Raw genomic sequence first — 55,800 nt, forward strand, 5'->3', positions numbered from 1 at the left:
CTGGCGCGGCATCGACGCCCTGGTCCGAAGCCGCGAGATCGCCCAGGCCCACCTGGCCCAGACCGCGCGGCTGCAGACGGTGCTGGCTCAATGGGAGGTCGACCTGCGAGCCCTGCAGGACAGCCACAGCACCGTGCAGCCCATCGCCTTCGATGGCGGCAACCTGGTGCTGACCCGCCAGGCGCCCACCGGCCTCCAGGTCGTCGTCTGGAGCCTGCGCGAGGGCAGCCTGTGGCGTTGGGAGAGCCCGGCCCAGCGCACCGTGCAGGACCTGGAAGACCAGCGCCAGCGCGGCCTGCAGCAGCTGGCCCAGCGCAACCCCGCGCTGCGTGCCTTCGACGGCGTGGCCGGCTGGCAGTTCTACTGCTTCTGGGACAACGCCTGGAGCAACTGCCAGTCCACCGGCAGCAACAACGGCAACGGCAACGCCGGCCCGGTCAACCCCAAGACGCTGACGCGGCCGCCCGACGGCCTGCGCGTGGCCATGCAGTTCGCCGAAGGCAGCGGCCTGGCCGGCACGCTGACGCGCGAGCTGGAGGTCACCGTCCGATGAATCCGCCGCGCTCACTTCAGGTTCCTATTCCGGGCCGAGCGCTGGGCCGCTCCCGAGCCGGCCCGCTTGGGCGTGTGCTCGCGGCTCGATGCCGCGAGCATCGCCGTCCCCCCCGGGGACCGACCAGGTTCGCGCGCGTCCAGCGCCGCGGGACTGGGCGAGGGGCAGAGCAGAAAGGCGCAGCCATGCTGACCGCCATGATCATCGTCACGCTGATCGCCAGCCTGGCCGCCGGCATGGTCTGGCAGCAGTACCGCGCCGTGCAGATCGAGGCCGCCGACCGCGCCCGCGCGCAAAGCGCCTGGATCCTGCAGGGGGCGCTGGACTGGGCCCGCCTCATCCTGCGCGAGGACGCCAACGGCAACCGCCAGAAGAAGGTCGACCACCTCGGCGAACCCTGGGCCGTGCCGCTGGCCGAGGCTCGCCTGTCCACCTTCCTGGCGGCCGACAAGACGGCCGCCACGGACGACGAGGGCCCCGAGGCCTTCCTGTCCGGCAGCATCGAGGACGCACAGAGCCGCTACAACCTGCGCGCCCTGCTCGGCGGCACCAAGGTGCCCGAGCTGGAGCAGCGCGTGCTGGAGCGCCTGTGCAGCCAGGTCAATGCCGCGCCCGGCACGGCGGCGGTCATCATCACCGGCCTGCGCGCCGCCTTCCCCGCGCCGGCCAGCGCGCCCAGCCAGCCCGCCGGCGCCGCCAGCGAGGTGGTCATCAGCGAGTCCGGCCCGCTGCAGCCCGCCGGCGTGGACCAGCTGGCCTGGCTGGGCCTGGACGAGGCCACCATCAAGCGCCTGCAGCCCTATGTCGTGCTGCTGCCCAAGGCCACGCCGGTCAATCTGAACACCGCGCCGCGCGAGGTCATCGCGGCGCTGTTCGACGGCGTCGACCTGGCTTCGGCCGAGCGCCTGGTGCAGGGCCGCAAGGCCCAGCCGCTGCAGGAAGTCGACGACGCCAAGCGCTTCCTGCCCGCCAGCGTCGACCTGACCGGCAACCGGGCGTCGGTGGACTCGTCCTACTTCATCGTCACCGGCCGCCTGCGCCTGGACGAGCGCCAGCTCGAACAGCGCTCGCTGATCGAGCGCCAGGGCCTGAACATGATCGTGCTGGCCCGCGAGCGCATCAGCCAGCTGCTGGATCGGTAAAGCCATGAAGTCGAAGCCGGCTACAGATCTTCACCGCCCGCGCGACTGCCGCGCCGGGAAGGTCGCCTGCCCCTCCTAGAATGCGCCGCCCCCTGATTCCCCGATGAGCACCCTGCTGCTGTTCCTGCCCCCAAGGACGCGCCTGCGCGGCCTGGGCAAAGCCGCGTCCGCGGCGGCCGAGCTGCCGCGCGCCGATGCGGCGCGCGAGTACGACTACGCGCTGACGCCCGACGGCCGCCAGATCACGGCCGAGGGTCGCGCCGCACCGGGCGGCCTGCCGGCGGCGGACAGCGTCATCGCCGTGGTCGGCGAATCCGACATCAGCTGGCGCCGCGTCGAGCTGCCGCGTGCCGGCCGCCAGATGCGCGCCGCCCTCGCGGGCAAGCTCGAGGAGTCCCTGCTCGACGACCCCGACACCCTGCACTTCGCCCTCGAGCCCGATGCCCTCGGCGGCGACAGCGCCTGGGTCGCCATCACCTCACGGCCCTGGCTGACCGAGCACCTGGCCCAGCTCGACGCCGCACAGGTCTTCATCGACCGCGTCGCGCCGCTGTCCTGGCCGGACGAGCTGGCCCGCGGCCATTTCTTCGAGGCCAACGGCGCGGGGACGGCGCTGCGCTGGAGCCACACCGACGGCGTCGCCACGGTGCCGCTGGAAGGCGGCCTGGCGCGCCAGTTCTTCCCGCCCGGCCTGGTGCACGCGGCGCAGTGGACGGCCACGCCGGCCGTCGCGACGGCCGCCGAGCGCTGGCTGGGCACCACCGTCAGCGTGCAGACACCCGCCCAGCGGGCCCTGGCCGTGGTCGACAACGCCTGGAATCTGCGCCAGTTCGACCTCGCGCCGCGCGCCCGCGGCGCGCGCGCCCTGCGCCTGTTCAGCCGCGCGCTGATGCGCAAGCCCTGGCAGCCGGTGCGCCATGGCCTCGTCGGCCTGGCCCTGGTGCAGCTGCTGGGCATCAATCTGTGGGCCTGGCACCAGCACCGCGAAGTGGCGGCGCGACGCGAGGCCGTCACGACGACGCTGACCGGCGCCTTCCCCCAGGTGCGGGCCATCCTCGACGCGCCGGTGCAGATGCAGAAGCAGCTCGACCTGCTGCGCGCCAGCGCCGGCAGCGTCGGTGAGCAGGACCTCGAAGCCTTGCTGGCCGCCGCGGCCACGGCCTGGCCGGCCGACCGGCCGCCCACCGAGGCCCTCGCTTTCGAGCCCGGCCGCCTGACGGTGTCGGCCCAGGGCTGGGCACCCAACCAGATCGACAACTTCCGCAACCAGTTGCGCAGCGAAGGCTGGCAGCTGGACGCCAGCGAGGGCAAGCTGACCATCAGCCGCGCCAGCACCCAAGGACGCTCCTGATGGCCCGCTTCAACTCCGGCGGCGGCGAAGGCCTCGCCGCCCAATTCCAGCAGGCCAAGGCCCAGGCCACCGCGCATTGGCAGGCCCTGGGTGAACGCGAGCGCCTGGCCGTCGGCAGCATCGGGGTGCTGCTCGGCCTGCTGCTGGCCTGGAGCCTGCTGCTGGCGCCGGCCCTGCGCACGCTGAAGACGGCCCCCGCCGAACTCGAGAGGCTGGAGCTGCAACTGCAGCAGATGCAGGCCCAGGCCCAGGAAGCCCAGACCCTGCGCGCCGCGCCGCCGGTGCCGCCCGACCAGGCCCAGGCCGCGCTGAAGGCCTCCGTCGAACACCTCGGTGCCGCCGCCCGACTGAACCTGACCGGCGACCGCGCCGTCGTCTCCCTCAACAGCGTGGCCCCCGAGCTGCTGCAGGGCTGGCTGGGCGAGGTGCGCGCCGCCGCGCGGGCCCGCCCGGTCGAGGCCCAGCTGACCCGCGGCCCCAAGGGCTATTCCGGCACCCTGGTGCTGAGCCTGGGAGGCGCCTGATGGCCTGGTTCAAGAAGAGAAGCGGCCACACGACGATGCAGCTGTCGGACTCGGTGCTGGGCACTGGCAGCTATGGCGGCCGCGCGGTGCGCCACCGCACGCCGCAGCGCTGGGCCGTGGCCGGCGCCCTGGTCGGCGTCCTGGCGGCCCTCGTCGTCTTCGCGCCGGCCAGCTGGCTGGCCCGCGCCCTGGCCTCGGCAACGAACGACCACCTGCTCATCGTCGACACACGCGGCAGCGTCTGGAATGGCTCCGGCGTCCTCGTGCTGACCGGCGGCACGGGCAGCCGCGACGCCTCGGCGTTGCCGGGCAGGCTGCACTGGCGCATGGCCATGAAGGGCCTGGGCCTGCAGCTCGCCGCGCGCCAGGACTGCTGCATCAACGGCGACCTGCTGCTGGGCATCAAGCCCGGTTTCGGCCGCATGGAAATCAGCGTCGACAACCAGTCCGACTGGCTGGCCCGCCTGCCCGCCGGCCTGCTGGCGGGCCTGGGCACGCCGTGGAACACGCTGCAGCTGGGCGGCTCGCTGCGGCTGTCCGCGCGCGAATTGAAGCTGGAATCGGTGCAGGGCCGCTGGCGCCAGTTCGGCGAGCTGCAGCTGGACCTGCTCAACATGTCCTCGCGCGTGTCCACCGTCGCGCCGCTGGGCAGCTATCGCCTCAGCCTGACGGCCGACCCAGCCAACCCCGGCGTCAGCGCGCTGCGCCTGTCCACGCTGGAAGGCGCCCTGCAGCTCTCGGGCGCGGGCACGCTGAACAGCGGCGGCAAGAGCCGCTTCACCGGCGAGGCTGGCGCCGCGCCGGGCCGCGAGGAAGCGCTGAACAATCTGCTGAACATCATCGGGCGCCGCCAAGGGGCGCGCTCCGTCTTGACGATCGGATGATCATGAATTTCGCTCGCACCGCCGTCGCATCGGCCACCGCGCTCTCCGTGCTGCTGACCTCAGCCGGCAGCGCGTTCGCGCAGCCCGACAACGGCGCCATCCAGCGCGGCCGCGCCAAGGGCCCGGCCGTGAAGGCCAGCTCGCCGGTGACGCTGAACTTCGTCAACGCCGACATCGAGGCCGTCACCCGCGCCATCGGCGTCATGCTGGATCGCCAGATCATCATCGACCCGCGCGTCAAGGGCACGATCACGGTCTACAGCGAGCAGCCGGTGTCGGTGGCCGAGGCCTATCGCAACTACCTGGCGGCCCTGCGCGGCCTGGGCTTCACCGTCGTCGAGACGGCCGGCCTGCTCAAGGTGCTGCCCGAACCCGATGCCAAGCTGCAGGCGGGCTCGGTGGCCGTCGAGACCAGCAGCGCCCGCGGCGACCAGATCCTGACGCAGATCTTCCGCATCCAGCACGAGAACGCGAACAACCTCGTCGCCGTGCTGCGTCCGCTGATCAGTCCCAACAACACCATCAACGCCAACCCGGGCAACAACAGCCTGGTCATCACCGACTACGCCGACAACCTGCAGCGCATCGCCAAGATCATCGCGGCCATGGACACGCCGGGCACCAGCGACATCGAGATCGTGCCGCTCAAGCACGCCGTGGCGGCCGACCTCGCCCCGCTGGTGCAGCGCCTGGCCGATGGCGGTGGCGCCGTCGGCGCGGCCGTGCCGGGCCAGAGCAGCAGCGCCGTCAACGTGCTGGTCGACCCGCGCTCCAACGGCCTCATCCTGCGCGCCAGCAACCCGGCCCGCCTGGCGGCCGTGCGCTCCATGGTCGACAAGCTCGACCAGCCCAGCAGCGACGGCGGCAACAACATCCGCGTCGTCTACCTGAAGAACGCCGATGCCACCAAGCTGGCCACCGTGCTGCGCGCGGCCTTCGGCGCCGCCGCCTCGGGCGGCAGCGGCGGCGGCAGTTCCTCGGGCACCTCCAGCCTGAGCGGCAGCGGCTCGCTCACGGGGGCCGCCCCGACGCTGGCTGGCAGCGCCACCAACAGCAACAGCAACACGGGTGGCATGAGCTCGGCCGCCGCCACGGCGCCGCTGTCGCAATCCGCCGGCCCGTCCACGGGCGGCTTCGTGCAGGCCGACCCGTCGACCAACTCCCTCATCATCACGGCCCCCGAGCCGCTGTACCGCCAGGTGCGTGCCGTCATCGAGCAGCTCGATTCGCGCCGTGCCCAGATCTATGTCGAGTCGCTGATCGTCAAGATCGACAACACCAAGGCCGCCCAGTTCGGCGTGCAGTGGCAGAACCTGTTCGGCAGCAAGGGCGACAACACCATCACCGGCGCCGGCACCAACTTCGGCTCGGGTCTGGCCAACATCATCAACGGCACGGTCGCCGTGGCGGGCGGCCGCAGCGGCGTCGGCTCGGCTCTGAGCTCGGGCTCGGCGCCCACGGGCCTGAACATCGGCATCCTGAAGAAGGTCGGCGACTTCTACACCCTGGGTGCGGTGGCCAACTTCTTCGAGAGCCAGAGCGGCGCCAACGTGCTGTCCACGCCCAACCTGGTGGCGCTGGACAACGAGGAGGCCCGCATCGTCATCGGCCAGAACGTGCCCTTCGTGACCGGCTCCTATGCCAACAGCGGCGCGTCGACCGGCGGCACCGTCAACCCCTTCACGACCGTGGACCGCAAGGACGTCGGCCTGACGCTGAAGATCAAGAGCCAGATCGGCGAAGGCGGCACCGTGCGCATGGTGGTCTACCAGGAGAACTCCTCCGTGGTGCCCGGCTCCAACAGCACCACCGGCCCGACGCTGGACAAGAGCGCCATCGAGACCTCGGTCGTCGTCGACGACGGCGACATCATCGTGCTGGGCGGCCTGCTGAAGGACGAGTACACCGACGGCGACGACGGCGTGCCGGGCCTGTCCAAGATCCCGCTGATCGGCAACCTCTTCAGCAGCAAGAACCGCAAGCGCGTGAAGACCAATCTGATGGTCTTCCTGCGTCCCGTCGTCATGCGCAACGCCGACAGCGCCAACCAGCTGACGCTGGACCGCTACGAGAGCATCCGCGGCGTGCAGCAGAACAGCCAGCCGCAGAAGAGCCTCGTGCTGCCCGACACCGGCGCGCCGGTGCTGCCCGAACCCAAGATCGCGCCGCCCAACAAGGCCCTGCCGCAGCCCTCGCTGCAGACGCCGCCGCAACAGCAGTCCACGCAGTAAGCCAGCCATGGCCGCGACCCGCCACCCCCTGCCCTACGCCTTTGCCAAGGCCAACACCGTGCTGCTGGAAGACGACGGCAGCACGCTGACGCTGTGGGCGCCGCCCGAGGTGGGCTGGGCCACGCTGTCAGAGGTGCAGCGCCTGTACGCGGTCGACCGGCTGGAATCGGAAGCCGTCACGTCGCTGGCCGAGCGCATCAACGCCGCCTACGCCGGCAGCGAGAGCAGCGCGGCCGTCGTCGTCGGCGAGGTCGAGAGCGCGGTGGACCTGTCGCGCATGATGCAGGACCTGCCGGCGGTTGAAGACCTGCTCGAGGCCGCCAACGACGCGCCCATCATCCGCATGCTGAACGCGCTGCTGACCCAGGCGGCCAAGGACGGCGCGAGCGACATCCACATCGAGCCCTATGAGCGCGCTTCGTCGGTGCGCTTCCGTGTCGACGGCACGCTGCGCGAAGTCGTGCAGCCCAACCGCGGCCTGCATGCGGCCCTGATCTCGCGCCTGAAGATCATGGCCGAGCTGGACATCGCCGAGAAGCGCCTGCCCCAGGACGGCCGCATCTCGCTGCGCATCGGCGGCCGCGCCATCGACGTGCGCGTCTCCACCCTGCCCTCGGCCCACGGCGAGCGCGCGGTGCTGCGCCTGCTGGACAAGAGCGAATCCAAGTTCACGCTGGAAGGCCTGGGCATGGACGGCAACGTGCTGTCCGCCTTCAAGAAGCTGGTGCAGCAGCCCCACGGCATCGTCCTCGTCACCGGGCCGACCGGCTCGGGCAAGACGACGTCGCTGTATGCCTCGCTGCAGACCGTCGACACCAGCACCACCAATGTGCTGACCGTCGAGGACCCGATCGAATACGAGCTGCCCGGCATCGGCCAGACCCAGGTCAACAGCAAGATCGACCTGACCTTCGCCAAGGCCCTGCGCGCCATCCTGCGCCAGGACCCGGACGTCATCATGATCGGCGAAATCCGCGACTACGAGACCGCGCAGATCGCCATCCAGGCCTCGCTGACGGGCCACCTGGTGCTCGCCACCCTGCACACCAACGACGCGCCCAGCGCCGTCACCCGCCTGACCGACATGGGCGTGGAGCCCTTCCTGCTCAGCAGCTCGCTGCTGGGCGTGCTGGCCCAGCGCCTGGTGCGGCGGCTGTGCCCCGTCTGCAAGCGCCAGGACGAGCATGGCCCCGACGCCGGGCCGCCCCCAGGCGGGGCCAGCCCCCTCGGGGGGCAGCGCAGCGCCGAAGGCGCAAGCGTGGGGGCACGAGGACTCTGGCACCCGGTCGGCTGCGAGGCCTGTGGCCACACCGGCTACAAGGGCCGCACCGGCGTCTACGAGCTGATGGTCGCCGACGACGCGGTGCGCAACCTCATCCACAACCGCGCGCCCGAGAGCCAGCTGCAGGCCGCCGCCGAGGCCGCCGGCCTGCGTTCCATGCGCGAGGACGGCGAGCGGTTGATCAATGCCGGCGTCACCTCTTTGGAAGAAGTGCTTCGCGTGACCCGCGAATAGGCTGATCCCCGTGCCCGCCTACAAATACGAAGCCCTCACCGATGCCGGCCGCCAGAGCAGCGGCCTGATCGAGGCCGACAACCCGCGCGCCGCCCGCGCCATGGTGCGCGCGCAAGGGCTGACGCCGCTGAGCATCGAGGTCGTGCAGCAGCACGGCGCCCAGGAAGGCAGCCGCTTCACGCGCCGCGTCTTCAGCCCGACGGCCCTGGCGGTGTGGACGCGCCAGCTCGCCGGCCTGGTCGGCTCCGGCCTGCCCATCGAGCGCGCCCTCACGGCCCTGGCCGACGAAAGCGAGGACACCCGGCAGCGCGAGCTCATCAGCCAGCTCAAGGCCGAGGTCAATGCCGGTTCGGCTTTCGCCCGCGCCCTGGCCTCGGCGCCGCGCGAGTTCGACGACGTCTACCGCGGTGTCGTCGCCGCCGGCGAGCAGAGCGGTGCGCTGGGCCAGGTGCTGGAAAAGCTCGCCGACGACCTGGAAGAGCGCCAGGACCTGAAGGCCAAGCTGATCGGCGCCATGGCCTACCCGGCCATCGTGTCCTTCATCTCCGTCCTCATCGTCATCTTCCTCGTCACCTATGTGGTGCCGCAGATCGCCACCGTCTTCACCAGCTCCAAGCGCGCCCTGCCCGCGCTGACCGTGGCCATGCTGGCCGTCAGCGACTTCGTGCGCAGCTGGGGCTGGGCCATGCTGGCCGTCCTCGTCGCCGGTGGCGTGGCCCTGCGCTATGCGCTGAAGGCCCCGGCCTTCCGGCTGCGCTTCGATGCCGGCATCCTCGGCATCCCGCTGATCGGGCGCCTGGCACGCGGCTACAACGCGGCCCGCTTCGCCGGCACCCTGGCCATGCTGGCCGGCGCCGGCGTGCCCATCCTGAAGGCGCTGCAGGCCGCCGCCGAGACCCTGTCCAACCGCGCCATGCAGGCCGATGCGCTGGACGCCCTCGTGCAGGTGCGCGAAGGCGCACCGCTGGGCCTGGCCCTGGCCGGCAAGAAGCGCTTCCCCGGCATCCTCGCCATGTTTGCCCGCCTGGGCGAGCAGACCGGTGAGCTGCCGAACATGCTGGGCCGCGCGGCCCGCCAGCTCGGCACCGAGGTGCAGCGCCGTTCCATGGCCGCTGCGACGCTGCTGGAGCCGCTGCTCATCGTCGCCATGGGCGCGGTGGTGCTGCTCATCGTGCTGGCCGTCCTGCTGCCCATCATCCAGCTCAACACATGGGTGAAGTGAGGCGGCCTGCCGTCAGCGCCCTGCTGACGCTGGTCGTGAGTTTTGGCGTCATCGCCTGGATGGGCTGGCGCTGGTGGCCGCACTGGGGCCTGGCCTTTGCCACCGAGGACGCGCCGCTGGGCTGGTGGCAGGCCGCCCTGCTGGTGGCCAACGCCAGCGCTGCGGCAGCCCTGGCCTGCGTCCTCGCCGCGGTTGGCAACCGCTCGCGCGCGGTGCGCTGCTGGACGCTGCTGGCTCTGGGCATGGTCTTCGCCGCGCTGGACGAGCGCTTCATGGCCCACGAGGCCGTGCAGGACTGGCTGCAGTTCGACCTCGGCCTGTCGCACTCCTGGGCGCAATGCGTCATCCTCGCCTATGCCCTGGGCGGCGTGGTCCTGCTCTACGTCGTGTGGGTCGAGGGCAGCGCGAGCTTGCGACGCTGGACCCTCGCCGCCCTCGTCGCCGGTGGCGTCGCCATCGCGCTGGACCTGGCTTTCGACACCATCGCCATGCAGATCGTCGAGGAGTGGCTGGAAGCCCTGGCCGAGACGCTGCTGCTGGCCGGCCTCTTCAGCGAACTGGGCAGCGCGGCGTCCCCGCGGCACTGAGCGGCGGTGGCGTGTCCCAGGGTTCGCGCGGCTGGCTGATGACAGCCTCCGTCCAGGCGCGCACGCCCCAGGCCTCGCCGCGCTTGACCTGCGGCTGCATGCCGGCGGCATCGGGTTCGGCCTCCAGATCGCCGGCGTAGAAGTCGTAGCGGCTGGCCCGCAGCCGCAGCGCCGGCAGGCCCTTGGCCGACGGCAGGCTCAGGCGCAGTTCGCCGCGCTGCGCCTCCGACTCTCCCGGCTTGCCCGCCAGCCGCTGCACGCTCGCACCCACGGCCCAGGCCGGATCGGACAGCGCCAGCAGGGCCCAGACCGCCGGCTCGGCCGTGCCGGGCCAGCGCAGTTCGACCCAGCTCTCGCAGCCGGCGCCCGCGCCACCCCAGTGCAGACGCTGCAGGCGCGCCTCGCTGACGCCGCCGGGGCTGACGACCCAGATGCGGGGAGCGCCCGCCGGCGTGTCGAAGCTGGCGCGCACGACGATCTCGGCGTACTCCTCAGGAGGTGGCGTGTCGCGCAGGCGCAGCTGCACGCCCCAGCCCAGGGTCTTGGCGACGAGCATCCACGTGCCTGCCACGCCGTCGTCCAGCCCCAGTCGCACCACCGTCTCGCCGCCCTCGCGGCGGTACTGGGCCACCCCATCCTTCACGGCCGGTCCGGCCACGACGAAGGCCGTGGGCACCGGCGGGTTCTGCTCGGCCACGGACTGCCAGCGCGGCTCGCGCGCAGCGGCCCGGGTCTCGGCCGCCCATCCCTGCGTGGCCACCCAGGCCGCCAGCGGTGCCAGCGTCCAGTTTGGCAGGGCCACCGTCGGCACCGAAGAGGGCGTGAAGGCGTCATGCACGCCGGCGCGCGCCGGCGTGCCGTAGAACCCGGGCCACCAGGGCCAGACCTGCTGAAGACCCGCCAGTTGCAGCGGCGCGGAGCCAGCCGGCTGCTGGCGTCCGAAGTCCTGCAAGGCCTGCTTGAAGTCGGCCTGCAATTCGGCCACCGTCGCCGCGGGGACCTGTGCGCTCAGCACGCCGCCCAGCATCAATGTCAGCAGCCGCCTCATGTGCAGGTCACCAGGTTGTAGCGCGACAGCACGCGCCACCAGCCCTGCTCGTTGGCTTCGAGCTGGTAGAGGTTGTAGGCATACCAGCCACCGGCCTTGCGCAGGCCTTCGGGCCGCCAGGCCTGGGCCAGCGCGCGCTCGGGATCCAGCCAGGGAGCCTGCGTCACCTCGCGGTCCTCGCTGATGACCGTGCGCAGGTCGGCGACCCCGTCGCCGTCCAGGTCGATGCCGGCGTCGACACGGTGCGTCAGCGTGCCCATGAAGCCCGCCCCGCTCAGCCGCGTCTCCCGTTGCGGCAGCACGCGCGCCCGTGCGGCGTCCACCGTGGCTGTCGTCGCGAACACCGCCAGGATGGGCGAGCGCGCCGGCTGGGCCAGCACGACCTCGGCCATGCTGCTGAAGTCCTCCGGCTTGTCGCTCGTGCCGCAGCCATCGCTGCCATAGGCGGCGCTGCGCAGCACGCCGGGCAGCAGGCCCTTCTCGGTGACGACCCAGACCGGCAGCCGCAGCGTCAGTTGCAACTGGTCGATGCGCCCCTGCCCGTTGGTCAGCGAGCTGCTCAGGTCGGCCAGTTCGCCTTCGCGCCACGTCGCCTTCACGGCCAGGCCGCGCGCCTTGGCGATCTCGTACAGGTCGGCCAGGGCGGCGGCGCTGCGTGCGTCGTAGCTGACGCGGTAGACCACGCCCTCGGCATCGCGCGCCCGCAACCGGCTCACGAGCGGCCCGCCGGCAAAACCTGCCACCAGCGCATCGGGCTTGAAGAAGGAAGCCCCCGGCGCCCGGCCACCCCAGCGGCCCAGGCCCATGGCCGTCATGCGCGCCGGGTCGAGCTTGAACTCCTTGCTGCTGCGCGCGGCGATCTGCACATTGATGGCGGTGCTGGGCGGATGCATCAGCACCTCGGCCGGCGCCTTGCCGAAATCGCGGCTCAGGGCCGAGCGCATCTTGCGGGCCTGCTCGAACTCGGCGGCGACCAGCTTGCGCCAGGCCGGCGCGTCGGCCTCGCCCTCAGCGCCGCGCCGCTTGATCTGCTCCAGCAGCCCGGCATGGTCGCCCCAGGCGTGCAGGGACGGCGTCAGTGCGAAATGCTTGCGCAGCGCCGCGAACTGGGCCGCGGTCGTTTGCAGGTCGGGCTTGGCGACCAGCGTCGCCCGCGCGAGGTCAGCCTCGGCCTGGGCCAGCGCGGCCGACGGCTCGGCCCGGGCATGGGCCGCAGCAGCGGCGAGGCAAAGCGCGCCGCAGAAGGGTCCGAGCTTCATGTTTCTCCCTGTCTGGACGCCCGCATTCTCGGGCCGGCCGCCCCCTGCAGGATCAGCGATAGAAGTAATACGCCGCCGTGTAGCTCACCCGCGCCGTCTGCCCGAGCTTCTCGGTCGTGCAGGGCTCGGCCGGCTCCACGCCGCCGCCGGTGTTCAGGCGCTGGATGCTGCGCACGTTGGCAAACACGCCGCTGCCGCTGTTGCTCTTGGCGCTCAACAACAGCCAGGGGATGGCGGTCTCCGGCGTGGGGCTGGGCGCGCGGGCCTTGACCTCCCCGACCACCTTGCTGCCGTCCGGCGCCTCCCAGGTCGGGCCGGCGTAGTGCTTGCCCAGCGGATTGCTGCGCTGGTCGGCCAGCGTGGCCTCGGGCGCGCGGAAGACCCAAGCGGGGCTGCCGTCCGCCTTGGCAGCGCAGTCGTAGATCTGCACGCCGCTGGCCAGGGCTTCCATGACGAAGGTCTGGCCGGCGGGTGGCTGCAAATTGGCCGGCGCCTGGGGCGGCAGGGGCGTCGACGCGCAGGCGGCCAGCATCAGGACGGGAGACAGGGCGAACACGACACGCATGGAGAACCTTTCAAGCGGATGAGCCCGCAGTCTAGGAAGCCGCGCAAGCCCGGTCGCCCCCTATCATCGTCCGCCATGCCAGCCACGCTCTCCGGTCAACTCGTCGTCGCCATCTCCTCGCGCGCCCTCTTCGATTTCGAGGCCGAGAACGAGGTCTTCGAGGCCGGCGACGACCATGCCTACATGGCCCTGCAGCAGCAGCGCCTGGACGAACCGGCACCGCCCGGCGTGGCCTTCTCCCTCGTCGAGAAACTGCTGGCCTTCAATGCCGGCGGCGCGCCCCAGGTGGAAGTCGTCGTGCTGTCGCGCAACGACCCCATCTCGGGCATGCGCGTGTTCCGCTCGGCCAAGCACTACGGCCTGCCCATCGAGCGCGGCGTGTTCACGCGCGGCGCCTCGCCGTGGCGCTACCTGAAGCCGCTGTCGGCCCAGCTTTTCCTGTCCACCAACGAGGCCGATGTGCGCCAGGCCCTGGGCGCCGGCGTGGCCGCGGCCCGCGTGATGCCGCTGGCGGCGCGAGCTTCCGCCGCGCATCCGAAGGAGCTGCGCATCGCCTTCGACGGCGACGCGGTGCTGTTCTCGGACGAAGCCGAGCAGGTCTTCCAGCGCGATGGCCTGGCGGCCTTTCGCGAGCACGAACTGCAGCGCGCCCATCTGCCGCTGCAGGCGGGGCCCTTCAAGCCGGTGCTGGAAGCCCTGCACCGGCTGCAGCAGTCGCGCGCCAATGGCATGCATGTGCGCACGGCCCTCGTCACGGCGCGCAGTGCACCGGCCCACGAGCGCGCCATCCGCACGCTGATGGACTGGCAGATCGAGGTCGACGAGGCCATGTTCCTCGGTGGCCTGGCCAAGGGCGAGTTCCTGCGTGAGTTCGAGCCCGACTTCTTCTTCGACGACCAGGTCGGCCACGTCGCCAGCGCCGCAGCCCATGTGCCGGCGGGCCATGTGAGCGCCGGCATCGCCGCGGGCTGACGACCTCACTCCCCTAGGCTGAAGCCGGCATGACCGGATCGGCCGGCGGATTGCGTCCATGCAGACAGAGGCCACGTTTTCGGCCTTGGAGAGTCTGCGATGGCGAGTCCGCTTCTTTCTGCTGCCGGCCCGCGGCCCGCGCAGGTGTTCGGCTTCTATTGGGAGATGCTGCACGACCGCTCCGGCGACGTCGTCAGCGACGGCTTCAGCCGCGCCAGCCCGCCGCCCTTGCGGCAGCAGCCCGGCTACAGCTACCGCATCACGCCGCTGTGCCTGATCGCCGCCCTGCTGGACGCCGACGCCCTGGCGTTTGCGGCCGAACCCGCCATGCTGGGCGTCAGCGCCCGGCTGGAGCAGGTGCTGAGCGCCCATCTGGAGGACCCCGCCACCAGCTTCGAGGCACCGCTGGACGCGCTGGTCGGCGACACCGACAGCCTCATCCTGGCCCAGATGCTGCTGGCCCAGCTGCCGCCCGGCGTGGCCCGATTGGGGGCGCGCAGCGCCACCGGCGCGGCCTGCGAGGGCGATGACGCGCTGTCGGCCTGCGAGTCGGGCCGCGACGTGGCGGCCGTCTACTACCGCTTCGACCTGGCCCTGCTGCGCGATCGCATCCGCCCGCTCAAGGCAGCAGGCTGAGACCGAAGCTGCGCTCGACACACCAGAGCAGGGCCAGCGCAGCGACGGCGCTGGAGCCGCCGGGCACGATCCAGCGCCGGTAGACGGTGGCCGAGCGCAGCGCCAGCGCCACGGGCAACAGCAGCGCGACGACAGCGAGCTGGCCCAGCTCGACGCCGAGGTTGAAGCCCAGCAGCGGCAGCACCAGCTCGCTGCCCCGCAGGCCCAGGTCCTTCAGCGGCCCGGCAAAGCCGACGCCGTGCACCAGGCCGAAGAGCCCGACCATGCTCCAGCGCGGCCCGGGCACAAAGGGCTTGAGGTTGTCGACCGCGGCCAGCAGCACGGTCAGCGCGATCAGCGATTCGATGACAGCCGCCGGCGGATCGATGGCACCGCTGGCCGCCAGCGCCAGCGTGATGGAGTGGGCCAGCGTGAAGGCAGTGACCAGCTTGAGCGTCTCGGCCAGCGCGGCGCGGCCGCTGGCGCGCGGCGCCCAGCCCTTGCCTTCGCGGCGCCAGACGGCCACGAGCAGCAGCGTGACCAAAAAGAGCACATGGTCCAGGCCGCTGGCGATATGGGCCATGCCTTCGACGACAAAGCCACCGAAGCCGCGGCTCTCGAGGTTGAGGCGCTGCGGGCCGGCGCCCGGCGTCAGCACCAGCGGTTCGCCGGACGCGCCGACCAGGCGGGCCAGGCCGCGGTGGGCCGTGTCGGTGGTGGCGAAGAGGCGGTAGTCGATGTCCAGCTCATGCACGGCGGCCGGGCATTGCCAGTGGCTGACGAGGACGGCATGCATGCCGTCGCTGTGCTCGTCGAGCTGCGGCTTTGGGCGGTCCTGCAGCGTGCAGGCCGCGCCATCTGCCGTGAAACGCAGGCCGGCACTGGCCAGGGCCTCGATGTCTGGCCAGCGCTGGCGCACCTCGCCCCAGCTGAGGTTGCCGTCACCGTCGGCGTCCAGGGCGAGGTCGCGGTCCAGGTCGCGCAGCGCGATGTCCAGGCGCTGCTCGACGGCCGCGCCGTTGACGCGGTAGACGAGGTAGGCCTCGCTGGCCTGGTGGGCCTGGGCCGCGCCGCACAGCAGCAGCGCCAGCCAGAACAAGCAACGGATCACGGCGCAAAACTCCTGTCGAGGGCCGCAAGGCGTGCATCCTGCCAGCCCTTGTCGCGCAGCACACGCGCCAGCTGCTGGCGCGTCGCATCGCCCTCACGGCCGGCGGCCAGCGCGGCACGCAGCAGCAGCACGGCATCGACCGGCTCGCGTTGCATGGTCCAGTTGACCTGGGCCAGGCGCAGGGCCTCGCGCGGCTGCTGCTCGACGTCCAGCGCAAAGCGGGCCTGCTCGCGCGCATGCTTGCCCGGCTCGCGGCGGTCGCCGGCGGCCAGGCGCTCACGCATCAGCGCGCTCGGCGCCGACGCATCCCGACCGAGCTGGCGCAGGGCGATGACCCGCCGCAGCAGCAGCGCATCGGCCTCGGCATCGGGGCTGCGCTCGACCAGCACCAGGGCCTCGGCCGGGCGCTGGCGGGCCAGCAGCCAGTCAGCCAGCGCGGCGCGGGTGTAGACCTCGTCCTCGCCCGCCAGCGCGCTGCGGTAGAGGGCCGGTGCGGTGGTTTCGTTGCCCAGGCGCTCGGCCAGCTCGGCGCGCATCAGTGCGAGCCAGGGTGCCATGGAGCGACCGGGGCTCAGTTGGGCCAGGGTCTGCTCAGCGGCGGGGCCCTGGCCCGACAGGCTGGCCAGCTCGGCCAGGCAGGCCATGGCGGGCAGCGCGGCCAGGGGTTGAAGCTGCTCGCAGAGCGCCCGGGCCTCGGGCAGCTCGGCGCGCAGCTGATGCAGGGCGGCTGCATCGAGCAGGGCCTGGGCGCGGTGGTCGGGCGTCAGGTCGCCGCGCGCCAGCAGGCGCTGCAGTTCGGCCAGGGCCGGTTCGAATTCATGCCGCGCCTGCAGCACGCGGGCGCGCAGCAGCACGGCGTCGGCGGGCGCGTCGGCCTGGCGCCACCAGGGCGCGAGCGCGGCCTGGGCAGCACCGAGCTCGCGCGGGTCGCCATGCACGCGGGCGCGTTGCAGCGCCGCGCGTGCAGTGGCAACAGCCAGCGGCAATTGCGCCGGGTCCTGCGCCAGGGCCGCACGACGCGCGCGCTCAGCGGCGTCGATGCGGTAGGGCAGGCGCTGCACGACCTCGGCGTCGTCCTTCGGGACGAAGGGCTCGGCCGAGACCGCTGCCGGCAGAGCCAGCAGCACCAGCAGCAACGCAGGCGGTCGCATCACAGGCTTTGCGGCTCTTCGGTCTCGCTGACCGACGCGGTCACCGTCGGCAGCGTCAGCGCCTCCGAGGTCTCGTCGTCCGTCTTCTGGCCCTTGAGGTAGCTCACCAGGGCGGTGGACGAGGCCACGGCGCTGTCGGGCACGGCGGTGGGAGCGGGCGGAGGCGGTGGTGGCGGGCCGATGATCTCGGTATCGCTGTCGCTGCCACCGCAGGCGGACAGTGCGATCACGGCGCCGGCGGCGACGGCAACGGTCTTGCGGGTCAACATGGCGGCCCCCTTTACTTGGTGCCCGGGATGGGCGTGTTGAGGTAGGGGAAGCCGCTCATCAGGGGCACAACGGCCTGGTCCACCGCGTCATGCAGCTTGAAGCTGGTGGCGCCCAGCGGCACGGCGCCGGGCTTGCAGGCCGCGCCGAAGCCGAGCTTGTCGGTGTCGCCATTGGCCATGCACAGTCCGCCCATCACCGCCACCAGCGAGATGTCGACGACGTCGTCCTTGGGCCGACGGCCATTGGGGAAGCCGGCGTTGTCGGTGCCGCCCGCCAGGATGTTGCCGACGATGCCGAGGCGGTTCTGCTGGGCGAAGGGCACGGCCGGGACGGCGGTGTTCAGGCGCAGCATTTCGGAGGCCGTCACGGTCTTCTGCTGGTTGACGCCCTTGATGCCGGTCAGGAAGGTCGTGACCAGGTCGTTGCGCGGGAAGTTGGTGGGCGCCGTATTGGGCAGGCCCAGCGCGATCTCCAGCAGGGCCGGCAGCGTCGGGTTGGTCACGTAGTCGGCGAACTGGGCGTCATCCTTGGGCTTGGAGGAGTTGAACTTGTCCTTGTCCTTCAGGCCGATGACGACCTCGTTGACCAGGGGCATGCCCAGGCGCGAGACCTGCACCCAGGCGCCGCCGGCCTTCTCGCTGGCCTGGTGACCCGAGCCCGGCTTGGGATCGAGCAGGCGGCCCTGGCGCAGGCTGGCCGTCGTCCAGCCGCCGATGACGTCGTCCGTGGCGCTCTTCAGGCAGTCCTTGTGCACTTCCAGCGCCAGCGTCGTGACGTTCTTGTCGTCGATGGTGTTGGGCGCGGCATTGATCAGGGCCGGGTCGGTGATGACGGAGACCGGTGCGTTGACGAGGTCGAAGATGGTGCCGAGGTTGACGGCAAACGGGTCCTGACGCTGGCCGACGAAGACCTTGGCCTGCGTCGCGCAGCCGGGGATGGTGATGGGATAGACATGCTTGGCCGCATAGGCGGCGTAGTCGGCAATCGTCTTCTTGCCGATGTTGTCGACCGGCTTGTCGAAGCTGGTTGCGCCGCTGGTGGCATGCGTGACCGCCTGGGCCGTTCCGCTGCGGCGATCGCCGCGCACCACGGTCAGCGTGTAGCTCTCGTTCAGCTGCAGGTTGGCGTCCTTGACGCTGGAAACCGCGCCCGACTGGATCAGCGGGATGCCGACCATCTTGCCCCCGACGCTGAGCGAGGTGCCCGCGCCGTTGTTGGACAGCGTGTTCTTGAAGCGGAACTGGAAGGTCAGGTGTTCCTTGGCGTCGCCGACGTTGTCGATGTGGATCTCGTACAGCGCGCTGGGGTCCATCGAGAAGTAGTTCGGGCCGCCATAGCCATCCTGCAGCGGCTGGTAGTTGGCGATCAGCGTCACGTAGCCGGCGCGGCCGGTCTCGTAGCTGTTGAACATGTAGAAGTCCGTCGCATCGACCTTGGGCACGGTGGTGATGAAGGGGGCTTCGCGGTGGCTGGAGGCCTGGGCGCCAAGGGCCAGGCAGAACAGCGCGGTCGCCAACGCGCTGCAGGTCAAACGGGTGTTCATCGAGGGCATCCTGAGTGGCGATGCCGGCTTGGCATCTGGGCGGTGTTACGAGCCCAGAGCGCCTCCGGATTCACCCGATGTGACGAATCGCTCCTCATCCCCCTAGCAACCACAATGCGCGCACTTCGAGGAGACCCCCCATGCCCAGCTTTCGTCTTGCTGCCCTCGCCGCAGCCCTGTGCGCCACAAGTGCCTGGGCCGGCACCAGCGGCTTCTACCGCCAGCCCGCCATCCAGGGCGAGCAGATCTACCTCGTCGCCGAGGGCGATCTCTGGCGCGTCGGCACGCAAGGCGGCGAGGCCCAGCGCCTGACGACGCACAACGGCCAGGAGACCCAGCCCGCCGTGTCGCCCGACGGCCAGTGGCTGGCCTTCACGGGTCAGTATGACGGCGGCACCGAGATCTATCTGATGCCGGTGGCAGGCGGCCTGCCGAAGCGCCTGACCTGGGAAGGCGGCGGCATGCGCGTCTGGGGCTTCACGGCCGCGGGCGAGGTCCTCTACACCGGCTTGGACAGCCGCCCGGGCTCCCAGCTCTTCGCCGTCGACGTGAAGACCGGCCAGCGCCGCCAGCTGCCCGTCGGCCAGGCCAGCGATGCGGCCTTGAGCCCCGACGGCCGCACCCTCTACTTCACGCGCAGCGGCCTGCGCGGCGACAACGCCCGCCAGTACCGCGGCGGCGCCATCGCGCGGCTGTGGGTCATGGACCTGATGGACCGCTCCGAGGCCAGGCCGCTGCTCGCCGAAGGCAACAACGACCGCCGTCCCCTGCCCTACCGCGTCGGCACGGGCCCGGGAAGCGAGCGCATCGCCTTCCTGTCGGACCGCGACGGGACGGTCAATCTCTGGTCGGTGGACGCGCGCGGTGGCGACCTGCGCCAGCACAGCACGCACAAGGGCTGGGACATCCGCCACGCCTCCATCGACGGCAGTCGTGTCGTCTATGCGCTGGGCGCCGACCTCTACCTCGTCGACCTGGCGCAGGCCGCGGCGCCCAGGAAGCTCGACATCAGCCTGGGTGGGGACTTCGACCAGCAGCGCGAGCGCTGGATCAAGAAGCCGCAGGACTTTCTGACCGACACCAGCTTCGCCCCCAACGGCGAGCGCGTGCTGCTGGCCGCGCGCGGCCATCTCGCCACGCAGGGCGTGCAGGCCCTGCGCCGCGCCGAACTGCCGCAGCCGGCCGACGGCCGCTGCAAGAAGGGCGAGTTCAGCAGCGACAGCAAGAGCGTCTTCGCCACCTGCGACTTCAGCGGCGAAACCGAGATCTGGCGCTTCGCGGCCAACGGCAGCGGCCAGCCCGAGCGCATCACCGGCGGCGCGACCACGCAGCGCCGCGACCTGCTGCCCTCGCCCGATGGCCGCTGGCTGGCCCACACCGACAAGGAAGGCCGCATCTGGCTGACCGACCTGAAGGCCAAGACGACGAAAGAGATCGCCCGCGGCGGCCTCGGCGACGCGCCGCAGCTGCAGGGCTGGAGCCCCGATGGCCAGGCCCTGGCCTGGACGATGGCGCTGCGCCAGCCCGACCGCAGCCAGCTGCAGCTCTACAGCACCGCCGACGGCCGCACCCACACGCTGACCAGCGACCGCTACGACAGCGCCGCCGCCACCTTCAGCCCCGACGGGCAGTGGCTCTACTTCGCGTCCAACCGCAACTTCGCCACCACCGGCAACGGCAGCCCCTGGGGCGACCGCAACACCGGCCCCTTCTTCGGCTTCCGCAGCAAGCTCTACGCGCTCGCACTGCAGCCGGGCCTGCGCTCGCCCTTCGCGGCCAAGGACGAACTGGAATCGGTCACCGAGAAGAAGGCCGACGAGCAGCGCGCCGAGGACAAGAAGGCCACCGACAAGGAGCCCACCGAGCGCAAGCCGGATGACAAGGACAAGAAGCCGGCGACCGACAAGAAGGACAAGGGCAAGCCCACCATCCAGTTCGAAGGCCTGGCCGAGCGCCTCTACGAGCTGCCCGTACCGGCCGGCAGCTATCGCAATCTGCGTGCGGACGGCAAGCGGCTGTGGTTCCTGGACCAGGACCTGGACCGCAAGACCCATCTGAAGTCCATCAGCATCGACAACCAGGGCGGCCCCGCCGAGATCCTCGCTTCCGACGTCCGCAGCTACGACATCAGTGCCGACGGCAAGAAGCTGATGGTGGTGCGCAACCAGGGCCAGGGTGCGCCCGAGATCCTCATCGTCGACGCGGCACCCAAGCTGCCCGCCGACCTGGGCAAGCTGACCGTGCGCTGGAGCGACTGGCAGATCGCCACCCAGCCGCGCGCCGAGTGGAAGCAGATGTTCGCCGACGCCTGGCGCATGCACCGCGACCACTTCTACGACACGGCCATGCATGGTGTCGACTGGACGGCCGTACGCGCCAAATACGAGCCCCTGGTGGACCGCGTGACCGACCGCTTCGAGCTGGCCGAGCTGATGGCGCAGATGGTCGGCGAGCTGGGCGCCCTGCACAGCCAGGTCGGCCCCGGCGACACCCGTCCCGCGCCGGACGAGCCGGGTCTCGCCGGCCTCGGCGGGCGCTTCTCGCGCGGGGCCGAAGGCTGGCGCATCGAGGCGATCTACGGCTTTGAGGCCGAGCTGCCGTCGGAAGCACCACCGCTGGCCGCGCCCGGCCTCGGGCTCAAGGTGGGCGACATCATCACGACAGTCAATGGCCGCCCGACTGCTGATGCACCGCACATCCTCGAGATGCTGCGCGGCCAGGCCGGTCGCCAGGTGCTGCTGGAGGTCAAGCAGGCCGCCGGCGGCAAGACCGTGCAGCGCATCGTCACGCCCGTGGCTCCAGTGCGCGAGAACCAGCTGCGCTACAACGACTGGCGCGTCAGCCGCGCGCGGGCCGTCGAGCAGGCCGGCCAGGGTCGCATCGGCTATGTGCATCTGCGCGCCATGGGCCCGGCCGACATCGCCGACTTCGTGCGCGAGTTCTACGCCGCCAGCGACCGCGACGGCCTCATCATCGACGTGCGCTACAACAACGGCGGCAACATCGACAGCTGGATCCTGGAGAAGCTGCTGCGCCGCGCCTGGGCCTTCTGGCAGCCGCGCTCGCCCGGCGGCGCGCCGGTCTACGCCAACATGCAGAACGTCTACCGCGGCCACACCGTGGTGCTGATGAACGAGGACACCTACAGCGACGGCGAGACCTTCGCCGAAGGCTTCAAGCGGCTGAAGATCGGCCCCGTCATCGGCAAGCGCAGTTCGGGCGCCGGCGTCTGGTTGTCCGACCAGAACCGCCTCGTCGACAACGGCATCATGCGCGCCGCCGAGAACGGCCAGATTGACGCCCAGGGCCGCTTCCTCGTTGAGGGCGTGGGCGTGACGCCGGACATCGAGGTCGACAACCTGCCGCGCGCCACCGCCATGGGGCACGACGCGCAGCTGGATGCAGCGCTCGCCGAGCTGAAGCGGCGCATCGCGGCCGAGCCGATTCCGGTCGTGAAGCCCGGTCCCTATCTGCGGCCGGTCAAGCCGTGAACGAAAGGGAGGCGGCGGCCTCCCTTTGATTTTTTGCCTAGACTGGACCCATGGCCCCGCAGCGCGACATCCGCTTCGTCACCTCCTCCGACGGTGTGCAGATCGCCGCCGCGCGCCATGGCAGCGGCCCGCTGGTGCTGAAGGCGGCCACCTGGCTGACCCACATCGACCAGGTCGCACCGGGCAGCATCCAGCAAGCGCTGATCGACGAGTTCTCGGCGGCCCACACCTATGTCGAGTACGACACCCGCGGCTGCGGGTTGTCGCAGCGCCGCGTCGACGACCTGTCCTTCGAATCCTGGGTGCGCGACCTCGAGGCCGTGGCCGACACCTATGGCCGCGACGAGCCCTTCACGCTGATGGGCTTCACCTGCGGCGCCGGCGTGGCCGTCGAGTACGCGGCCCGCCACCCCGAGCGCGTGCGCAACCTGGTGCTGTTCGGCGGCTTCGCCACGTCCTACTACAGCACGAGCCACCCCAACCCGGCGGTGCGCCGCGAAGGCGACCTGATGCGCGAGCTCGCCGCCGTCGGTTGGGGCAACAGTTCGCCAGCCTTCCGCCAGGTCTTCGTGTCGCGCTTCCTGCCCGATGCCTCGCCCGAGCAATGGGCTGCCTTCGACAAGCTGCAGCGCGAAACCTGCGCACCTGACGTGGCGGCGCGCTACCTCGATGCGCTGTACGGCATCAACGTCAAGGAGGCCGCCCGGCGCGTGCGCTGCCCGGCGCTGCTGCTGCACCCCAAGGACGACCAGATGGTGCCCTTCGAGCAGGGCCGTCGCCTGGCCTCGCTGGTGCCCGGCGCGCGCTTCGTGCCGCTGGAGGGGCGCAACCACATCCCGCTGCCGACGGAGCCCGCCTTCGCCGGTTTTCTGCGCGAGGTGCGCGACTTCCTGGGCCTGCCTCAAGGCCGTGACGAGCCGGCGCCCAAGCTCACGCCGCGCCAGGCCGAGGTGCTGCGCCGCATCGCCGGCGGCGAGACCGACAAGCAGGTCGCCGGTGCTCTGCAACTGAGCCCGCGCACGGTGGAGATGCATGTGGCTGGCGCACTGAAGGCCCTGGGCTGCCGCACCCGCGCCGAGGCCGTGCACCGCGCCACGCGGCTGTGCCTGCTGCAGGCCTGACTACCGTGATCGCCCGGTAGCCGGGACAGCACCTACCGTAGAGGGCCGACTTGTGGCCCGGGCGGCTGCCGCGCGACAGTCTCCGCAACACGAACGGAGGCTCGCATGGACGACATCGGACCGGCATTGCAGGATGTGCTGAAGGTGCATTGCTTCGGCTGCGGCGCGCTCAACGAGCGCGGCCTGCAGATCAAGAGCCGCTGGGACGGCGACGAGCTGGTCTGCCACTGGCAGCCGCCGCCCCACTACATCGGCCATCCCGGCGTGGTCTACGGCGGCGCCATCGCCTCGGCGGTGGATTGCCACGCCATCTGGACGGCGATGGCCACGCACTGCCGGGAAGCCGGCCTGGCTCTGGACCGCAATGCGCCGGCCTTCGTCACCGGGCGGCTGTCGGTCACCTATCTCAAGCCCGCCGCCATCGACCGCCCGCTGGAGCTGCGCGCCCGCGTCATGGAGAGCAGCGGAAGGCGCGGCACCGTCGCCTGCCGCGTGCTGCAGGGCGATGTCGAATGCGCGACGGCCGAGGTGGTCGCCGTGCGCATGAAGGCGGCCTGAGATGCGCGCCGTTCTCTGCCACGACTACGCCGACCCGCCGCGCCTCGTGCTGGGCGAGATCGCCTCCCCCACACCCGCCGCCGGCGAGGTGCTGGTCGACGTGCATGCCGCCGCCGTCAGCTTCATGGATGCGCTGATGGCCCAGGGCAGGTACCAGATGCGGCCGCCCCTGCCCTACACGCCGGGCACCGACGCGGCCGGCGTGGTCTGCGCCGTCGGCCCTGGCGTCACTCAATTGCAGCCAGGCGACCGCGTCGCCTGCGGCCATTGGACCGGCGCCTGGGCCGAGCAGATGGTGGCGCCGGCTTCGCAGGTGACCCGCCTGCCCGACGGCGTGGACTTCGCCATCGCCTGCACGGTGCGCTACGCCTACGGCACGGCCCACTATGCGCTCGTGGAGCGCGCCCGCCTGCAGGCCGGCGAGACGGTCTTCGTCAGCGGCGCCGCGGGCGGCGTCGGGCTGGCGGCGGTGGACCTGGCGCGGCAGCTGGGCGGTCGCGTCATCGCCGGCATCGGCTCCCGCGACAAGGCCGAGGTCGTGCGCAGCCGCGGCGCCGAGGCCGTGGTGGCCTATGGCGAGGAAGACCTGAAGGCGCGCGTCCAGGCACTGACCGACGGCCAGGGCGTCGACGTCTTCCTTGACAACGTCGGCGGCGAGGTCTTCGCGGCGATGGCACGCCTGATGGCCTGGGGCGGCCGCATCCTGCCCATTGGCTTTACCAGCGGTGCCATCCCGTCGCTGGCGGCCAACCTGCCGCTGCTGAAGAACTACTCGCTGGTAGGCGCCTTCTGGGGCGCCTGGGCCATGCGCCACCCCGAGCAGAGCGCCGAGGTCGACGCCAAGCTGATGCGGTGGGTGGCCGAAGGGCGCCTGAAGCCGCTGGTGGCTGCGGAGCTGCCGCTGGATCAATTCGACGAAGCGCTGGCGCGGCTGCGCGACCGACGCGTGCAGGGGCGCCTCGTGCTGCGCCTGCGTTGACGAGACCCTCGAATCGGAGACATCACCATGGCCTTCTTCGCCCTGCTGTACGCCCTCGTGGCCTATCTGTTCTTTCTCGGCAGCGTCACCTATGCGGTCGGCTTCGTCGGCAACCTGCCAGGGCTGCCCAAGACCATCGACAGCGGCGCCGCAGTACCGCTCGCCGAATCACTGCTCGTCAACTTCTCGCTGCTGGGATTGTTCGCCGTGCAGCACAGCGTCATGGCGCGGCGCGGCTTCAAGCGCTGGTGGACGCGGGTGGTGCCCGAGTCGGTGGAACGTGCCACCTTCGTGCTGGCCGCCAGCGCCGTGCTCGCCCTGCTGCTGTGGCAATGGCGGCCCATCGCCGAGCCGGTGCTGTGGTCGGTGCAGCACCCGGCGGGGCGCTTGGCCCTGCAGGCGGTGTTCTGGGCCGGTTGGGCGGTGCTGCTCATCAGCAGCTGGCTGATCGACCACTTCGAGCTGTTCGGTCTGCGCCAGCCCTGGGCCCGGCTGCGCGGCCAGCAGATCCCGTCCCCGGTGTTCCGCACGCCGCTGTTCTACCGGCATGTGCGCCACCCCATCTATGTCGGCTTCCTGCTGGCCTTCTGGGCCACGCCGCAGATGACGGCCGGCCATGCGCTGTTCGCGGCGGGCAGCACGGGCTACATCCTGCTGGGCATCTGGTTCGAGGAGCGCGACCTGGTGGTGCAGTTCGGCCAGCGTTATCTCGCCTACCGCCAGCAGGTGGGCATGCTCTTCCCCAGAGTTGGCCGCGGCAGCGACGGGAAGTCAGCGCAGCCCTGAGCCACTCCGTTCAGGCGACGGCCTTGCGATGAAGCGCTGGAGGCAGCGACCGTCGCGACGAGTTCGATCGCCGGCACGACGCCGGATCGGCCTGGCAGCGGCCCCGTTGCAGCCCGTGGTCGGGATCGACGTCACCGCGGCCGTTGAAACCCTGAGTTGCAGGGAGTCCTCGGCTTCACTTTGCTTTTCGGGCCGAACTGGCATCATGGGTCGCAGCCCCGTCATCCCGACGCAAGGCAGCCATCCTGGGAGGCACCATGGGAATGAAGCTCGCGACCCTGTCCGGCAACACCGAACCCGAAGTTCTGATGGAGGTCAACACGACGCCGTTGATCGACGTCATGCTGGTGCTGCTGGTGATGCTCATCATCACCATCCCCATCCAGCTGCATTCGCTGGACCTGTTCATCGGCAAGGGAACCTCCGAGGTGACCCTGCCCAAGCCGGTGGTCCATGTCGTCACCATCGACTTCGATGGCAGCGTCTCCTGGGACAACCAGGCCCTGGACGGCCGCGCCGCCCTCGATGCCAAGATGCAGGAAGTGGGTGCCCAGGCGACGACCGACCAGCCCGAGGTGCACATCAAGCCGAACAAGCTCACCGACTACGGCGCCGTCGCGGCCGTCATGGCCTCGGCCCGGAACCACGGCGTCAGGAAGATGGGCGTGGCCGGCAACGAGCAGTTCGCCAGCTAGGCGACCGATCTTTCATCAACCCAGAGGGAGGCCGGGGCCTCCCTTTTTTCCGTCGGCTCAGGCCTGGCTGGCGAAGCGGTGCACCGCCGTGGCCCGGGCCGCGAAGGCGCCGCTGAACAAACCCAGCACCGCGCTCACCGCGGCGATGAACCAGACGTCCTGCAGCACATGGGCACCCATGCCGGCGGCGAAGCCCAGGCCGAACTTGGTCATGAAGATGCCCAGCATCAGGCCCAGCGGCACCCAGCTGCCGGGCATGCGCACGGCGGCGCCTTCCTTGGCGAGGCCGCGCGGCGCCAACAGCGGGCCACCGAGGAAGACCGCGGCGGCAAAGGCGGCCGCCCAGGCCAACACGGGCACCATGTGGGCACCGAATGCCGTCGTGACGCCGTACAAGGACAGCGCCAGCATGGCCAGGGCAACCTTGGCCAGCGTGCCGGGCTGGACGATGCGGTCGCGTGACTGGCGATAGCCCAGCATCACGAGGCCGGCGAGGAGGAAGAAGGGCCAGACGGGGATGGAAGCAGCGTTCATGGGGGCACTCGGTCGGGGTTGCGATGACCCGAACTGTGCGGATGCCCGGGACGCCCGGCGAATGGCTTGCGATGAATGGACGGCAGGCGGCGGGAATCGCCAGCAGGCGGTGGCGAATGGCGGCAATCAGGCAGAAAAAAGGGAGGCCTGGCCTCCCTTTGGATGCGGTCGCTGCCGAGCCCTCAGCTCAGCACAACCTTCGCAAACTTTCGCTTGCCGACCTGCAGCACATGCTCGCCGGCGTCGAGCTTCAACCCCTTGTCGGCGATGACTTCGCCCGAGCGGCGCACGCCGCCCTGCTCGACCATGCGCAGGCCCTCGCCGGTCGATGCGACCAGGCCGGCGGCCTTCAACAGCTGGGCGATGCCCATGGGCGCACCGCTGAGCTGCACCTCGGGGATGTCGTCCGGGATGCCGCCCTTGGCGCGGTTGTTGAAGTCGGCCTCGGCCGCATCCGCCGCCGCGGCGCTGTGGAAGCGCGCCGTGATCTCCTTGGCCAGCATGACCTTGGCGTCCTTCGGATTGCGGCCCGCCTCGACCTCGGCCTTCAGCGCGGCGATCTCGGCGATGGACTTGAAGGACAGCAGCTCGAACCACTTCCACATCTGCACGTCGCTGATCGACAGGATCTTGGCGAACATGGTGTTGGGCGCCTCGGTGATGCCGATGTAGTTGTTCTTGGACTTGGACATCTTCTCGACGCCGTCGAGGCCCTCGAGCAGCGGCATGGTCAGGATGCACTGCGGCTCCTGGCCGTATTCCTGCTGCAGATGGCGACCCATCAGCAGGTTGAACTTCTGGTCGGTGCCGCCCAACTCCAGGTCGGCCTTCAGCGCCACCGAGTCATAGCCCTGCATCAGCGGGTAGAGGAACTCATGCACCGAGATGGGTGTCTGGGCCGCGAAGCGCTTGGTGAAGTCGTCGCGCTCCATCATGCGGGCCACGGTGTACTTGCTGGCCAGCTGGATCATGCCGGCCGCGCCCAGCGGCTCGCTCCACTCGGAGTTGTAACGAATCTCGGTGCGCGCCGGGTCTAGCACCAGCTTGGCCTGAGCGTAGTAGGTCTCGGCGTTGGCCTGGATCTGCTCCTTGGTCAGCGGCGGGCGGGTGGCGTTGCGGCCCGAGGGGTCGCCGATCAGGGAGGTGAAGTCGCCGATCAGGAAGATGACCTGGTGGCCGAGGTCCTGCAACTGGCGCATCTTGTTCAACACGACGGTGTGACCGACGTGGATGTCGGGCGCCGTCGGGTCCAGGCCCAGCTTGATGCGCAGCGGCACGCCGGTGGCGGCCGAGCGGGCCAGTTTTTTCGTCCACTCCGCCTCCGGCAGCAGCTCGTCCACGCCGCGGCGCGTGACGGCCAGGGCTTCGAGGACGGCATCGGTGATCGGGAATTGCGGAGCGTCGGACATGGCGCATCGTGCCCGGTCACAAGCCGGACAAAATTGTTAAGTTATTGATCCATCGGGGTTAACCGGCATGCCGGGTAGGACAAAGCCGTTAGAATTCACCCTTCGTTTTGGGGGTGTTGTTTCAACACAACCAATCCAGGGATTTTAAGGGCCGCCCACGAGCGGCCTGCGCGTGGAACCGGCTCGGCCGGGATTGCCCCAGCGACAACCCCGGGAATACCGAGAGTGACCGTTCAGACCCGCCTTCAGCAACTCCAAGCCAGCCTGCAGCGTGCCGAGGCCTTTGCCGCCAAGCACCCGCGTGCGCTGACGGCGTCCGTCGTGGGCGCCCTGAGCTGCTTCGCCGTGACCGCCTTCGGCATTGCGCCGCTGGCTCCCGATGCCGCCGAGCTGCCCAAGCGCACCCTGGTCGAGGCCGTCGCCACGCCCGACATCGAGAGTCAACTCGACGAGCTGGCCGCCAACGCCATCGGCCTGACCCGCGCCGAGGCCACCCGCTCCAGCGACACGCCCGACAGCCTGCTCAAGCGCGCCGGCGCCTTCGACCCGGCGGCAGCCGCCTTCCTGCGCAACGACCCGTTGGGCCGCCGCGTGCTGCAAGGCCGCGCCGGCAAGATGGTGCATCTGACGGCCGACGCTTCGGGCCAGGTGCAGAAGATCGTGGTGCGCTTCCCGGCCGAGAAGGTCGAGCAGCAGCAGAGTCACTTCACCCGGCTGACCATCGAGCGCGACGGCGGCCGTTTCACGGCCCGCACCGAGACGGCGCCGCTGCAGACCCAGGTGGCTCTCGGCAGCGGCACCATCCGCACCTCGCTGTTCGCCGCGACCGACGACGCCAACATCCCCGACGGCATCGCCTCGCAGATGGCCGACATGTTCTCGGGCGACATCGACTTCCACCGCGAGCTGCGCAAGGGCGACCGCTTCAGCATCGTCTACGAGACGCTGACGGCCGACGGTGAGCCCGTGCAATGGGACGGCGGCGTGGGCCGCCTGCTGGCCGGCGAGTTCACGAACAACGGCCGCACCTATTCGGCGGTCTATTTCAAGGACAACGCCACCGGCAAGAGCAGCTTCTTCGGCTTCGACGGCACGAGCAAGCGCCGCGCCTTCCTGGCCAGCCCGATGGAGTTCTCGCGCATCACCAGCGGCTTCGCGATGCGCTTCCACCCCATCCTGAACAACTGGCGCCAGCACAACGGTGTCGACTACGGCGCGCCGACCGGCACCGCCGTGCGCTCGGTGGGTGATGGCACGGTCGAGATGGCCGGCTGGCAGAACGGCTTCGGCAATGTCGTGCAGGTGCGCCACAGCGGCGACCGCAGCACGGTCTACGCCCACCTGAGCCGCATCGACGTCAAGAAGGGCCAGCGCATCGAGCAAGGCATGAAGCTCGGCGCCGTGGGCATGACGGGCTGGGCCACCGGCCCGCATCTGCACTTCGAGTTCCGTGTCGGCGGCCGCCACATGGACCCGCGCACCATCGCGAAGGCCTCCGAGGCCGTCACGCTGCCGGGCTACGCCAAGTCGCAGTTCCTGCAGACCGTCGCCAGCGTGAAGACCCAGCTGGCCGTGGCCGAAACCATGGACGGCGTCTCCGCCGCCGAATAAGACCGGTGAGCCTCTACGTCGGGCTGATGTCGGGCACCTCGCTCGACGGCATTGACGGGGTTCTCTTCGACGCCAGCGCGATGGCCGTCACCGGCCATGTGCACTCGCCTTTCCCGCACGCGTTGCGTGACGAGCTGCTGGCGCTGAACGCGCCTGGCGACAACGAGCTGCACCGCGCCGCGCTGGCGGCGAATGCCATCGCACGCGGCTATGCCGACGTGGTGTCGCAATTGCTTGAAGCCACCGGCACGACGAGGCAACAAGTCCGCGCCATCGGCGCCCACGGCCAGACCGTGCGCCATCGTCCCGATGGCTTCGATGGCTACACGACGCAGCTGCTGAACGGTGCCTTGCTGGCCGAGCAGGCCCATATCGACGTGATCTGCGACCTGCGCAGCCGCGATGTCGCCGCTGGCGGCCAGGGTGCGCCGCTGGTGCCGGCCTTCCACCGCGCCGTCTTCGGCGCCGACGGCCAGGATGCGGCGGCGCTCAACCTGGGCGGCATCAGCAACCTCAGCCTGCTCTTCGCCGACGGCCGCACCGGCGGTTTCGACTGCGGCCCGGCCAACTGCCTGATGGACGGCTGGATCGCCCGCCACCGCGGCCTGGCCTTCGACGCCGACGGCGCCTGGGCCGCGACGGGCCAGGTGCTGCCCGAGCTGCTGGCCGCCCTGCTGGCCGAGCCCTGGTTCGCACTGCCGCCGCCCAAGAGCACCGGGCGCGACCTCTTCCATCTGCGCTGGCTGGACGCCAGGCTGACGCCGGGACTCGCGACCGAAGATGTGCAGGCCACGCTGCTGGAGCTGAGTGCCCGCTGCGTGGCCGACGCTCTGCAGGCGCAGATGCCCGAGGCCCGCACGTTGATCGCCTGCGGCGGTGGCGCCTTGAACGGGGCGCTGATGCGCCGGCTGGCGGCCCTGCTGCCTAACGCCACGGTGCAAAGCAGCGCCGAGCGCGGCCTGCCGGTGGACCAGGTGGAGGCCGCCGCCTTTGCCTGGCTGGCGCAGCGTTTCGTCGAGCGTTTGCCCGGCAATCTGCCAACAGTCACCGGTGCGGCCGGTTTGCGCGTGCTGGGCGCCCTGCATCCGGCCTGAGCCCAGGGCGGCCGCGGTTAGCATGCGCCGCCCTCATCACGGAGCCCGCGCTTGAGTCTCAGCTTCCGCGCCACGACATGGCCCGTCGCGGCCGCCTTCTTCCTGTCCGGCTTTGCCGCCCTGGTCTACCAGTTGGCCTGGCAACGCCTGCTGTTCGTCGTCGTGGGGGTCGACATCGAGTCGGTCACCATCATCGTCTCGACCTTCATGCTGGGTCTGGGCGTGGGCGCCGTGCTGGGTGGCCAGCTGGCGGACCGCTGGCCCCGGCGCATCCTGCTCGCCTTCTGCACCTTCGAGGCCCTGATCGCCCTGTACGGCCTGGCCAGCGTGGACCTGCTGCAAGCCTGCGCGGCGGCGTTCGCGGGTCTGTCACGCCCCTCGGCCGCGGCGCTGAGCTTCGCGCTGCTGATCCTGCCCACCGTCTGCATGGGCGCGACGCTGCCCATGCTGGTGGCCCATGGCTGGCAGCGCTCGGGCAATGTGGGCGTGTCCACCGGCACGCTCTACTTCATCAACACCCTGGGCGCGGCCTGCGGCGCCTTTGCCATCGGCTTCGTGCTGCTGTACTGGCTGGACCTGCGCCAGGTCGTCTGGCTCGCGGCCGGCTTGAACGCGGCCGCCAGCGCCGTGGTGGCGCTGAGCCTGCGCGGAAAGGCCGCCTGATGCGTCGCCTCGCCCTGCTGCTGTCCTTCAGCGTCGGCCTGCTGTCGCTGAGCCAGGAAATCCTCTGGGTGCGCCTGCTGAGCTTCGGCCAGATGGGACGCCCCCAGGCCTTCGCGCTGGTGCTGGTGGCCTTCCTGGCGGGCATCTCCGCCGGCTCCGTCATCGGGCGGCGCATCTGCGAGCGCAGCACCCAGCTGCTGGCTTCGGCGGCCCGCGTGCTGAGCTGGGCCGCCGCCCTGGACGTCGTCGCGCTGCAGCTGGCCGCGCCGCTGCTGGGCTACACCCCGCTGCGCCTGGGGGGCCTGCTGCTGATGATCGCGCTGACGGCGGGTGCCAAGGGCGTGCTCTTCCCCATCGTGCACCACCTCGGCTCCAACACGTCAAGGGAGGGGCTGGGACGCTCGGTGTCGCAGGTCTACCTGGCCAACGTGATGGGGTCGGCCCTGGGGCCGCTGATCACCGGCTTCTGGCTGCTGGACCTGCTGCCGGTGGAGGGCGCCTGGGGCCTCGTGGCCGCGGGAACCGCGACGCTGGCCCTGGTCTGCCTGATCGCCGCCCCGCAGCGCCAGCGCAGCTGGTTCACCTTGCCGGTGCTGCTGCTGGTCCTGGGCGCCGTGCTGGTGGCCCAGCCCCTGCCCGTCATCAGCAAGGTTGCCGCCGACGTGGAAGACACGCGGCCGATCCGCCAGCTGATCCAGAACAAGCACGGCATCCTGCACACCCTGGCTCACGACGAAGGCGACATCACCTACGGCGGCAACGCCTACGACGGTCGCGTCAACGTGGACATGAACCTGAACTCCAACCTGCTGGACCGGGCCTATCTGATGGCCGTGCTGCATCCGGCACCCAAGCGCGTGCTGGTGATCGGCCTGTCCACGGGCGCCTGGACGCAGGCCATCCTGGGCTTCCCTGGCGTCGAGCAGGTGGACGTCGTCGAGATCAACCCCGGCTACCGCGACCTCATCGCCAGCCATCCCGCCGTGGCGACATTGCTGAAGGATCCGCGCGTCAGCCTGCACATCGACGACGGCCGCCGCTGGCTACGGGCTCATCGGGAGGCCCGCTACGACCTGATCTTCCAGAACACGACCTACCACTGGCGGGCCTACACCAGCCTGCTGCTGTCACGCGAATACCTGCAGGAGATGTCGCGCCATCTGGCGCCCGGCGGCGTCATCGCCATGAACACGACGGACAGCCTGGATGCCTATGCCACCGCCCTCGATGTCTTCCCGCATGTCGCGCGCTATCTCAACTTCGCCTACATGAGCAACCAAGCGCTGCAGCGCCGCCCCGACGCCGAGGCGGTGCTGCGGTCTTGCCGCACCTTGGGCCAGCCCGCCTTCCCCGAAGCCTTGTTCGCCGAGCCGGGCGTCGCGTGGCGCCTGCTGAACACGCCGCTGATCGAGGCTGGCGACTACCTGCGCCAGCAGACCGCCGACGATCCGCCGGCCGTCATCACCGACCTCAACATGATCAACGAGTTCAGGCACGGCAAGTCGCCGCTGTTCGGCGCGCTCAAGCCCATCCTGCCGGCCTCGCCCCACGGCGTGGACAACTGAATCGGGTCTGGCTTCAGTCGACCGGCTGCGATTGCGGCGAGGGCGAGGACGGCCCCGGTCCGATGTCGGCCGACGCCAGCTGCCAGAAGATGCCGGCCGAGGCCATGGTGATCAGGGCCATGCAGGCGAAGGTGGCGCGGAAGGTCTGCAGGGTCTGCGCACCGTCCATACCGAAATGGGCCGTGAAGGCGGCCAGCACCGCCCCCGCCGCGGCGACACCCATGCCCATGGCCAGCATCTGCACCATGGACAGCATGCTGTTGCCGCTGCTGGCCATGGCAGGCTCCAGGTCCTTCAGCGTCAGCGTGTTCATCGCGGTGAACTGCATGGAGTTCACCGCGCCGAAGAGGGCCAGCTGGACGATGCGCAAGGCCAGCGGTTGATCCGGCGACGCGAAGGCGAAGCTGGCCATGGTCAGACCCACCAGCAGCGTGTTGACGGTCAGCACGCGGCGGTAGCCGTGGCGCAGGATCAGCGGCGTCGTCAGCTTCTTCATCGACATGCTGGCCAGGGCGACCGGCAGCATCATCATGCCGGCTTGGGCGGGCGAGTAGCCCATGGTCACCTGCAGCAGCAAGGGGATCAGGAAGGGCATGCAGGAGCTGCCCAGGCGCGAGAACAGATTGCCCAGCAGGCCGATGCGCAACGAGCCAACCTCGAAGAGGCGCGGCGAGAACAGCGGGTCGGGCCGGCGCAGCGCATGCAGCCAGTAAGCCGTCAGGCTGGCCAGGCCGAAGATCATCATCAGCAGCACCGAAGCCTGGCGCAGGCCCAGGCCCGACAGCCCGTCCAGGGCCAGCGACAAGGCCACCATGCCGAAGGCCAGCATCAGATAGCCTGCCAGGTCGAAGCGCCCGGTGGAGACCGGCGCAGGCACAGGCATGTAGCGCAGCGTCGCCAATGCGCCGATGACGCCGACCGGCACGTTGATGAGGAAGATCCAGTGCCAGGACGCCACCTCGACGAGCCAGCCGCCCAGCGTCGGCCCCACCAGCGGCCCGACGAGACCGGGCATGGCGACGAAGCTCATCGCCTGCAGGAAGCGCTCGCGCGGAAAGGTGCGCAGCACGACGAGGCGCCCGACCGGCAGCAGCAGCGCGCCGCCCAGGCCCTGCACGACGCGGGCGGCGACGAGCAGGTTCAGCGAAGAAGCCACGGCGCACAGCACCGAACCCAGCACGAACAACACGATGGCACCGACGTAGACGCGCCGCGTGCCGAAGCGATCGGCCATCCAGCCCGTGGCCGGGATCAGCATGGCCATGGTCAGCGAATAGGCGACGACGACGGACTGCATGCGCAGCGGGCTCTCGCCCAGGCTGGCCGCCATCGCCGGCAGGGCCGTGTTGACGATGGTGGCATCCAGCGTCTGCATGAAGAAGCCGAGCGCCACCAGCCACAGCAGCATGCGTTGGTCGCGTTCCTGGTCCATCGGATCCTGCAGCAAAGGAGGTGCCGAGAAAAGCAAAAAGCCGCCTCGGCGGGCGGCTCTTCAGCAAGCTTGCGTCGTGGTCAGACCGAGAAGCTCGATCCGCAGCCGCAGGTCGTCGAGGCGTTGGGGTTCTTGATGACGAACTGGGCGCCTTGCAGGTCTTCCTTGTAGTCGATCTCGGCGCCCATCAGGTATTGAAGGCTCATGGAGTCGATCAGCAGCGTCACGCCGTTCTTCTGCATCTGGGTGTCGTCTTCGTTGACGGCCTCGTCGAAGGTGAAGCCGTACTGGAAGCCGGAGCAACCGCCGCCCTGCACGAAGACGCGCAGCTTCAGGTCCGGGTTGCCTTCTTCGGCGACCAGGTCGCGCACCTTGTCGGCGGCGCTGTCGGTGAAGACCAGGGGCACGGGGATGTCGGTGACGGGGGTATCAAGCACGGCGCTCATGGCGGGCTCCTGTGAATCTGTCCAGAAACGAATGTGGGGATTGTCGGCGCAAAAACAAAAGGCCGCTTGGAGCGGCCTTTTGCTGTCGAAGCGTAGAAATTAACGCTTGCTGAACTGCTTGCGGCGACGGGCGCCGTGCAGACCGACCTTCTTACGCTCGACTTCACGCGCGTCACGCGTGACGAAGCCGGCGCGGCTCAGTTCGGGCTTCAGGGTCGCGTCGTAGTCGATCAGCGCGCGGGTGATGCCCAGGCGCAGGGCGCCGGCTTGACCCGATTCGCCACCACCGTGCACGTTCACCTTGATGTCGAAGGCTTCGCCATTGTTCGTCAGCAGCAGGGGCTGCTTGGCGATCATGATCGAGGTCTGACGACCGAAGTAGGTGTCGATGGCCTTGCCGTTGACGATGATCTGGCCCGTGCCCTTCTTGATGAAGACGCGAGCGACCGACGACTTGCGGCGACCAGTACCGTAATTCCAATTTCCGATCATGGCCGTTCCTTAGATCTCGAGAGCCTTGGGCTGCTGAGCGGTGTGCGGGTGCGAGGGACCTGCATAGACCTTCAGCTTCTTGACCATGGCGTAACCCAGCGGGCCCTTGGGCAGCATGCCCTTGACGGCCTTCTCCAGCGCGCGGCCGGGGTGCTTGGCTTGCATGTCCTTGAACTTCGTGGCGTAGATGCCGCCAGGGAAGCCCGAGTGACGGTAGTACACCTTGTCGGTGGCCTTGTTGCCGGTAACGCGGAGCTTGTCGGCGTTGACGATGACGATGAAATCACCGGTGTCGACGTGAGGCGTGTAGATGGCCTTGTGCTTGCCGCGCAAACGGAGTGCCACTTCGCTGGCAACACGTCCGAGCACCTTGTCGGTGGCGTCAATCACAAACCACTCGTGCGTCACTTCGGCCGGCTTGGCGCTGAAGGTCTTCATGAGAGTAGCTTTCGCTGTACCGGCCCCTCTGACGAGACGCCGGTGATGGATGGCTGAAACTTCGTCCCACCTCGGTGCTGTGTCTGATGCACAACCTCTCGGCAGGGATCTTTCCCGCAGCCTTTTGACGGAAAAGCCCACGAGTGTAGCAGCCAAAGCCTTGGTTTGAAAGGCCTCGACGCGTTAACCTAGGCACGCCGACCATCGGTTCCCGCCATGCCCAGCAAACCACCCGTCGCCCCTGCCGCCCCGCCCGCGGATGCCGCGCCGGACTGGCATGAACTGTCGGCCTTCGGCCCCAACCCGAATCCGCCTCCCGCTGCGCCGGCCGAACCGAGCGGCGGACCGCTGGCCAGTGCCCGCGCCGCCCTGGAGCGGCTGTCCACCTGGGTGCCCATCCGGTCGCTGGCCCGGCGCCACCGCCGCCGCATCATCGACCACCTGCTCGCCCTGGACCCGCAGGACCGTTATCTGCGCTTCGGCTACCCGGCGTCGGACGAGCAGATCCGCAAATACGCGCTGAGCATCGATTTCGCCCGCGACGAGGTGCTGGGCATCTTCAACCGGCGCCTGCAATTGATTGCCCTGGCCCATCTGGCCTACGCCCAGTCCATGCCCGGCAGCGATCCGGAGCGCACCATGGCCGAATTCGGCGTTTCGGTGCTGCCGCAATCGCGCGGCCGGGGCTTGGGCCGCCGGCTTTTCGACGCCGCCGGCCTGCACGCCCGCAATCGCGGCATCGACACCCTCTTCATCCACGCCTTGAGCGAAAACCGCCCCATGCTGCGCATCGCGGCGGCCGCCGGCGCCGTCGTCGAACGCGATGGCGGCGAGTCGGCCGCCTGGCTGCGCCTGCCGGCCAACACCTTCAGTTCCCAGGTCGAGCAGGCCCTGGAGCGCCACCTAGGCGAATTGGACTTCCAGTTCAAGCGCCAGGCCCAGGTGCTGGGCGAATTCGTCGACAGCGTTGCCGAGGTCAAGGCTCATTTCGAATCCTCGGGCCGCGCCGCCAAGCAATAAATGACCGATTTCCGGTCGATTGCGGGACCTCGCAACCCCTTAGGCCGGGGGAATCAGGACTAGCGAGTAATGTCTTTTAGGGACGTTGCGCTACATTGACTGCCCATTGCGCCGCGAGAACAACTGGTCGGCGTCACCCGCCGAAATCCCTGAGGGATATGCCGTACGCCATCTATTGGATCGCCGCGCTGGCTGTTTGCGTGCTGGGTCTGGCCATCAGCCTGATCTGGGCACTGCGTCGGCCTGCGTACGCCAATAAAGGCTTGCCGGCGGAGTGGTCACTCACGGCAAGGCCGGTTTTCACGACCGACGAGCGCCGCGTCTTCCGCCTGCTGCGTGAAGCCCTGCCCCATCATGTCGTGCTGTCCAAGCTGCCGCTGGTGCGCTTCTGCCAGCCGACCGAGGCCAAAGAGGTCCGCTACTGGTTTGATCTGCTCGGCGCCTCCCATGTGACCTTCGCCATTTGCAGCCCCAACGGCCGCGTGTTGGCCGCCATCGACCTGGAAGGCGAACGCGGCGTGACCCCACGCAACCTGCAGATCAAGCATGCCGTGCTGTCCGCCTGCCGCGTGCGCTATCTGCGCTGCGCCATGGACCAGTTGCCCAGCGTCGCCGAACTGCAGATGCTCGTGCCGCAAAGCAGCAGCTCCCGCGGCCCCCTGCCAGCCCCGGCGGCGACCGCCAGCTTGTCGCGCCGCCGCACCAGCACCAGCGAGGACGAATTCGGCAGCGACTGGGGACAGTTCTCCCAGCCCCTGCCGCTGTGGCAGGACGCCGGAGTCTTCGGCAACAACAGCAACGATGGCTATGGCGAACCGGATCGCGACCGCGGCCGTCATTCGCGCATGCAGGCCCATCCGGCGCATCAGTCCCATGCGTCTCACCCGTCTCATCAGCCCGCGCCGCCGCAGCCGCAGCGCCGCCTGTCCTCGCGCAACCTCGACACCTCGCGCTACAACCCACGCAGCCTGCCGGTGCTGGATGACGCCGACGAGGAAGCCATGATGGACGACATCGTCGGTGTCGTCGTCGACGCGCCGCGCTACGCGACCCAGCGTCCGCGCCGGGGCTGATCCCCGGCCAAGGCCAGTCCGGCGACACTCGCCGGATGCATCACGCGATCCCTGACCTCAGCTTCGGCGACCTGACACCGGAGTTCATGCTCGACGCCCTGGACGCCGCCGGCCTGCGCGCCGACGGCCGGCTGCTGCAGCTCAATTCCTTCGAGAACCGCGTGCTGATGCTGCATCTGGAAGATGGCGGCGCCGCCGTCGCCAAGTTCTACCGGCCGGCGCGCTGGAGCGACACCCAGATCCTCGAGGAGCACGCCTTCGCCGCCGAACTGGCCGCCGCCGAGGTGCCGGTGGCCGCACCCTGGCCTCTGGAGGGCGGCTCCACCCTCTTCCACTACCAGGGCCAGCGCCTGGCCGTCACGCCGCGCCAGGGCGGCCGCGGGCCGGAGCTGGAAGACCCCGAGGTGCTGCGCTGGATAGGCCGATTGCTGGCCCGCCTGCATGGTGTCGGCCGCCAGAAGCCCTTTGCCGAGCGCATGGCCTGGGCCAGCGCCGCGCCCGCCCAGACGGCACGCGACTGGCTGATGGCCAATGACGCCATCCCACCCGAGATCGCTTCCACCTGGGACGACGCCGCCCAACGCTGCATCGCCGCCATCCAGGCCGCCTTCGACAGCCTGCCCGACTTGCAGCTGACCCGACTTCACGGCGACTGCCACCCCGGCAACATCCTGTGGACGCCGGACCGCGGCCCGCATTTCGTCGACCTCGACGACGCCGTCACCGGTCCCGTGGTGCAGGACCTGTGGATGCTGCTGCCCGGCGAACCCGATGCAGCCCGCCATCTGCTGAACGCCGTGCTGGACGGCTATGAGCAGATCGCCGAATTCGACGACCGCGAGCTGCGCCTCATCGAGCCGCTGCGCACCATGCGCATGATCCACCACAGCGCCTGGCTGGCCCGCCGCTGGGGCGACCCGGCCTTCCCGCTGGCCTTCCCCTGGTTCGGCACGCCCAATTACTGGCTGGACCAGGTCGCCAAGCTGCGCGAGCAGCTGGAAGCCATGAAGCCCAAGGACGCCCCGCCGACGCTGGCGCGGGACGAAGACGTCGTCGACTTCGACGGCGACGGCTTCGCATAGGGCCTGTTAACGCCAGGTCTTCGGCGTCTCGTTGGTGTGCACCGTCACGTGTGAACGAGAGGCATCCAGCGGGCGGATTTCCGTCGTCAGGCCGAACTGCAGGCAGGGGTTCTCGGCCGCAATCGCCGCGGCCTGCTCCAGCGTCTCGGCGACGATGAACCAGAAGCCGCCCACCCATTCCTTGGTCTCGGCAAAGGGGCCGTCGGTGATGAGGCCGCCCTTGGCGACGACGCGGCAGCCCAGCTCCAGGCGGCTGCCCGGCTTGAGCCGGCCCTGGGCCAGGCCCTGTTCGTACCAGACATAGAAGGCGTCGACGGCGGCCTGCACGTCCTGCGGGCTGGCGTCGGCGTCCCATTGCCCGCGCGACAACAGCAGATAGTCATTCATCGGCATCTCGGATCTCCTGAAATTCAGATCAAGGCAAAGGGCTGGTCAACACCACCGTGTAGCCGTCGGGATCGCGCAGCCAGAACTCCCAGTTGCCGTTCTCGCTCCAGCGCCTGGGCCTGACGACATCGACCTGCATGGCCTCGGCACGCGCCACGGCGGCATCGAAATCCGTCAGCTCGAACCACAGCAGCACGCCGTTGCCATGCGGCAGGGCCGGATCGCCCAGCGGGCCGTGGTCGTGGTCGACATCCCAGCGGTGCAGCTGCAGCAGCAGGCGGCCGCCGGCATCGTTCAGCCGCTCGTATTCGTTGCCGCCATGGCCGCTGTGAGCGCCGAGCAGGCGCTGATACCAGCGGCTGCCGGCGGGCACATCCTGCACACAGATCAGCGGGGCGAGTTGCATGGCGGTGGTCTCGAGAGGATGCGCGAAATGCTAGCCGGCTGGCGAGGGTCATCGGCAGAAAATACTGGATGTTTATACAGTATTGTGATCTCATCCAAGCTCCGGTTTCTTCCCTCCGGCCATGCTGCCCGCCTCCGTCGCCCTTTCTGCCGCCGCCCCTGTTTCATCCACTTCCGGCCCTTTGCCGCTGGACGACGCCCGCCTGCAAGGCCGGCTGTGGCGCGGCAGCAGCCTGGGGCAGACGGTCGATCCCACCCTGGCCAGCGGCTTCGCGGCACTGGACGCCGAACTGCCCGGCGGTGGCTGGCCGCTGCGCGCCGTCACCGAAGTGCTGACACCTCAACCCGGCGTGCTGGAGTGGCGGTTGCTGGCCCCGGGTCTGCGCAACTGGTGGGCGGCCCAGGCCCTGCCGGCGCCCACGCCCGGTCGCCGCCAACGCGTCACCCCGCCCGGCCTGCGCTCGCTGCTGCTCGTCAACCCGCCGCATGCGCCGCATCTGCCTGGCCTGCTGGCCCTGGGCCTGCCGTCGTCGGCCCTGATCTGGGTGTCCGCGGCCGCGCCGGCCCAGGCGCTGTGGGCCGCCGAACAGGCCATCAAGTCACGCGTGGCCGTGCTGGCTTGGTTGCCCGAAGCACGGCCCGAGCAGATCCGCCGCCTGCAGGTCAGCGCCCTGAGTTCGGACGCACCGGCCTTCCTGGTGCGGCCCGAGCGCGTCGGCCAGCAGTCCTCGGCCGCACCGCTGCGCCTCGTCGTGCAGCCGGGCGAAGGCTGGGACCTGGCCGTGCACCTGCTCAAGCGACGCGGGCCGGCCTTCGAGGGCTGGCTGAACCTGTCCGCCGTGCCGGGCGCGGTCGAGCCGCTGCTGACGGCGGCCAAGCGCAAGCCCTTGCCTGCACCGCTGCCGGCGCCCTCGTCCGAACCGGTCGGCCTTCCGATGGAGCGCAACGATGCGCTGGCTCGCCCTGTGCTGCACGCCTGATGCGCCCGAAGGCGACCGCGACGCCCTGGCCTGGCTGGCGCTGAGCTTCACGCCGCGCGTCGCGCGACTGGAGGAGGCCGTCGTGGCCGAGGTGTCGGGCAGCCTGCGGCTGTTCCGCGGTGCCCGCGCGCTGCGCCAGCGGCTGCAGGCACGGGCGACCGAAGCGGGGCTGGCCCTGGGGCCCATGGCCTGGGCGTCGACGGCCCTGGGCGCGCTGGCCCTGGCGCGCTCGAGTGACTCCACGCCTGGCGCCTTGAATGAGCGTCTGGACGCCCTGCCGCTGTCGGCCCTGAGTGCCGCCCAGGCCCATCACGCCATGCTGGCTCGCCTGGGCTGCACCCGTCTGGGCGAATTGCGCCATCTGCCGCGCCCGGCCCTGGCCCGGCGCTTCGGCCCGGCCCTGCTGAAGGCCCTGGACCAGGCCTATGGCGAGCTGCCCGAGGTGCACGACTGGCTGACCCTGCCTGATCGTTTCGACAGCCGGCTGGAGCTGCCCTACCGCGTCGAGCACGCGCCGGTCCTGCTGCACTTCGCCGAGACCCTGCTGCGCCAGCTCTGCGTCTTCCTCGCTGCCCGCCATGCCGGCATCCGCACACTGCGCCTGGCCTGGCAGTACGACGCCATGCGCCCGCGCGACGTGGCCGACAGCGGCGAGCTGACCGTGGCCACCGCCGACACGACGCGCGACTTGCCACGCCTGACGCGGCTGCTCGGCGAGCACCTCGCCCACACCGAGCTGGCCGCACCGGCCGGCGAAATCCGCCTCAGCGCCGACAGCGTGCTGTCGCTGGAGGAAGGCAGCGTCAGCCTGCTGCCCGGGCCGAGTGATCCCGCCGAGCGCGCGACGACCCATGCGCTGCTGGAGCGGCTGTCGGTGCGCCTGGGTGCCGAACAGGTGCGTGAAGGCCGGCTGCACGAGGACCATCGCCTGGACCGTATGCAGAGCTGGCACGCCTGGCCCGCTCCGGCGCCCATCGCCGTGCGCCCACCTCCAGGCCCCCAGCCCACCTGGCTGCTGCAGGCACCCCAGCCGCTGCGCGCCGATGCCCGCGAACAGCCGATGTACTGCGGCCCCTTGACCCTGGTCAGCGGTCCGCACCGCATCGAGGCCGGCTGGTGGCAAGGCGCCAGCGGCCTGCAGACACGCGACTACTTCGTCTACCGCAGCGCCGCGCGCGGCCTGCTGTGGGTCTATCACGAGCGGCCTTCATCGACCGCATCCGCCGCCCCCGGCTGGTTTCTGCATGGAGTGTTCGCATGACGCCTCCCCTGTCAGACCGCGACGAGAGGCTGGCCCTGTTGCGCGAGCAGGGCATCGCCTCGTCCGCCGAGCTGCGGCGCCGGGCCGACGGCGACCGGCCGATTGCCCCGACACCCCAGCGCGGCGACATCTCCCGTTATGCCGAACTGCACTGCCTCTCCGCCTTCAGCTTCCTGCGCGGTGCCTCAGAGCCGTCCGAGCTGGTGGAACGTGCTGTCGAGCTGGGCTACGAAGCCCTGGCCATCACCGACGAATGCTCGCTGGCCGGCGTGGTGCGCGCCCACAAGCAGCTGCGCGAGATGCGCGAGGCGGCCCACCACGAGTTGAAAGAGGCCGCGAAGCAAGCCGGCCTGCCCGACGACGACATCGAGCAACCCCAGCTGATGCAGTTGCTGATCGGCAGCGAATTCCTGGTCCGCGACGACACCGGCACGCCGCGCTTCAAGCTGGTGCTGATCGCGCAGAACCTCAACGGCTACGGCAATCTCTGCCAGTTCATCACCCGGCTGCGCCGCGCCAGCCCGGTCAAGGGCGAATACACCCTGCACTGGCGCCAGATCGCGCCCGAACAGCTGACCGACTGCCTGGCCCTGCTGGTGCTGCCGCGCGAGGCCTCGGACGCGGAGCTGGCGCCGGCGGCCCACTGGGTGCTGCGCCATTTCGCCGGCCGCGCCTGGATCGCCGTCGAACTGCTGCGTGAGGCCAGCGACGCGCTGTGGCTGCAGCGCCTGCAGGCCCTGTCCGACGAGACCGCCCTGCCCCTGGTCGCCGCGGGTGACGTGCACTTCCACGTGCGTTCGCGCAAGGCCCTGCAGGACGTCATGACGGCCACCCGCCTGGGCCGCACCGTGGCCGACTGCGGCTTCGACCTGCAGCCCAATGCCGAGCGCCATCTGCGCAGCCGCTACCGGGTTTCGCGCATCTATGCGGAAGAGCTGATGCGCGAGAGCCTGCAGGTGGCGGCGCGCTGCACGTTCCGGCTGGACGAGATCAGCTACCAATACCCGAGCGAGGTCATCCCCGAGGGCCTGACGGCCATGCAGCATCTGCGCGCCCTGACCTACGAAGGCGCGGCCCAGCGCTGGCCCGACGGACTGACGGATGAATGGCGAAGCCGCATCGAGCACGAACTCGAGCTCATCGAAGACCTGCACTACGAGCACTATTTCCTGACCGTTGCCGACACCGTCAGGTTCGCGCGCAGCCTGGACATCCTCTGCCAGGGTCGCGGCTCGGCCGCCAACAGCGTCGTCTGCTATTGCCTCGAGATCACGTCGGTCGACCCGGCCCAGAGCACCCTGCTGTTCGAACGCTTCATCAGCCGCGAGCGCAACGAACCGCCGGACATCGACGTCGACTTCGAGCACGAACGCCGCGAACTGGTCATCCAGTACCTCTACGAGAAATACGGCCGCGACCGCGCCGCGCTGACGGCAGTCGTCATCTGCTACCGGCCCAAGAGCGCCATCCGCGACGTCGGCAAGGCCCTGGGCTTCAGTGAAGAGCAGCTCGACCTGATGAGCCAGGACCACAGCGGCTGGTCCACCCAGGTGCTGCCCGAGGAGCACCGCGTCGAGCTGCTGCAAAAGCTCGGCCTGGCCGAGGACGACCCGCGCCTGCTGCAGCTCATCACGCTGGGCCGCCAACTCAACGGCCTGCCGCGTCATCTCTCGCAGCACGTCGGCGGCTTCGTGCTGACCCAAGGCCCGCTGGAACGACTCGTGCCCATCGAGAACGCGACGATGAAGGACCGCAGCGTCATCGAGTGGGACAAGGACGACATCGACGAACTGCGCATGATGAAGGTCGACGTGCTGGCCTTGGGCATGCTGACGGCCATCAAGCGCTGCTTCGATCTCCTCCAACCGGTGCGCGGCAAGCTCCACCAACTGGCCACCATCCCGCAGGGCTGCGAAAAAACCTACGACATGATCTGCGCAGCCGACACCATCGGCGTCTTCCAGATCGAGAGCCGTGCGCAGATGTCCATGCTGCCGCGCTTGAGGCCGCGCGACTACTACGACCTCGTCATCGAGGTCGCCATCGTGCGGCCGGGGCCCATCGAGGGCGGCATGGTGCACCCTTATCTGAAGAACCGCGCCCTGCCACCCGGGCAGGTTCCCTATCCCAGCGAGGAACTGAAGGCGGCCCTGTGGCGCACTCGCGGCGTGCCCATCTTCCAGGAGCAGGTCATGCAGATCGCCATGATCGCGGCGGGCTTCTCGGCCGGCGAGGCCGACCAGCTGCGTCGCGCCATGGCCGCTTGGAAGCGCCCCGGCGTGCTCGACAAGTACTACGACAAGGTCGTCAGCGGCATGCGCAAGAACGGCTACGAGGACGCCTTCGCCGAAAGCATCTTTCGGCAGATCAAAGGCTTCTCCTCCTACGGCTTCCCGGAGAGCCACGCCGCCAGCTTCGCTTTGCTCACCTACGTCAGCTCCTGGCTCAAATGCCACGAGCCGGCGGCCTTCCTGTGTGCGCTGCTGAACTCCCAGCCACTGGGCTTCTACACGCCCAGCCAACTGGTGCAGGACGCGCGGCGGCACCACGTCGAGGTGCGCGCCATCGACGTCAACCACAGCAACAGGTACAGCACCCTCGAACTCCGCGAAGGTGCACACCAACCGGCGGTGCGCCTGGGCCTGGGACTGGTCAGCGGCCTGGGCGACGAGGCCGCCGATCGAATCGAACAGGCCCGCGCCCGCGACGGCGAATTCGCCCACCCCCAGGACCTGGCCTTCCGCGCCCGCCTGACCCAGCAGGACATGCAGCAGCTCGCCGCAGCCGATGCATTGACCTCACTCGCCGGCCACCGCCGCCAGCAGGTCTGGCAGGCCTCGGCCCTTCATGCAGTCCCAGAGTTGCTGCAGGGCAGCCTGCTGCCCGAGGACGACCTCGCCCTTCCCGCCGCCGCCGAGGGCGAGGAGGTGCTGTGGGACTACGCCGCCACCGGCCTGACGCTGCGCCGCCACCCGCTCGCCCTGCTGCGCCCGCGCCTGGCCAAGCAGGGGCTGCTCAGCGCCCAGCAGCTCGACGGCATCAAGAGCGGTCGCCGCGCCAAGGCCTGCGGCATCGTCACCGGCCGGCAGAAGCCACAGACCGCCAAGGGCACGCTGTTCGTCACGCTGGAAGACGAGACCGGCAATGTGCAGGTCATCGTCTGGCCCCAGGTTTATGAAGCACACCGCAGCACCATCCTCGGCGCGCGGCTGCTGGCCGTCGAAGGCGTCTGGCAGCGCGGCGACGGCGATGTGCGGCATCTGCTGGCACAAGGCTTCACCAATCTGAATCCGCTGCTGGGAAGGTTGCCGACGGAGAGCCGGGATTTCAGGTGATGGGCGCACTCAGTCCTGCTTGAATGCCGCTGCTGCGGCTGCCGTGTCCAGGGCTTCGCGCAGGCGCTTGATCTTCCCGTTCTCGGCGATCAGTACCCCGGCATAGGTCTGCCGGTAGAGCTTGCCCGTGGCGGCGACGAGGGCCTCGACGGAATACTCGGCAAACACCTTGTCGGGCGTGTCGATCCAGACCTGCAGGTCCTTGAACCGGAAGTCGGGCACGCGCGTCAGGATGCCGGCCACCAGGCCCCGGATCTGCGCCGGGCCGACGGCACGGGCGTTGACCGTTGGCAGCTCGAGGATGCCGTCCTCCGCGAAGACGGCCGCCGCGGCGGCTGGGTCCTGGATGTTGTCCAGATAAGCCTTGAGGAGTTCGAGTGCGGTTGTCATGCTGTTCCTTGTTGGGGTGCGGGGGCTCAGACCTGGGCCATGCCGCCGTCGACGAACAGTTCGACGCCGTTGATGTAGCTGGCCGCGTCCGAGGCCAGGAAGGCCACCACCTTGCCGACTTCCGACGGCTCGCCGAGGCGGCCCAGCGGCACCTGGGCGGCGAGGTAGTCGAACAGGCCCTGACGCGTGGCGTCGTCCGGCGCCAGGCCACCCAGGCCAGGCGTGCGGATGGGGCCCGGGCTCACGGCGTTCACGCGGATGCCGCGATCCTTCAGGTCCAGCGCCCATGAGCGCGCAAAGTTGCGCACGGCGGCCTTGCTGGCGCTGTAGACGCTGAAGCTGGCCGTGCCGAGCACCGATGTCGTCGATGACGTCAGCACGATGGATGCACCGTCGGTCAGCAGCGGCAGCGCCTTCTGCACGGTGAACAGGACGCCGCGGACATTCGTGCCGAAGATGCGGTCGAAGTGTTCCTCCGTGATGGCGCCCAGCGGCAGCATGTCACCGCCGCCGGCATTGGCGAACAGCACATCCAGGCGGCCGGCCTTCTTCGCGATCTCCGCATACACCGTGTCCAGGTCGGCCAGCACCGAGGCGTCGGCGCGGATGCCGATGGCATTCGGGCCGACCTCGGCGACCGCCGCGTCCAGCTCCGCCTGTCGACGGCCGGTGATGAAAACCCGGGCGCCCTGGGCAGCCAATTCCTTGGCGGCGCCGAGGCCGATGCCCGAGCTGCCCCCGGTCACCAGGGCGATCTTTCCTTCGAGTTGCTTGTTCATGTTGAGCTCCGTTCAGATGAGGTTGAGAGGTGCGCCTCGTGGCGGCTGGACCTCCATCGGGAGGCGCCGTCGCTATCGGCATGGGCTCAATGTAGGAAAGCCGGATTGAAAGAAAAATAGATAAAGATGCAATTACTATCTATGCATATAGATAATCAAGGCGAACTCGAGGAGAAATCGGCATGGACCAGCTGTCGGCGATTCGCGCCCTCGCGAGAGTCATCGAGGCGGGCAGCTTCACGCGGGCGGCTGATTCCCTGAGCATGCCCATCGCCACCGTCAGCAAGCTGGTGCGCGACCTCGAGGGCCATCTCGGCGTGCGCCTGCTGCAGCGCACGACGCGGCGCGTGACGGTGACGCCGGAAGGCGAGGAGTACTACGCCAAGAGCGGCCGGGTGCTGCGCGACCTCGAGGACATCGACGGGGCGTTCAACATGGCGCGCGGCAAGCCCCGCGGCCAGCTTCGAGTCGACGTCGGCGGCTCCACGGCGCGCGACGTGCTGATCCCCGTGCTGGCGGACTTCATGACGCGCTACCCGGACATCCGCATCGATCTCAGCGTGTCGGACCGATCGGCCGACCTGATCGGCGACAAGGTCGACTGCGTGATCCGCGGAGGGGCGATGGAGAGTTCTTCCCTGGTGGCGCGCCGGCTGGGCGAAGCCGTGATGATCACCTGCGCAGCGCCGGCCTATCTGAAGCAGTTCGGCACGCCCGCCTATCCCGACGAACTCAAGAACGGCCATCGGCTGGTCTGCTACGTGTCGAGCAATACCGGCAGGCCCTTCCCCTTCCGCTTCGAGCGCGATGGCAAGCCGACGGAGATCAAGGTCGACCACCGCGTGGGCGTCAACGAGAGCAATGCCCACCTTGCAGCCTGCGTCGCTGGCCTCGGCATCGTCCAGACATTCGGCTACGCGGCCGCCTCGGCGCTTCGCGACGGCTCGGTGGTGGAGATCCTTCACGACTGGCGCCCGGCGCCGTATCCGTTTCAGCTCGTCTATCCGCAGGCGCGGCACGTGACGCACCGCCTGCGCGTGTTCATGGACTGGCTGCTCGAGGTCTTTCCCCAGCGCGTGGCGGAATGCCCCGACCCGAAACCACGCGCCGCGGCAGCGGCCAAGTCGAGAAGGTAGCGACGGGCCTGGCTGCATCCAGCCGAACCGCGATGACGGCTCCCAGCCTCAATCCGGCGCTCGCCTTGCAGCGACTTTCCGCATCCCGGCCCTTGCCGCCTCACACCTAGAATTTGACCAACAGTTCCATTGCCCAGGGGTGAGATGCGGATCCGGACTCGGTTGCTTGTCGTCGTGTTCGGCGTGTGGCTGGCTGCCGCGGCGGGTTTCGGCCTTCTGACATGGAATCTGCATCAGCAGAAAACCGAAGCCGACCTGCATCAGGTCCAGGTTTTCGCCGAGGGCATCAACACCCTGGTCGAGCGCGAGCTGGACAAGCGCGCGGTACTGGCGCGCTCGCTGGCGGCTTCCAGGGCCGTTCGTGACGGTGACTTCGCCCGCTTTCACGAGAACGCGACGATCGCGACAAGAGGAACCGACAACTGGGCCCTGCTGGTGGAACCCGCGACGCTGAGAGCCAACACGCTGGCGCCGTTCGATCCGGAGCCCATCGCACGCACGCGACCCCAGCCTCTCACGCAGTCGGAACCGAAGATCGTGTTCGTGCCCAAGGGGCCCGTGTCCGGCAAGCCGGTCATCACCGTGACCGTGCCCGTGCCCGACATGGATCCGCAAAGCTACAACGTCGGCGTCGCCTTCGAGCCTTCCAGCATCCAGAAGCTGCTGCGCGAAGCCGCCGCCTCCCCCTCGACGCTGGTCTCGGTCGTCGATGGCGACCAGATCATCATGGCCCGCTCACGCGATCCGGAACGCTGGATGGGCCTGTCGGCCTCCCCTTCGTTCAAGAGCCGCATCCTCGAGGGAGGCGTCGGTTTTGCGGACTCCACGACGCTGGACGGCACCTCCTCGCTGACCTATCTGACGCGCCCGAATGCCTACGGATGGTCGGTCGTCGTTGCGATCCCGCGCGCACAGCTGACCGCTGCCGCGTGGGCTGCGTCGGCGAAGGCCATGGGCGCTTCAGGCTTCTTGCTGCTGGTGCTGCTGGTGAGCGCCCTCTACGGCGCCAGAGCCATCAGCGATGCCGTGGAGAGCCTGAGCCGGGCCGCGGCCGATCTCGGCAGCAACCAGGTGCCTGAACGGCTGCACTCGGGGGTGCAGGAGTTCGACGATGTCGCCACGGCCTTGCACGAGGCAGGCCTCAAGGCGCACGAGGCGACGGCCTTGCTGGAGCGCCGCGTGGAGGAAGCCGTCCGTGCCGAAGCCGAAGCGCAGGCCAAGTTGCTGCAGAGCCAGAAGCTCGAGCTCGTCGGCCGCCTGACCGCCGGTGTGGCGCACGACTTCAACAATCTCCTGCAGACCATCACGACGGCGCATCAGGTCCTGAAACTGCGCGTGACAGGCGAGAAAGAACAGAAGACGCTGAGCGCGGCCGTGCGCGCGACGTCCAAGGCGGCGGACCTCGTCAAGCAGATGATGATGTTCGGCCGCGTGCAGACCCTTGAGCCTTCACTGCTCAATATCACGGATGCCGTGCTGAAGGGGCACGAACTGACCAGCAAGGCCGTGGGCGCCGGCGTCACCCTCACGGCAACCATCGATCCCGGCCTGCCGCCGGTGTTTGTCGACGAGACCCAGTTCGACATGGCCCTGCTGAACCTGGTGTTCAACGCGCGGGATGCCATGCCCACCGGTGGGAGCATCAAGGTGTCCGCCCGCCTGGCGCGCCAGGATGAAGTTGAAGGCCTGGCGGACGGCCGCTATGTCTGCCTGGAGGTGACCGACGACGGCGCGGGCATGAGCAGCGAGACGATGGCCCGCGCGTTCGAGCCCTTCTTCACGACCAAGCCCGTGGGCTCGGGAACGGGCCTGGGCCTGGCCCAGGTCCATGCGTTCGCGCTCCAGTCCAGCGGCAACATCAAACTGTCCAGCAAGCCCGGCGAGGGGACGCGGGTCTCGCTCTACCTGCCGGCGGCTTCCAGCGACCAGAGCGCACCGGCGCTCCCGGTCCCGACACCGGTTGCCGAAGCCACTGCCCCCTTCAGCTTGCTGATGGTGGAGGACGATGCGCTGATCGCCTCGGTGGTCTCGGCAGCCCTTGGCGCGACGGGGCACCAGGTCCGGGTTTGCCACAGCGCGGATGAGGCCATCCAGGCGCTGCTCTCCGAAGAACACTTCGACGTCCTGTTCTCCGATGTCGTCATGCCGGGATCGATGAATGGCGTCGATCTGGTGAACTGGGCCAAGGCACAGCGGCCGACGATGGCCGCCGTCGTCGCCACCGGCTACGCAGACAACGTGAGTGCGATCAGCGTGCCCGTGATCCGCAAGCCCTACGAAATCGAGACGCTGCAGCGTGGCCTTGCCGAAGCGGTTCGGCTCATGCAGGCCGGTGCACCCTGACCCGCCTCAAGACGCCTGCGCCCGCCACGACTTTTCGTATTTCTGGTGCGCCCCTGGCTGCACATTTGCGCTTTGCAACTCCCCGCCGTAATGCCCCATCACCCTCCGGTCCATCAACCGGAACCACAGTGGTGGCACATAGGCCACCAGCAGCAGGCCGGCATAACCGCTGGGCAGCTGTGGCGCCTGCTCGAAATGCCGCAGAGCCTGGTAGCGCCGCGCCGGGTGGGCGTGGTGATCGCTGTGCCGTTGCAGGTGATACAGGAAGAGGTTGGACATGCGGTGGTTGCTGTTCCACGAATGCTCGGGCGCGCAGCGCTCGTAGCGGCCGTCAGGACCGCGCCGGCGCAGCAGGCCGTAGTGCTCGATGTAGTTCACCACCTCCAGCAACTGGATGCCGTAGGCCGCCTGCACCAGCAGGAAGGGCAGCACCGCCCAGCCCAGCCAGACGATCAGACCTGAATAGAGCACCCCCGTCATGGCCCAGGCTTGCAGGCACTGGTTGCGCCAATGCCAGGGGCCATGGCCGCGGCCGGCCAGGCGCTCGCGCTCCAGGTTCCATGCCGAGCGCAGGCTGCCCAGCACGGTGCGGGGCAGGAAGGCCCAGAAGCTCTCGCCCAGGCGCGCGCTGGCCGGGTCCTCCGGCGTGGCGACGCGCCGGTGGTGACCGCGGTTGTGTTCCACGAAGAAATGGCCATAGGCCACCGGCGCCAGCACCAGGCGTGACATCCAGCGCTCCCAGGCGGCGTGCTTGTGGCCGAGTTCATGGGCGGTGTTGATGGCCACGCCATTGATGCCGCCCACCGTCAGCACCAGGCCCACAAGGCCCACCACACCCAGGCCGCCGTGCATCGCCAGCCAGACGCCGTGCAGGGTCAGCCCGAACTGCAGCGGCACGAAGAGCAGCAGCACGGCGAGATACCAGCGGTCGGCCTCGAGCGCCGCGACCTGGGCCTCGGGCGGGTTGCTGCGGTCCTCGCCCAGCACGGTGTCCAGCAGCGGGATCAGCGTGTACATGACGCCCGGCAGCAGCCACAGCCAGAAAGCGTCGCCGCTGCGGTCGGCCTGCCAGACGTTCAGCCAGGCCAGCCCCGGAAACAGGCCAGACAGCAACCAGGCGTAGCGCTTGGTGTCACGCCAATGCAGGGGAGCAGGAGCCGACAGGGTGGCAGGCATGACGGCATGCTCGGCCGCCGGGCTGCGGCAGTCAAGGACAGCAACAGTCGGGTTTACACAGGACCTCGTACGGGGGAACGCCTGCCGGTGTAAGTTCCACCCATCCCCGGCCGACCGAACCGCCAGCCTCACCGAATCGCACACCCCATGCTGATCAAGACCCCCGCCCTCCACGAGCCGCTGTCCAGCGAGATCACGCCGCGCCGCGTCTACCTGAACCGTCGCACCGCCCTGGCCGGCCTGGGCCTGGCGGCCACGTCACCGCTGGCCCTGTCCCAGGCCGCACCGGGCGGCGGCAAGTTGCCCAAGCTGCCGGGGGCCCGCTCGGCCGTCCCCGGCGCGCTGGTGATGGAGAAGATCACCAGCTATGCCGACGCCACCTCGTACAACAACTTCTACGAATTCGGCACCGACAAGTCCGACCCCGCCGCCAACGCCCACACGCTGAAGCCGCGGCCCTGGACGGTCAGCATCGAGGGCGAATGCGCCAAGCCGGGCCGCTACGACCTGGACGCCCTGCTCAAGCTCGCGCCCATGGAAGAGCGCGTCTACCGCCTGCGCTGCGTCGAAGGCTGGAGCATGGTCATCCCCTGGGTGGGCTATTCGCTGAGCGAAATCATCAAGAAGGTCGAGCCCACGTCCAAGGCCAAGTACGTCGAGTTCACGACGCTGGCCGACAAGGCGCAGATGCCCGGCGTGCGCTCGGGCGTGCTGGACTGGCCCTACATCGAAGGCCTGCGAATCGACGAGGCCATGCACCCGCTGGCCCTGATGGCCTTCGGCATGTATGGCGAGGTGCTGCCCAACCAGAACGGCGCGCCGCTGCGCCTGGTGCTGCCCTGGAAGTACGGCTTCAAGTCGGCCAAGAGCATCGTCAAGATCCGCTTCGTCGAGAAGGAGCCCATGTCAAGCTGGACCAAGGCGGCCCAGCAGGAATATGGCTTCTATTCCAACGTGAACCCCAACGTGGCTCACCCGCGCTGGAGTCAGGCCACCGAACGCCGCATTGGCGAGGACGGCCTGTTCGCCAAGAAGCGCCCGACGCTGATGTTCAACGGCTACGAGGCCCAGGTGGGGCAGCTCTACGCCGGCATGGACCTGAAGCGCTACTACTGATGAAGTCCGCGTTGACGCGCGCGCTGCTGAAGCCAGCGGCGAAGGTGGTGCTGTTCCTGCTTTGCCTCGCGCCCCTGGCCTGGCTGGTCTATGGCGCCTCTGCCAACCAGCTCGGCGCCAACCCGGCCGAGGCACTGATCCGCCGCCTGGGCGACTGGACGCTGCGCGGTCTGTGGCTGACCCTGGCCATCACGCCACTGCGCGAGCTGACGGGCCTGGCCGCGCTGGCGCGCTTTCGCCGCATGCTGGGCGTGTTCACCTTCAGCTACGCCACCCTGCATCTGCTGGCCTATGGCTGGTTGGACCAGGGGCTGGACCTGGCCGTCATCGCCGCCGACATCGCCAAGCGGCCCTTCATCCTGATGGGCTTCACGGCCTGGGCGCTGATGCTGCCGCTGTTCGCCACCAGCTTCAACAAGGCCATCAAGGCCTTGGGTGCCAAGCGCTGGCAAGCCTTGCACAAGGCCATCTACGCCATCTCCGTCATCGCCTTGATGCACTTCATCTGGATGCGCGCCGGCAAGCACAACTTCGCCGAGCCGGCCGTCTATGGCGTGATCCTTGCCGCGCTCCTGGGCTGGCGCCTCTGGAAGCGGTTGAGCAGGAAATAGCCCCGGCTGGGATAATCCGGCGCTTTGCCCGGCCACCCCATGCCCGACTCCACTTCCATCGACGTTGCCATCCTCGGCGGCGGCCCCGCGGGCTGCAGCGCCGCGTCGTGGCTGGCGCAGCTGGGGTTGTCGACGCTGCTGGTCGAGCGCGAACCCCAGCTCTGTGCCGCCTTGCGCAGCCTGGATTTCCGCCAGGACTGGGTGCTGGGCCAGCCCGCCGCCGCGCTGACCGATCTGGCACTGAATTACGCGAACCAGGTCCAGGCCACGCCCGGCATCACCTTGCGCCTGGGCAGCACGGCCGAATCGGCCCGTCACGCCGCCGGCGCCTGGACCTTGCAACTGGCCAGCGGGGAGCATGTGCACGCTCGCGCGCTGCTGGTTGCCACCGGCCTGCGACTGCTGAAGCCGGCCCGTTACTTCGCCGTGCCTCACCCGCGGGTGCTGGACGCCACCGCGCTGACCGCCCGTCGCGAGTCGCTGCCCGCCGGGCGCGTGCTGGTGCTGGGCGCCGGTGACAACGCGGCCGAGAACGCGCTGTTCCTGGCCGACCGCGGCAGCGATGTGACGCTGTGGGCGCGTGGCAGCTGGCGGGCGCAAGTCCATCTCATCAACCGCGTCGAGGCCCATCCGCGCATCCAGCTGCGCCTGGCCACGCCGCTGCCCGACGGCCTGCGACCCGACGACAGCGGCGTCACCGTCGGCGACGAGCGCTTCGATCTCGTCGCCGCGCTGCTGGGCTTCGAACCCGAGCCCTCGGCCTTTGCTCTGCTCAGCGAGCACGACCGCCCCCACGCCTTTGTCGCCGGCGACGCCAGTGCCCGCTGGCACCCTTGCGTGCAGACGGCCCTGGCTGACGGTGTGCAGGCCGCCAAGCTCATCGAGCAGGCGCTGCGTCCCGAAGCCGCGGCGGCCGCGCCGCAGCGCTTCAACAACCGCCAGGTCATCCACCTGCAAGGCCTGCGCTTCAAGGCCAATCTGGGCATCCTGGACTTCGAGCGCACCGGCCCGCAGCCCATCCAGGTGGATGCCGAGGTCAACCTCGGCGCCCTGCCCATCGTCGCGCGTGACGCCGACATCGGCCGCGTGCTGGACTACCGCCGCATCCGCGCGGCCATCATCGACGAGTGCACCACCGAGCACACCGACCTCGTCGAAGCCCTGGTGGGCAAGCTCAGCAACCGCCTGATGAGCCTGACCGGCGTCGTCGGCGTGCGCGTGAAGCTGACCAAGCTCGAAATCTTTCCCGACTGCGAAGTTGCAGTCAGCTCCGAAACTGGAATCTGGTGAAGAACGAGCCCACCCCCTACCGGCTGCGCCGGCCCCCTCAAGGGGGCGCTGTCAGTGGCCTGGCAAAGCCAGTTCCACGACAGCCGCTGGATGATTCGGCAGGCACCAAGCGCCCGCCTCTGACGAGAACGCCATGACCACCATGAACACCGACGTGATTGACCTGGACCAAGCCGCCGCCGAAAAGAAGGCCGCTCACGAAATCAACAAGCTGTCCAAGCGCCTGCACCGCCAGGTCGGCCAGGCCATCACCGACTTCAACATGATCGAAGACGGCGACAAGGTCATGGTCTGCCTGTCGGGCGGCAAGGACAGCTACGCGATGCTGGACATCCTGCTCAACCTGCAGCAGCGTGCGCCCGTCAAGTTCAGCCTCGTCGCCGTCAACCTCGACCAGAAGCAGCCCGGTTTCCCCGAGGAGGTGCTGCCCAACTACCTGCGTTCGCGCGGCGTGGACTTCCACATCGAGAACCAGGACACCTATTCCATCGTCAAGAAGCTCATCCCCGAGGGCAAGACGACCTGCAGCCTGTGCTCGCGCCTGCGCCGCGGCATCCTCTACCGCGTGGCGGGCGAGTTGGGCGCCACCAAGATCGCGCTGGGCCACCACCGCGACGACATGGTCACGACGCTGTTCCTGAACATGTTCTTCGGCAGCCGCATGAAGGGCATGCCGCCCAAGCTGGTCAGCGACGACGGCAAGAACGTCGTCATCCGCCCGCTGGCCTATGTGAAGGAGCCCGACCTGGTGCGCTGGGCCGAACACCGCGAGTTCCCCATCATTCCCTGCAACCTGTGCGGCAGCCAGGAGAACCTGCAGCGCGTGCAGGTCAAGGCCATGATCAACGAGTGGGAAAAGCGCTACCCGGGCCGCATCGACAACATCTTCACCGCCATGGGCAGCATCGTGCCCTCGCACATGATGGACAAGAAGCTCTTCCCCTTCGAGACCATGAAGGCGACGGGCGTGGCCGATGCGGGCGGCGACATCGCCTTCGACGACGATGAATCTTGCGCCACGCCGTCGCCGACCGCTTCGGTGATCACACTGCAACGCTAGGGCGACGCAAAACAGGCCACTCACTCGTCGGGCATCTCAGCTTTGGGCGGCCTGCTGCGTTGCAAATCCTCGTCGGGCAACCAGCCCGACTCCGGTTTGCGCCTTGCATCCCATCCCAAACCTGAGCGCCCGCCGTCGCGGTGACCTGTTTTGCGCCGCCTTTACATGAGGGCAATCTGGCGGGGCCAGAATGCCTCCATCGCCAAGATGGAGGTGTTCCATGAACCGCCGCCTGATTCTTTCCACGCTGGCCGCCGCCTCGGTCGTCGCCATCACCGGTTGCACCGGTCCCTACACGGTCTCCGCTGACGTCTCCAGTTATGGCAGTTGGCCGGCTGACCGCAAGCCCGGCAGCTATGCCTTCGATCGCCTGCCTTCGCAGCAGCAGAGCGAAGAGGCCGCCAAGCGCCAGGCCACGCTGGAAGAGGCCGCCAAGGCCGCGCTGGAAAAGGCCGGCTTCAAGCCCGCGTCCGACGCCAAGAGCGCCGACGTGCTCGT

52 protein-coding genes and 1 pseudogene (2 of these 53 cut by a window edge) are annotated in these 55,800 nt (G+C 69.4%); 35 read left to right on the forward strand and 18 right to left on the reverse strand.

The window, feature by feature from the left end; translation table 11 throughout:
* From AC3WOE_RS09780 to AC3WOE_RS09820, 9 genes are all read left to right on the forward strand, one after another.
* Window positions 1–553, forward strand: the 3' portion of a protein-coding gene (locus AC3WOE_RS09780; RefSeq protein WP_492690073.1) for a PulJ/GspJ family protein. Its footprint begins 74 nt before the window's first position; only the last 553 of its 627 coding nucleotides appear in the window; the start codon falls outside the window, past its left edge; the stop codon is at window positions 551–553.
* Between the two features lie 74 nt (window positions 554–627).
* Window positions 628–1,695 (forward strand): type II secretion system minor pseudopilin GspK, encoded by a 1,068-nt coding sequence (gene gspK / locus AC3WOE_RS09785; RefSeq protein ID WP_492690075.1) that lies wholly within the window; start codon window positions 628–630, stop codon window positions 1,693–1,695.
* Between the two features lie 103 nt (window positions 1,696–1,798).
* Window positions 1,799–3,046 (forward strand): type II secretion system protein GspL, encoded by a 1,248-nt coding sequence (gspL, locus tag AC3WOE_RS09790; protein ID WP_492690077.1) that lies wholly within the window; start codon window positions 1,799–1,801, stop codon window positions 3,044–3,046.
* Window positions 3,046–3,570, forward strand: coding sequence for a type II secretion system protein GspM (gene gspM, locus AC3WOE_RS09795; protein ID WP_492690078.1), 525 nt, complete (start codon window positions 3,046–3,048; stop codon window positions 3,568–3,570). Before gspL ends, gspM begins: the two co-directional genes overlap by 1 nt.
* The gene (gspN, locus tag AC3WOE_RS09800) at window positions 3,570–4,454 is read left to right on the forward strand and encodes a type II secretion system protein N (protein WP_492690079.1); all 885 of its coding nucleotides are present in this window, start codon (window positions 3,570–3,572) and stop codon (window positions 4,452–4,454) included. The genes gspM and gspN overlap by 1 nt, the downstream gene beginning before the upstream one ends.
* Before the next feature lie 2 nt (window positions 4,455–4,456).
* The gene (gspD, locus tag AC3WOE_RS09805; protein WP_492690080.1) at window positions 4,457–6,685 is read left to right on the forward strand and encodes a type II secretion system secretin GspD; all 2,229 of its coding nucleotides are present in this window, start codon (window positions 4,457–4,459) and stop codon (window positions 6,683–6,685) included.
* Window positions 6,686–6,692: 7 nt separating this feature from the next.
* A complete protein-coding gene (gspE, locus tag AC3WOE_RS09810; RefSeq protein ID WP_492690081.1) occupies window positions 6,693–8,201 on the forward strand; it encodes a type II secretion system ATPase GspE in 1,509 nt (502 codons plus the stop codon).
* 10 nt (window positions 8,202–8,211) lie between these two features.
* Window positions 8,212–9,423 (forward strand): type II secretion system inner membrane protein GspF, encoded by a 1,212-nt coding sequence (gene gspF / locus AC3WOE_RS09815; protein ID WP_492690083.1) that lies wholly within the window; start codon window positions 8,212–8,214, stop codon window positions 9,421–9,423.
* A complete protein-coding gene (locus tag AC3WOE_RS09820; protein WP_492690084.1) occupies window positions 9,420–10,010 on the forward strand; it encodes a DUF8692 domain-containing protein in 591 nt (196 codons plus the stop codon). Before gspF ends, AC3WOE_RS09820 begins: the two co-directional genes overlap by 4 nt.
* Here the strand turns inward: AC3WOE_RS09820 and AC3WOE_RS09825 are convergent.
* From AC3WOE_RS09825 to AC3WOE_RS09835, 3 genes are read right to left on the reverse strand one after another with little or no spacing between them, the layout of a single operon-like run.
* Window positions 9,973–11,058, reverse strand: coding sequence for a hypothetical protein (locus AC3WOE_RS09825; RefSeq protein WP_492690085.1), 1,086 nt, complete (start codon window positions 11,056–11,058; stop codon window positions 9,973–9,975). The genes AC3WOE_RS09820 and AC3WOE_RS09825 overlap by 38 nt on opposite strands.
* Entirely contained in the window at window positions 11,055–12,317 is a 1,263-nt protein-coding gene (locus AC3WOE_RS09830; RefSeq protein WP_492690086.1) for a hypothetical protein, read from the reverse strand. The genes AC3WOE_RS09825 and AC3WOE_RS09830 overlap by 4 nt, the downstream gene beginning before the upstream one ends.
* Before the next feature lie 52 nt (window positions 12,318–12,369).
* Complete coding sequence (locus AC3WOE_RS09835; RefSeq protein ID WP_492690088.1) at window positions 12,370–12,882, reverse strand: DUF3455 domain-containing protein; 513 nt, start codon at window positions 12,880–12,882, stop codon at window positions 12,370–12,372.
* Window positions 12,883–12,957: 75 nt separating this feature from the next.
* Between AC3WOE_RS09835 and AC3WOE_RS09840 the strand changes: the two genes are divergently transcribed.
* Both AC3WOE_RS09840 and AC3WOE_RS09845 read left to right on the forward strand, forming a co-directional pair.
* Window positions 12,958–13,854: a 5'-nucleotidase gene (locus AC3WOE_RS09840; RefSeq protein ID WP_492690090.1), complete on the forward strand. Its 897-nt coding sequence runs from the start codon at window positions 12,958–12,960 to the stop codon at window positions 13,852–13,854.
* A gap of 99 nt (window positions 13,855–13,953) precedes the next feature.
* Complete coding sequence (locus tag AC3WOE_RS09845) at window positions 13,954–14,490, forward strand: hypothetical protein (protein ID WP_492690091.1); 537 nt, start codon at window positions 13,954–13,956, stop codon at window positions 14,488–14,490.
* On the opposite strand, the gene AC3WOE_RS09850 is transcribed toward AC3WOE_RS09845, so the two are convergent.
* Genes AC3WOE_RS09850 through AC3WOE_RS09865 form a run of 4 tightly spaced genes read right to left on the reverse strand, consistent with a single transcriptional unit; the run spans window position 14,474 to window position 18,544 of the window.
* Window positions 14,474–15,580 (reverse strand): HupE/UreJ family protein, encoded by a 1,107-nt coding sequence (locus AC3WOE_RS09850; protein WP_492690092.1) that lies wholly within the window; start codon window positions 15,578–15,580, stop codon window positions 14,474–14,476. The genes AC3WOE_RS09845 and AC3WOE_RS09850 overlap by 17 nt on opposite strands.
* Window positions 15,577–16,731 (reverse strand): hypothetical protein, encoded by a 1,155-nt coding sequence (locus AC3WOE_RS09855; RefSeq protein WP_492690094.1) that lies wholly within the window; start codon window positions 16,729–16,731, stop codon window positions 15,577–15,579. The genes AC3WOE_RS09850 and AC3WOE_RS09855 overlap by 4 nt, the downstream gene beginning before the upstream one ends.
* Window positions 16,731–17,000, reverse strand: coding sequence for a hypothetical protein (locus AC3WOE_RS09860; RefSeq protein WP_492690095.1), 270 nt, complete (start codon window positions 16,998–17,000; stop codon window positions 16,731–16,733). Before AC3WOE_RS09860 ends, AC3WOE_RS09855 begins: the two co-directional genes overlap by 1 nt.
* Before the next feature lie 11 nt (window positions 17,001–17,011).
* Window positions 17,012–18,544, reverse strand: a complete 1,533-nt coding sequence (locus tag AC3WOE_RS09865; RefSeq protein ID WP_492690097.1) for a DUF4331 domain-containing protein — start codon at window positions 18,542–18,544, stop codon at window positions 17,012–17,014.
* Between the two features lie 140 nt (window positions 18,545–18,684).
* Here AC3WOE_RS09865 and AC3WOE_RS09870 point away from each other — a divergent pair, with 140 nt between their 5' ends.
* The 6 genes from AC3WOE_RS09870 (at window position 18,685) to AC3WOE_RS09895 (ending at window position 26,174) form a co-directional block, all read left to right on the forward strand.
* Window positions 18,685–22,035 (forward strand): S41 family peptidase, encoded by a 3,351-nt coding sequence (locus AC3WOE_RS09870; RefSeq protein ID WP_492690098.1) that lies wholly within the window; start codon window positions 18,685–18,687, stop codon window positions 22,033–22,035.
* A gap of 50 nt (window positions 22,036–22,085) precedes the next feature.
* Window positions 22,086–23,156, forward strand: coding sequence for an alpha/beta fold hydrolase (locus AC3WOE_RS09875; RefSeq protein WP_492690100.1), 1,071 nt, complete (start codon window positions 22,086–22,088; stop codon window positions 23,154–23,156).
* A 105-nt stretch (window positions 23,157–23,261) separates the two neighbouring features.
* On the forward strand, window positions 23,262–23,714 hold the full coding sequence (locus tag AC3WOE_RS09880) for a PaaI family thioesterase (protein WP_492690101.1): 453 nt from the start codon (window positions 23,262–23,264) through the stop codon (window positions 23,712–23,714).
* A gap of 1 nt (window position 23,715) precedes the next feature.
* Window positions 23,716–24,693, forward strand: a complete 978-nt coding sequence (locus AC3WOE_RS09885; RefSeq protein WP_492690103.1) for an NADPH:quinone oxidoreductase family protein — start codon at window positions 23,716–23,718, stop codon at window positions 24,691–24,693.
* A gap of 27 nt (window positions 24,694–24,720) precedes the next feature.
* The gene (mddA, locus tag AC3WOE_RS09890) at window positions 24,721–25,479 is read left to right on the forward strand and encodes a methanethiol S-methyltransferase (RefSeq protein WP_492690104.1); all 759 of its coding nucleotides are present in this window, start codon (window positions 24,721–24,723) and stop codon (window positions 25,477–25,479) included.
* A 263-nt stretch (window positions 25,480–25,742) separates the two neighbouring features.
* Entirely contained in the window at window positions 25,743–26,174 is a 432-nt protein-coding gene (locus tag AC3WOE_RS09895; RefSeq protein WP_492690106.1) for an ExbD/TolR family protein, read from the forward strand.
* A 57-nt stretch (window positions 26,175–26,231) separates the two neighbouring features.
* Here the strand turns inward: AC3WOE_RS09895 and AC3WOE_RS09900 are convergent, their stop codons facing one another.
* Complete coding sequence (locus tag AC3WOE_RS09900) at window positions 26,232–26,708, reverse strand: DUF6622 family protein (protein WP_492690108.1); 477 nt, start codon at window positions 26,706–26,708, stop codon at window positions 26,232–26,234.
* Between the two features lie 182 nt (window positions 26,709–26,890).
* On the reverse strand, window positions 26,891–28,117 hold the full coding sequence (gene tyrS / locus AC3WOE_RS09905; RefSeq protein WP_492690109.1) for a tyrosine--tRNA ligase: 1,227 nt from the start codon (window positions 28,115–28,117) through the stop codon (window positions 26,891–26,893).
* Between the two features lie 225 nt (window positions 28,118–28,342).
* Here tyrS and AC3WOE_RS09910 point away from each other — a divergent pair, with 225 nt between their 5' ends.
* The 4 genes from AC3WOE_RS09910 to AC3WOE_RS09925 are packed head-to-tail and all read left to right on the forward strand — an operon-like array spanning window position 28,343 to window position 33,050.
* Window positions 28,343–29,728, forward strand: coding sequence for a M23 family metallopeptidase (locus AC3WOE_RS09910; RefSeq protein WP_492690111.1), 1,386 nt, complete (start codon window positions 28,343–28,345; stop codon window positions 29,726–29,728).
* A 5-nt stretch (window positions 29,729–29,733) separates the two neighbouring features.
* Window positions 29,734–30,822, forward strand: coding sequence for an anhydro-N-acetylmuramic acid kinase (locus AC3WOE_RS09915; protein WP_492690112.1), 1,089 nt, complete (start codon window positions 29,734–29,736; stop codon window positions 30,820–30,822).
* Window positions 30,823–30,873: 51 nt separating this feature from the next.
* A complete protein-coding gene (locus AC3WOE_RS09920) occupies window positions 30,874–31,485 on the forward strand; it encodes a fused MFS/spermidine synthase (RefSeq protein WP_492690114.1) in 612 nt (203 codons plus the stop codon).
* Window positions 31,485–33,050 carry a fused MFS/spermidine synthase gene (locus AC3WOE_RS09925; protein WP_492690115.1) on the forward strand — a complete coding sequence of 522 codons (1,566 nt, stop codon included), beginning with the start codon at window positions 31,485–31,487 and terminating at the stop codon, window positions 33,048–33,050. The genes AC3WOE_RS09920 and AC3WOE_RS09925 overlap by 1 nt, the downstream gene beginning before the upstream one ends.
* A 13-nt stretch (window positions 33,051–33,063) precedes the next feature.
* Here the strand turns inward: AC3WOE_RS09925 and mdtD are convergent, their stop codons facing one another.
* The 4 genes from mdtD to rplM form a co-directional block, all read right to left on the reverse strand.
* Window positions 33,064–34,482 carry a multidrug transporter subunit MdtD gene (gene mdtD, locus AC3WOE_RS09930; RefSeq protein ID WP_492690117.1) on the reverse strand — a complete coding sequence of 473 codons (1,419 nt, stop codon included), beginning with the start codon at window positions 34,480–34,482 and terminating at the stop codon, window positions 33,064–33,066.
* A gap of 80 nt (window positions 34,483–34,562) precedes the next feature.
* Window positions 34,563–34,928 carry an iron-sulfur cluster insertion protein ErpA gene (gene erpA / locus AC3WOE_RS09935; protein WP_492690118.1) on the reverse strand — a complete coding sequence of 122 codons (366 nt, stop codon included), beginning with the start codon at window positions 34,926–34,928 and terminating at the stop codon, window positions 34,563–34,565.
* Between the two features lie 99 nt (window positions 34,929–35,027).
* Window positions 35,028–35,420 carry a 30S ribosomal protein S9 gene (rpsI, locus tag AC3WOE_RS09940; protein ID WP_492690119.1) on the reverse strand — a complete coding sequence of 131 codons (393 nt, stop codon included), beginning with the start codon at window positions 35,418–35,420 and terminating at the stop codon, window positions 35,028–35,030.
* Window positions 35,421–35,429: 9 nt separating this feature from the next.
* Window positions 35,430–35,858 (reverse strand): 50S ribosomal protein L13, encoded by a 429-nt coding sequence (gene rplM / locus AC3WOE_RS09945; protein ID WP_119043837.1) that lies wholly within the window; start codon window positions 35,856–35,858, stop codon window positions 35,430–35,432.
* A 216-nt stretch (window positions 35,859–36,074) separates the two neighbouring features.
* On the opposite strand from rplM, the gene AC3WOE_RS09950 reads away from it, so the two are divergent.
* The 3 genes from AC3WOE_RS09950 to AC3WOE_RS09960 all read left to right on the forward strand — a co-directional run bounded on the left by AC3WOE_RS09950 (window position 36,075) and on the right by AC3WOE_RS09960 (window position 39,033).
* Window positions 36,075–36,878, forward strand: coding sequence for a GNAT family N-acetyltransferase (locus AC3WOE_RS09950; protein ID WP_492690121.1), 804 nt, complete (start codon window positions 36,075–36,077; stop codon window positions 36,876–36,878).
* A 158-nt stretch (window positions 36,879–37,036) separates the two neighbouring features.
* The gene (locus AC3WOE_RS09955) at window positions 37,037–37,951 is read left to right on the forward strand and encodes a DUF2726 domain-containing protein (RefSeq protein WP_492690122.1); all 915 of its coding nucleotides are present in this window, start codon (window positions 37,037–37,039) and stop codon (window positions 37,949–37,951) included.
* A gap of 35 nt (window positions 37,952–37,986) precedes the next feature.
* Entirely contained in the window at window positions 37,987–39,033 is a 1,047-nt protein-coding gene (locus AC3WOE_RS09960; protein ID WP_492690124.1) for a serine/threonine protein kinase, read from the forward strand.
* Window positions 39,034–39,039: 6 nt separating this feature from the next.
* Here the strand turns inward: AC3WOE_RS09960 and AC3WOE_RS09965 are convergent, their stop codons facing one another.
* Both AC3WOE_RS09965 and AC3WOE_RS09970 read right to left on the reverse strand, forming a co-directional pair.
* On the reverse strand, window positions 39,040–39,426 hold the full coding sequence (locus AC3WOE_RS09965) for a YciI family protein (RefSeq protein ID WP_492690125.1): 387 nt from the start codon (window positions 39,424–39,426) through the stop codon (window positions 39,040–39,042).
* A 22-nt stretch (window positions 39,427–39,448) separates the two neighbouring features.
* Entirely contained in the window at window positions 39,449–39,826 is a 378-nt protein-coding gene (locus AC3WOE_RS09970; protein WP_492690126.1) for a VOC family protein, read from the reverse strand.
* A gap of 121 nt (window positions 39,827–39,947) precedes the next feature.
* On the opposite strand from AC3WOE_RS09970, the gene AC3WOE_RS09975 reads away from it, so the two are divergent.
* Genes AC3WOE_RS09975 through AC3WOE_RS09985 form a run of 3 tightly spaced genes read left to right on the forward strand, consistent with a single transcriptional unit; the run spans window position 39,948 to window position 45,401 of the window.
* Complete coding sequence (locus tag AC3WOE_RS09975) at window positions 39,948–40,805, forward strand: translesion DNA synthesis-associated protein ImuA (protein ID WP_492690127.1); 858 nt, start codon at window positions 39,948–39,950, stop codon at window positions 40,803–40,805.
* Complete coding sequence (locus AC3WOE_RS09980) at window positions 40,774–42,066, forward strand: Y-family DNA polymerase (RefSeq protein WP_492690128.1); 1,293 nt, start codon at window positions 40,774–40,776, stop codon at window positions 42,064–42,066. Before AC3WOE_RS09975 ends, AC3WOE_RS09980 begins: the two co-directional genes overlap by 32 nt.
* Window positions 42,063–45,401: an error-prone DNA polymerase gene (locus AC3WOE_RS09985; RefSeq protein WP_492690129.1), complete on the forward strand. Its 3,339-nt coding sequence runs from the start codon at window positions 42,063–42,065 to the stop codon at window positions 45,399–45,401. Before AC3WOE_RS09980 ends, AC3WOE_RS09985 begins: the two co-directional genes overlap by 4 nt.
* A gap of 9 nt (window positions 45,402–45,410) precedes the next feature.
* Here AC3WOE_RS09985 and AC3WOE_RS09990 read toward each other — a convergent pair whose 3' ends face one another.
* Window positions 45,411–45,791, reverse strand: coding sequence for a nuclear transport factor 2 family protein (locus AC3WOE_RS09990; protein WP_492690131.1), 381 nt, complete (start codon window positions 45,789–45,791; stop codon window positions 45,411–45,413).
* Window positions 45,792–45,817: 26 nt separating this feature from the next.
* Window positions 45,818–46,570 carry an SDR family NAD(P)-dependent oxidoreductase gene (locus tag AC3WOE_RS09995; protein ID WP_492690132.1) on the reverse strand — a complete coding sequence of 251 codons (753 nt, stop codon included), beginning with the start codon at window positions 46,568–46,570 and terminating at the stop codon, window positions 45,818–45,820.
* Between the two features lie 182 nt (window positions 46,571–46,752).
* On the opposite strand from AC3WOE_RS09995, the gene AC3WOE_RS10000 reads away from it, so the two are divergent.
* The gene (locus AC3WOE_RS10000) at window positions 46,753–47,706 is read left to right on the forward strand and encodes a LysR family transcriptional regulator (protein WP_492690134.1); all 954 of its coding nucleotides are present in this window, start codon (window positions 46,753–46,755) and stop codon (window positions 47,704–47,706) included.
* A 162-nt stretch (window positions 47,707–47,868) separates the two neighbouring features.
* Complete coding sequence (locus AC3WOE_RS10005; RefSeq protein WP_492690136.1) at window positions 47,869–50,049, forward strand: hybrid sensor histidine kinase/response regulator; 2,181 nt, start codon at window positions 47,869–47,871, stop codon at window positions 50,047–50,049.
* A 6-nt stretch (window positions 50,050–50,055) separates the two neighbouring features.
* On the opposite strand, the gene AC3WOE_RS10010 is transcribed toward AC3WOE_RS10005, so the two are convergent.
* On the reverse strand, window positions 50,056–51,225 hold the full coding sequence (locus tag AC3WOE_RS10010) for an alkane 1-monooxygenase (RefSeq protein ID WP_492690137.1): 1,170 nt from the start codon (window positions 51,223–51,225) through the stop codon (window positions 50,056–50,058).
* A 147-nt stretch (window positions 51,226–51,372) separates the two neighbouring features.
* On the opposite strand from AC3WOE_RS10010, the gene msrP reads away from it, so the two are divergent.
* From msrP to AC3WOE_RS10040, 6 genes and pseudogenes are all read left to right on the forward strand, one after another.
* Complete coding sequence (gene msrP, locus AC3WOE_RS10015) at window positions 51,373–52,341, forward strand: protein-methionine-sulfoxide reductase catalytic subunit MsrP (protein ID WP_492690139.1); 969 nt, start codon at window positions 51,373–51,375, stop codon at window positions 52,339–52,341.
* Entirely contained in the window at window positions 52,341–52,952 is a 612-nt protein-coding gene (gene msrQ, locus AC3WOE_RS10020) for a protein-methionine-sulfoxide reductase heme-binding subunit MsrQ (protein ID WP_492690140.1), read from the forward strand. The genes msrP and msrQ overlap by 1 nt, the downstream gene beginning before the upstream one ends.
* A gap of 39 nt (window positions 52,953–52,991) precedes the next feature.
* A pseudogene (locus tag AC3WOE_RS10025) lies at window positions 52,992–53,531 on the forward strand (NAD(P)/FAD-dependent oxidoreductase); the annotation flags it as partial.
* A 312-nt stretch (window positions 53,532–53,843) separates the two neighbouring features.
* Window positions 53,844–54,242: a dihydroneopterin aldolase gene (locus tag AC3WOE_RS10030; RefSeq protein WP_492690328.1), complete on the forward strand. Its 399-nt coding sequence runs from the start codon at window positions 53,844–53,846 to the stop codon at window positions 54,240–54,242.
* 133 nt (window positions 54,243–54,375) lie between these two features.
* Window positions 54,376–55,302, forward strand: coding sequence for a tRNA 2-thiocytidine(32) synthetase TtcA (gene ttcA / locus AC3WOE_RS10035; protein ID WP_492690142.1), 927 nt, complete (start codon window positions 54,376–54,378; stop codon window positions 55,300–55,302).
* 220 nt (window positions 55,303–55,522) lie between these two features.
* A protein-coding gene (locus tag AC3WOE_RS10040) for a DUF4136 domain-containing protein (protein WP_492690144.1) crosses the window boundary here: on the forward strand, window positions 55,523–55,800 show its 5' portion. The gene runs 346 nt beyond the window's last position; only the first 278 of its 624 coding nucleotides appear in the window; it begins with the start codon at window positions 55,523–55,525; its stop codon lies beyond the right edge, outside the window.

Source organism: Roseateles sp. FW305-36, assembly GCF_058787015.1.

Excerpts from the sequence above, each read along its gene's own strand:
- tyrS (WP_492690109.1), bottom strand. The coding sequence starts at position 28,117 with ATGTCCGACGCTCCGCAATTCCCGATCACCGATGCCGTCCTCGAAGCC.
- msrQ (WP_492690140.1), top strand. The coding sequence starts at position 52,341 with ATGAAGTCCGCGTTGACGCGCGCGCTGCTGAAGCCAGCGGCGAAGGTG.
- AC3WOE_RS09880 (WP_492690101.1), top strand. The coding sequence starts at position 23,262 with ATGGACGACATCGGACCGGCATTGCAGGATGTGCTGAAGGTGCATTGC.
- gspN (WP_492690079.1), top strand. The coding sequence starts at position 3,570 with ATGGCCTGGTTCAAGAAGAGAAGCGGCCACACGACGATGCAGCTGTCG.
- AC3WOE_RS10010 (WP_492690137.1), bottom strand. The coding sequence starts at position 51,225 with ATGCCTGCCACCCTGTCGGCTCCTGCTCCCCTGCATTGGCGTGACACC.
- AC3WOE_RS09975 (WP_492690127.1), top strand. The coding sequence starts at position 39,948 with ATGCTGCCCGCCTCCGTCGCCCTTTCTGCCGCCGCCCCTGTTTCATCC.
- AC3WOE_RS09865 (WP_492690097.1), bottom strand. The coding sequence starts at position 18,544 with ATGAACACCCGTTTGACCTGCAGCGCGTTGGCGACCGCGCTGTTCTGC.
- AC3WOE_RS09965 (WP_492690125.1), bottom strand. The coding sequence starts at position 39,426 with ATGCCGATGAATGACTATCTGCTGTTGTCGCGCGGGCAATGGGACGCC.
- gspD (WP_492690080.1), top strand. The coding sequence starts at position 4,457 with ATGAATTTCGCTCGCACCGCCGTCGCATCGGCCACCGCGCTCTCCGTG.
- ttcA (WP_492690142.1), top strand. The coding sequence starts at position 54,376 with ATGACCACCATGAACACCGACGTGATTGACCTGGACCAAGCCGCCGCC.
- rplM (WP_119043837.1), bottom strand. The coding sequence starts at position 35,858 with ATGAAGACCTTCAGCGCCAAGCCGGCCGAAGTGACGCACGAGTGGTTT.
- AC3WOE_RS09900 (WP_492690108.1), bottom strand. The coding sequence starts at position 26,708 with ATGAACGCTGCTTCCATCCCCGTCTGGCCCTTCTTCCTCCTCGCCGGC.
- AC3WOE_RS09995 (WP_492690132.1), bottom strand. The coding sequence starts at position 46,570 with ATGAACAAGCAACTCGAAGGAAAGATCGCCCTGGTGACCGGGGGCAGC.
- gspL (WP_492690077.1), top strand. The coding sequence starts at position 1,799 with ATGAGCACCCTGCTGCTGTTCCTGCCCCCAAGGACGCGCCTGCGCGGC.
- AC3WOE_RS09895 (WP_492690106.1), top strand. The coding sequence starts at position 25,743 with ATGAAGCTCGCGACCCTGTCCGGCAACACCGAACCCGAAGTTCTGATG.
- erpA (WP_492690118.1), bottom strand. The coding sequence starts at position 34,928 with ATGAGCGCCGTGCTTGATACCCCCGTCACCGACATCCCCGTGCCCCTG.
- mdtD (WP_492690117.1), bottom strand. The coding sequence starts at position 34,482 with ATGGACCAGGAACGCGACCAACGCATGCTGCTGTGGCTGGTGGCGCTC.
- AC3WOE_RS09825 (WP_492690085.1), bottom strand. The coding sequence starts at position 11,058 with ATGAGGCGGCTGCTGACATTGATGCTGGGCGGCGTGCTGAGCGCACAG.
- rpsI (WP_492690119.1), bottom strand. The coding sequence starts at position 35,420 with ATGATCGGAAATTGGAATTACGGTACTGGTCGCCGCAAGTCGTCGGTC.
- AC3WOE_RS09980 (WP_492690128.1), top strand. The coding sequence starts at position 40,774 with ATGCGCTGGCTCGCCCTGTGCTGCACGCCTGATGCGCCCGAAGGCGAC.
- AC3WOE_RS10000 (WP_492690134.1), top strand. The coding sequence starts at position 46,753 with ATGGACCAGCTGTCGGCGATTCGCGCCCTCGCGAGAGTCATCGAGGCG.
- AC3WOE_RS09860 (WP_492690095.1), bottom strand. The coding sequence starts at position 17,000 with ATGTTGACCCGCAAGACCGTTGCCGTCGCCGCCGGCGCCGTGATCGCA.
- AC3WOE_RS09840 (WP_492690090.1), top strand. The coding sequence starts at position 12,958 with ATGCCAGCCACGCTCTCCGGTCAACTCGTCGTCGCCATCTCCTCGCGC.
- AC3WOE_RS09845 (WP_492690091.1), top strand. The coding sequence starts at position 13,954 with ATGGCGAGTCCGCTTCTTTCTGCTGCCGGCCCGCGGCCCGCGCAGGTG.
- AC3WOE_RS09970 (WP_492690126.1), bottom strand. The coding sequence starts at position 39,826 with ATGCAACTCGCCCCGCTGATCTGTGTGCAGGATGTGCCCGCCGGCAGC.
- AC3WOE_RS09925 (WP_492690115.1), top strand. The coding sequence starts at position 31,485 with ATGCGTCGCCTCGCCCTGCTGCTGTCCTTCAGCGTCGGCCTGCTGTCG.
- AC3WOE_RS09875 (WP_492690100.1), top strand. The coding sequence starts at position 22,086 with ATGGCCCCGCAGCGCGACATCCGCTTCGTCACCTCCTCCGACGGTGTG.
- gspE (WP_492690081.1), top strand. The coding sequence starts at position 6,693 with ATGGCCGCGACCCGCCACCCCCTGCCCTACGCCTTTGCCAAGGCCAAC.
- AC3WOE_RS09990 (WP_492690131.1), bottom strand. The coding sequence starts at position 45,791 with ATGACAACCGCACTCGAACTCCTCAAGGCTTATCTGGACAACATCCAG.
- AC3WOE_RS09955 (WP_492690122.1), top strand. The coding sequence starts at position 37,037 with ATGCCGTACGCCATCTATTGGATCGCCGCGCTGGCTGTTTGCGTGCTG.
- AC3WOE_RS09870 (WP_492690098.1), top strand. The coding sequence starts at position 18,685 with ATGCCCAGCTTTCGTCTTGCTGCCCTCGCCGCAGCCCTGTGCGCCACA.
- AC3WOE_RS09835 (WP_492690088.1), bottom strand. The coding sequence starts at position 12,882 with ATGCGTGTCGTGTTCGCCCTGTCTCCCGTCCTGATGCTGGCCGCCTGC.
- AC3WOE_RS09950 (WP_492690121.1), top strand. The coding sequence starts at position 36,075 with ATGCCCAGCAAACCACCCGTCGCCCCTGCCGCCCCGCCCGCGGATGCC.
- AC3WOE_RS09830 (WP_492690086.1), bottom strand. The coding sequence starts at position 12,317 with ATGAAGCTCGGACCCTTCTGCGGCGCGCTTTGCCTCGCCGCTGCTGCG.
- AC3WOE_RS09960 (WP_492690124.1), top strand. The coding sequence starts at position 37,987 with ATGCATCACGCGATCCCTGACCTCAGCTTCGGCGACCTGACACCGGAG.
- AC3WOE_RS09985 (WP_492690129.1), top strand. The coding sequence starts at position 42,063 with ATGACGCCTCCCCTGTCAGACCGCGACGAGAGGCTGGCCCTGTTGCGC.
- AC3WOE_RS09885 (WP_492690103.1), top strand. The coding sequence starts at position 23,716 with ATGCGCGCCGTTCTCTGCCACGACTACGCCGACCCGCCGCGCCTCGTG.
- AC3WOE_RS09855 (WP_492690094.1), bottom strand. The coding sequence starts at position 16,731 with ATGCGACCGCCTGCGTTGCTGCTGGTGCTGCTGGCTCTGCCGGCAGCG.
- gspM (WP_492690078.1), top strand. The coding sequence starts at position 3,046 with ATGGCCCGCTTCAACTCCGGCGGCGGCGAAGGCCTCGCCGCCCAATTC.
- mddA (WP_492690104.1), top strand. The coding sequence starts at position 24,721 with ATGGCCTTCTTCGCCCTGCTGTACGCCCTCGTGGCCTATCTGTTCTTT.
- msrP (WP_492690139.1), top strand. The coding sequence starts at position 51,373 with ATGCTGATCAAGACCCCCGCCCTCCACGAGCCGCTGTCCAGCGAGATC.